Genomic DNA, 57369 nt, shown 5'->3' with positions numbered 1-57369 from the left:
CAATCAATGAGGTGTAACCTTGCTGCATAATTAAGTTAAGCGCGGTGTCGCCAAACACACTAAACCATAAGAACGTAAACATGGTGGGTACAAACATCACGCCGAAAACGAACTGGCGAATGGTGCGCCCGCGGCTGATTTTAGCAATGAACAGGCCGACAAACGGTGCCCAAGCAATCGTCCAGCCAAAGATAAATAACGTCCAGTTGCCTATCCAGTCACTGCGTTCGTAGGCTTGCAAGTTAAAGGTGCGCTCGACAATGTTATTCATGTACGAGCCAGTGTTTTGCAAGAAGGTTTCGAGCAGTAAAATAGTGGGACCAAATACAAATACAGCGATTAATAAGAACATAACTAGCGTCATGTTAATCACCGATAAGCGCTTAATGCCCTTATCCATACCGGCAACCACTGAAGCAATCGCAGCTAAGGTAATCACCCCAATAAAAATAATTTGCACTGTAGTGTTAACCGGTACGCCCCACAATTCATTCACCCCTGCGTTGATTTGCGCCACAGACAAGCCAAGGGTGGTGGCAATACCAAACATAGTGCCTAGAATTGCGAACGTATCGACTGCGTGACCCGCAGGGCCATAAATTTTGTCACCAATCAGTGGGTAAAGCGCAGAACGCATAGACAAAGGTAAGCCGTGGCGGAAGGCAAAGTAGGCAAGCACTAAGCCGGTCAGGCCATAGATAGCCCAAATGTGAAAGCCCCAATGAAAGAATGAGATTTGCATCGCGGCTTTGGCCGAATCAAGGGTTTCAGCGGCGCCCACGGGCGGATCTGCATAGTGCAGTACTGGTTCGGCAACACCAAAAAACAGCAGGGCAATACCGTAACCTGCGGAAAATAGCATCGCAAACCAAGCTGGAAAGCTATACTCGGGTTCTGCATGGTCGGGGCCAAGCTTAATACGACCAAACTTAGTTAATGCGATACCCACGACAAACACTAAGAAAATCGCCACGGCCAGCATATAAAACCAACCAAAACGGTCGGTAATTTCGGCGAGTGTGCGTTCAAAGAACTGTCCTGCGAGGTCCGGATTACTGATGGTACCGATGATGAGTAAAGCAATAACGATGATGGCGGGTAAAAAGACTGGCAGCAGTAGTGTGCTTTTTACCTTTGCAGAGGATGCGCCCATGTATAAACTCCCTGATATGAGTCACTTAACTGTATTAGAATCTAATAAAGGTTAGCAGTAACTGACCCAGATACAAGAAATCAACCCACGTAGGTACCTGCATGTTTCGATTGCCACTGATCGACCGCTTAAAATTTTATCTTGAACGCCAGCTAGCCAAAGGCGCGTTTTATCAACTAGTTGTCGCCTGGCTGCTGGTGGTTCTAGTGTCACTATTTGGCGGCGCTTTAGTGACTGCGTTTCATGGCCCCGCGGAAACGTATTTGGAAAATATTTGGTGGGCATTCTTGCGCCTGACCGACCCGGGGTACTTAGGGGACGATGAAGGCATGCTGCGGCGTGTGGTGTCCACGGTGCTGACGGTACTTGGTTATGTACTGTTCATGGGTACATTGGTCGCGATTATGACCCAGTGGTTAACCGCCAAAATGCAAACCTTGGAGCAGGGCTTAACCCCTGTTGCATTGCGTCATCATATTAGTATCTTGGGTTGGACATCACGGACTATTCCAATTTTGCAGGATATTCTAGCCCGTGGGCCATTGGACAACGGCGCTGAGCGTAAACGTAAGCGCACCCGCATTGCCGTGTTAGCCGATGACATTACTCAAGGTGCGAGTAGTGAATTTTATAGCCATCGTGAACTGAGTGCTAAACGTCGTCAGGTTATCCTGCGCTCCGGCTCAATGCTAAACCCCGACCATATGTTGCGGGTTGCCGCAGGCTCAGCCAAAGTAGTTATTATTCCGTCACCAGCGGACACCAGTGGACGCCTGTTGAGTGCTGATTCCGAGGCGATTAAGGTGTTACTGTCGTTAAATGCGCAAAGTGTACAAGCCACGCCGCCACTGGCGATTGTGGAGTTGCAAAACGCGGATAATATCGCACTCGCACGTCATTCTTATCAAGGCCCATTGCAAATAGTCGCCAGTGACATCGCGATTGCGCGTGCATTTAGTCAAAGCGTGGTCTCGCCCGGGGTGTCAGAAGTACTCGATTCATTGCTCGTCGACGCGAATGGCTGCCAGCTTTACTTAGCGCCTGCGACTGCGGTGCAAGGCCAGCGTTGGGGTGACATCAGTCAGTTTTATCAGGCCTCAATTGCATGCGGCGTAGTGAGTAAGCAAGGTGGCCACGCCACACCTTTGCTGAACCCTAAGCAAGACTATATCATTGGCTCCGATGACCAATTAATCCTATTGGCGCGTGAAGAAAAAGATATTGTGTATCTTGGCAGCGCAGGTAATCAGCAAGCGCAGTTAGCGCCGGTTGATTTAAGCGCATTAAGCTTGCAGCGCGAGCGGGCACGGGTTTTAGTGCTAGGTTGGAATCGCCGTGTACCGCGCTTTATTGAGCAATTACAAGCCGCCTTTGGGCAACACTTAGCACTGACCTCAGTATCAACATCATCCCGCAGCCAGCGCCGACAGTTGGTCAATGATAGCCACGCACAGCTGGAATTCATTGAGGCCGATTACACCCGTGCGTCGGTGTTAAGCGACATTGAACTGAACCAGTTTGATACTGTGGTGGTGTTCGCCACCGACCGCTTAGAGCGGGGTGAAGAGGCTGATGCACGCAGTATTGTTGCCAATCAACTGCTTGACCTATTACTCCAGGATGCGAGTCAGCGCCCGCAAGTACTGGTGGAATTAATCGACCCGAATAACAACCGTTACGTCAGCGCCAGTAAGCATCGGCTGCGCAGCGAGGTCGTGCAAAGCTCGGCAATGATAAGCCACTTGTTAGCCCAGCTAGCGGTGTACCCTGACTTACGCAGTGTGTACGACAGCCTACTTAGCCCTGAAGGCGTTGGTGTGCGTTTGAAAAGTGTACCTTCGCAGTGGTTTGGACAGCCGAGCTTCCGTCAATTGCAACAAGCCGTTGCGGCACAAGGCGACATTTTAATCGGTATAAAGCAGGACAATCAGCGCAGTGAATTGAACCTAAGCCCGGATGCCTTAGTCGACGCTAATGCGACGACGGCGCTTATCGTCATAGGCAATTAAGCATAAAAAAAGGTCGGCATATGCCGACCTTTTTCTTCGTCAATTCGAAAACTGCTTAAACAACAGTTACGTTCTCAGCTTGTGGGCCTTTTTGACCTTGAGTCACTGTGAAAGAAACTTTTTGTCCTTCAGCCAATGAACGGAAACCGTTTGCATTGATTGCGCTGAAGTGTACAAACACGTCTGGACCGCCTTCGCGCTCTAAGAAACCAAAGCCTTTTGACTCGTTGAACCACTTAACAGTGCCAGTAATTACGTCAGACATAACTTATCCTGATTTTAAACATAAAAATTTAATAGCCTTGCGGCTGATTATGCTGGAAGCAGCTAGGACTTATTTAAACAGGACGAGAATCTTCCGAAGGGAGGTCGTACGTGTTGTTAAATTCGAGCTGGTATTCAAGCAACTCTGAGTATACACCCCTGTTGCAAACCGTCAAATTAAATTGAACAAAGTTAAACCACAAAAAAATACTTATATAAGCGCGGCAATAAATCAATAAAAACGAATATTTCGTTGCGAAAACCGCACCTTAAACGAATTTAGCTAGCCGCGCTTTAATGACTTATGTCAGTATGAACGCTATTTCCAGCTAAGCCCACACTACCAATAAAGAGGATTGACCATGCAAAAATTGACGCGATTCGAGCATCAGGCACAGATGATAGGGCGCACCGATATGCTAAAAATTCGTTCGCTGTCAGCGCTTTGCAAAAGTGACATTTTTTTAAAGTGTGAATTTCAAAATCCGGGTGGATCGATCAAAGACCGGGCAGCCAAGCAAATGGTCGATGATGCCCTAGCGAGCGGTGCATTGCGCCCCGGAATGACCATTGTCGAGGGCACTGCAGGTAACACAGGTATCGGGCTGGCGGTGGTGGCCAAAGCATATGGTTTGAACCTATTAGTGGTGATGCCGAATGATCAAACTGTGGAGAAAACTCGCATGATCGGTTTGCATGGTGCCACGTTACATGCAGTCGACCCTGTGCCGTTCAAAAATCCCGCCCATTTTTACCACACCGCACGGCGCATGGCGGAAGAAAACCCAGATTACTGGTGGGCCAACCAGTTCGAGAACACCAGCAATATGCGTGCGCACTATTCACATACCGGCCCTGAGATCTATCAGCAGCTTGATGGCCAAGTCGATATATTGGTCTCCGTATCCGGCACTGGTGGCACGATTGCAGGCAATTCTCGTTACTTGAAAGAGCAAAATGCGGCGACCGAAGTATGGCTCGCGGATCCAGACGGCTCAGGCAGTTTAGAGTTTTTGCGCAGCGGCGAGTATAAGTCGCAGGGCAGTTCAATGACCGAAGGCATTGGGATTATGCGCCGGGTGGAGAATTTTCGCCAAGCGCAGATAGACTATGCAGTGAACCTACCCGATAGTGACTTAATTGCGATTGCTGACTATGTGCGCCGTGAAGACGGGATTGTGCTTGGCAGTAGCTCTGCATTGAATGTGGCTGCGGCGTTTTTTGCCGCGTTACAGCGCCCAGCAGGCCAGCGTATTGTTACCTTTGCCTGTGACGCAGGCGAGCGTTCGAGCTCTAAGCTCTACAATCCTGATTACTTGCAACAGCGCGGCCTTGACCCACAACCGAAGCCGATTGATGCGTTAATGCGCGACTATCAAGCCAGTGCGCATAAAGTGGTGAAAGTAACCCGAGACTATCGTAATTAACTAGCTTATATAAACGATGTAACACGCTGACTAATTGATTTAAGTTAAATAAAAACACAGACATTAAATCTTTGTTATTTGTAAATCGGTTGTTAGAAAGCCTCGTATATTTCTTATTCGTCGTTGTCGCGCGCCAAGCGCTTGCCGTTTACTGAGCTCAAAATCGACCGGGCATTTGTGATGGATGTGGGAGAAAGTAGCTCTTCGCGGACAGCACTTCTAAGCGACGTAGCGCCGCTGCTGGCGACTGGGTTTAGTGTGCAAACCGAGGCAAGCAACGGCGCCGAGCAAACGCTTACGGCTTAAGCGAAGGTCAACTGCATGCGGTAGCCGTCGCTATCGTCTGAATAGTAGGCGGGTAGTATATCGGTGATTTCAAAACCGAGCTGGCGATACAAGCCCAAACCCGCCGTATTACTGCATTTAACCTCAAGGCGCATGCCGCCAGCGCTGCCGTCAACACTGTGCTGCGCGGTTTCAAGAATATGGTTAAGTAAATGCTTACCGATACCTTGGCCACGCGCTGCACTGCTGGTTGCCATGGAATAAAGCCGCCAATAGCGGCTATTTTTTCGGGTTAACACAATGGCGTAAGCCAGCAATGCTGGCGCCGTGCCCGGTTGTTCAACCACGAACACCCGAGCCGTCGGGCTTAACAGTAAATGTCTAAAACTGCGACGACCAATTTGGTCATAACTAAAGCTCGCCTGCTCAAGTTCACACAGGCGATCTAAGTCTGCTGTTTGCCCCTCGCGAATATGCCAAGCGGGCGTCATTGGTGGTTGCTCTGCATAGGTCAGTGCTCAAGACGGCGCACGAAATCCGCCATAATGATGCGATACAATTCGTCACTTAAATGCAAATCTTCCACGCCGTTGTCGATAGACGGGTTGTCATTGACTTCAATGATAACCGGGCCACGGGGCGTTTCTTTCATATCCACACCATACAGGCCGTCACCAATTAAGCGAGTCGCTTGGAGCGCCACTTTAATGACTTCTTTAGGCACCTGGTGCACACCCATGCATTCAAAGTCGCCACTGCGGTTACGCACGGTTTCAGCATGGTTATATATCTGCCAGTGGTTGCGCGCCATATAGTATTTGCACGCATAGACCGCGCGGTTATTCAGCACGCCAATACGCCAGTCAAAGTCGGTACGCATGAATTCCTGGGCGAGCAAAATCGTCGACTTCGCAAATAGACGCTCAGCGGTGGCACGCAGCTCTTCTTCGTTGGAAGCCTTTTCAACTCCGATCGAGAAGGAACCGTCTGGAATCTTCAGCACCACAGGGTAACCTAAGCGTTCGCCGATAGCCGCATAGTCGATTGTAGCGGTATCGATAAGTAGTTCAGAGCGCGGCATCGGCACTTTGTTTTTCTCAAGCAGTTCATGCAAGAAAACTTTGTTGGCACATTTAAGAATCGCTTCTGGCGAGTCAATGACCACCAAGCCATTGGCTTGTGCTTTTTTGGCAAAGCGATAGGTGTGGTGGTTAATCCGCGTGGTTTCGCGAATGAATAGCGCATCGAATTCGAGTAAACGGCTGTAATCGTCCGCAGTAATTAGCTCAGCGTCCATGTCGTTATAACGCGCTGCTTGAATAAACTTCTGCAATGCCTTTTTGTCACTGGTTGGAATATGCTCGTTCGGATCGTGCAAAATGGCTAAATCATAGCGGTATTCTTTGCGTGCCCGCGCCTTACGCCATACGCGTTTGTTAAAACTGTCCAAGGCATTGGCAAATAGGGTCTGCTCGTCGTCGTCTAGTTCGTTAATTGGCTGGTTGGTTAAGCCTTCAATAGTCCAGCCTTGACCATGCCGAACAAACGTTGCCTTCAATGTCGGGCACGGGTAGGCCTCAAACAATTGCCGCGCAAGTAAGGTCAGCTCAGCGGACTCACTTTGCCCAAAACACACCAAAATGCTGACTTTCTGCTGGCTTGGGTCCGTCACAAATTTATTCAACTGACGGTTCATGTCACGCAAAAACAGTTGGTAATGGCGTAAATTCGCTAGGTCGTTCATAACCCCGGCGGATGGCAGAGAGCGTTGTCCACGCGCTTCAGCCAGCAAACTCACATAGTAGCCAGTGGATAAATAACTTAAGTCGGCACATAAATTAATAATGGTGCCGCGGTGGCGTGCGCCTGCTTGCTGCATATACTCGGCAGCACTCATCACCGCTTGGCTAGGTAAGTAGGGTTGCCAGTCAGAAATGTCATCGACAATAATTAACGCTGTATTACGCATGGGTCTCCAAGGCATAGCCGCTAAGCATTTGCCTAAATATAGTTGATTCTGGCGCCATGCTTACATCTTTCACCTTAGGGTGAGGCACCAGAGAGTGTTTAATCGTTGCGAGCAATCGCTTTATTTGAACCTTAAGTACTTAATTTACGTAGCTCATCAGCGTAATCTAAGGTTTAACAGTGTAGGGTTCACTGTGCCAGCACGCAGTGCTCACATGAAACAGGCGCTAACGGCGCACAAGCCACCAAGGTGAGCGTGTGTATCACCCCGTAACATGCTTATAATGACTCAAATTTTGGCAAAGGAAAACTGAATAATGAAGTATCAAGGGCGGTCTGATTTCAACCATGGCGAGCGCGCCAAGATTGGTGTGTTGATCACTAACTTAGGTACGCCAGAAGCCCCGACGCCAAAGGCTTTGCGTACTTATTTAGCGCAATTTCTGTCAGACCCTAGGGTGGTAGAGTTTCCACGTTTACTGTGGAAGGTGATTCTGCATGGGATTATTCTGCGCATTCGCCCTGCGCGCTCTGCAAAGGCCTACCAAACAGTATGGACTGATCAGGGTTCGCCGCTGATGTTCCACACCCAAGCGCAACGCGACGCACTTGCCACACAATTAGCGCAACAGTATGGAGACGGTATCGAAGTCGCCTTTGCCATGCGTTATGGCCAACCATCCATTGAGTCTGCGATTGAAAAACTAAGCGCAGCGGGCGTACGCCAACTATTGGTGCTGCCGCTCTACCCACAGTATTCAGGCTCCACTACCGGCTCGACGTTTGATAACCTCGCCGCCGACTTCACTCAGCGCCGTTGGTTACCGGACCTGCGGTTTATCAGTCACTACCACGATTATCCAGCGTATATCCAAGCCGTCGGCGATAAAATTAAGGCGCATTGGGAAAAACACGGCCGCTGCGACAAGCTGATTTTCTCTTACCATGGCGTACCTAAACGTTACTTACTTCAGGGCGACCCATACCACTGCGAGTGTTATAAAACTACGCGTTTGGTGGCGGAGTATTTAGGCCTTGGTAAGGACGACTATATGACGACGTTCCAGTCGCGCTTTGGACGTGAAGAATGGTTAAAGCCTTACACCGACGAAACCTTGAAAAGCCTGCCCGCACAGGGGGTCAAATCGGTACAAATGGTATGCCCAGGTTTCTCCTCTGACTGTCTTGAAACCATTGAGGAAATTGGCGAAGAAAACCGTGAATACTTTGAGCATGCAGGTGGTGAAACTTACCAATATATCGAATGTCTGAACGCCGATGCTGCGCACATTGATATGATGGCTCAGCTCGTGAATGACAATTTACATGGCTGGGTGCCGGGCGACCAAGCGCAAGCTGTGCAAACTGCAATATTGGCTAAAGAGCAAGGCGCGGCGCGATAAAGGCTAGCGAGGTGGTTAGCAAAAAATATGCAAAAAAGGTGTTACACGAGCCATAATACATAATAATCAGCGACCAAGTGGGCGTTGACGTTCTTAAGCTTAAAACTTGTGGCCCTTAAAACTTGGGGCTTAACCCCTTGTTTGCACAGGCTTGCTTGCACACGCTAGTTTGAACACTTAAAAGGAGTCGATATGTTAGGCATGTTGGCGCGCTTGTTGAAAGCGTTGAACTCAGAGGCGGGGCCTTGGGCCATTGCATGGGGGTTCGTATTAGGGATGATCATGGGGCTGACACCGTTGTTAAGCCTGCATAATCTGATAATTATCTTCTTAGCTATGTCACTGAGAATTAACTTCAGCGGGTTTTTAATCGCATGGTTGTTTTTCTCGGGGGTTGCCTACCTGTTCGATCCAATCGCTGACTATATCGGCGAAAGCTTGTTGCAGGCGCAGGCTCTGCAAGGGTTGTGGACCTCATTATACGACCAACCATGGGCACGCTTGGCGCAATTTAACCATACCATCACCTTAGGCTCGCTTACTTTCGCGCTTTTATTTGCGCCCCTTTGGTTGTTTATCAGCTACTACTTGGTGGTGAACTATCGTGCGCGGGTTAAAGCTTGGTTTATTAAGCTGAAAATTGTGCAAGCGTTACGCGGCTCTAAATTCTGGGGCATCTACGAGCGTCTAAGTAGCTTACGCGGAGGTTCAGTATGAATAAGTATATCCGCTGGCACGGCATGTTGGCATTCATAGGCTTCTTTGCTGCGCTGATTGCGTTGGTCTATTTTTTTGCTGCCCCTGCATTGCGCTTTGGTTTGACTACGGGGTTAACCCGCGTAAATGGTGCCGAAGTCAACATTGAGCGACTTAGCTTGCAATGGTCTCCGTTTGCAGTTGAGCTACAAAATATTGAATTTACCGACCCGGAAACACCGGAATTAAATCGCTTTCAAGCCCAGCGGGTCAGCTTTGGCGTCGAAGTTTTACAAGCGATGATAGGCCGCGTGTATATTGACGAGCTCAGCGCCACTGGTATTGCCATGGGTGTGGAGCGTGCGCGTCCTGGGCGTGTACGTGCCGACTATATTGCTGAGCGTGAAGCGGAAGGCGACACACGTACTTGGGGTGAGCGCTTTGCAGAGTTGGGCTTTGATTTTCCTGACTTAGATGAACTTCTTGAACGCAGTGAAATTCGCACTCCAGCGGTAGTTGATAGTTCTGAGCGTGCTGTGCGCCAAAGTCGTAATGACGTTGAAAATCGGCGTGACGAATTGCCTTCAAGTGATGTGATTGACCAATACGAAACACGTATGCGCGCATTACGCGACGCACGGCCGCGTACGATTGAAGAATTTGAGCAACTACGCCGTCAATTGACGGAGCTGCGTGATGATATGCGCGCTGACCGTGACCGTGTGCAAGCCTTCACCCAAAGCGTTGAAAATGCAGCCAATCAAATTCAGACGTCGGTGCGTGAATTACGTGATGCACCGGGCGCTGACCTTGACCGCGTCAGACGCTTAATTGAGCTCGACAATGACGCTATTAGCGACATCGCTGGCATTCTGTTTGGCCCGCAGGTGCAACAATGGACAGATTACGCGTTAATTGCTTACGATTTCGTCGCACCGTTATTACAAAGCGAAGCGGAAGAAGAGCCCTCACGTTGGGAAGGTCGCTTTATTGAGTTTGATGACGGTTCAGCGCCAAGCTTCTTAATTCGTCTGGCTAATACATCGCTGACCTTGGGAGAGGTCGATATAAGCGTGCGCTGGGACAACATTACCTGGCAACACGAACGTATTGGTAGCCCGACAACCTACGTGTTGAATGTATCGCAAACCCCTTACTGGAATAGCTTTAGCGCAGACGGTAACTTCTTTATCAACGAAGCGATTGAATTCAATGGCCAGCAACAATGGTCATTGCAAGGCGCGGAACTTACCGCCCAGCGTCTGCTTGAGCAGGCCAACCTGCGTGTCGACTTAAGCCGCGCGGTGATTAACAGCCGTGGTGACGTGCGCATTAGCGAAGGCCGCTTCAGTGGTGGTGCTGGGGTGAATTTGCAAGATGTCGAAATGGCGACCGAAGGCGACAGAACCTGGGCGCGCCTACTGGGTAGCGCATTAACCCAAATTCAAGCGTTTGACTTAGACGTTGGGTTGGCGGGGCGCGTTGGCTCGCCGCGACTGAATATCAGTTCAGACTTAGATAATCAGTTATCCAGTGCCTTGAGTGGCGTGATGCAAGAGTACGCCTCTGAGCAGTTGACCGAGGTGCGAGCGCAGCTTGAGGCGCAAGTCGCTGCGGCGATGGCGGACATTCAACCGCAACTTGATCAGGTCCAGCAGCTTCGTAGCTTGGCACAAGATCGTGAAGGCCAACTACAAAGCTTGTTGGATGAGGAGCTGGATAATCTGCGCGACAGTGCATTGGACCAGCTGCGCAATCGCTTAGGCGATCAATTACGTGGACGCTTAGGGGGCAATTAGCCCCCTTCGTTTATGTGGGGTTAGCGTTTATCGCTGTGCTCGCTAAAAACTGGTAGCGACCAATGGTATTTAAGTGCGCCCATGCGTAAGCCAAAGGTGGTTACCATGGCGACTAACATTGCCACGGTGGGGTGCCATGGGTACAGCAGCACAAATAAGGTGGCCCCAGCAATACAGGTGGTCGCATACAATTCGCTTTTCAGTACCAGCGGCACTTCACGGGCGACGACGTCGCGCAACATCCCGCCAAACACGGCCGTCATGGTGCCGAGAATAATCGCAGTAAAACCTGTGACGCCTGCATTAATGGCCTTTTCAGCGCCTAATACAGTAAAAAATGCAATCCCCAGGGCATCCGCAAACAAGAGTCGATTGACGGGAATATAGGCTTTAAATCTGAGCCAGATAATCGCCCCTAAAGCCGCCGCTAAGATGACCATGAAATACACCGGGTCATGCAGCCAAAATACTGGCACATCAAGAATTAAATCACGGGTAGTCCCGCCGCCAATCGCGGTTAACGACGCTAGCACCACCACGCCGAATCCGTCCATGTGCTTTCGAAACGCCAAGAGGGTGCCGGAAATTGCAAATACGGCGACGCCTAAGAGGTCGGTTAAGTAGAACCAATCGAGCATAAGTTGCTGAACCTAGGTTAAAAAGTAACTAAACAATGAGTGTGCCGGTATTATATCTGGTTTCAAATGCTTTTAATCATTAGTATGAGGGGAAAATAATAACTATCGAAGCACCACAGTAGACACCACTAAGGAGGGCGCGGTGAGTAATCAGTATGACGAGCCAACCCGAATTTTCCCCAAAGGTAGAGCCACGTATGCAAGCGACGACCGCCAAATTGTGCCAGTCGCAATTATTGCCTGCCACCCGGACCCAAATCGTTTAGGCGAATTTTGTGTACTAGACGGAGTGATGCAGTTCGCTGAACAAGAGTTGAATCGCCATACCCCAGAGTTTCATTCAGCAGCGAGTAGTATCGGTGTGGGCCTTGGCGTGCCTCAAGTGAGCCGCAAAGCCATGCGTTTGGAACGCGTGGGTAAGCTCGATATTATGCTGCATCGTCAAGCCTATTCGGCTGCGGTCAGTGTTAATCAAGTGGAATTAGACGAGCGAGTTCTCATCACAGAAGCACAGCTACAGCAGGGTGTTGAGCTTTGCTTGGGCGAACATGTAATGATTTTGCTCAAAGCCATGCAAATGCCAAATATTGTGCATCATGACTTAGGGCTGGTGGGTATAAGTGCCGCGATGCAAGACGTGCGTGAACGTATCAATAAGGTCGCGCCGGCAGACGAGCCAGTGTTGATTCGTGGCGCGACTGGATGCGGTAAGGAGCTTGTTGCACAGGCTATCTATCATCAGTCAGGACGGCAAAAGCAACCCTTCGTGGCAGTGAACATCGCCGCATTGCAGCCATCGCTGGCGGTATCTGAGCTATTTGGCGCCACCAAGGGTGCCTATACCGGGGCAACGGCAGACCGGGACGGTCTGTTTCAAGCTGCGAACACAGGTACCTTATTCCTGGATGAAATTGGCGAGGCTTCGCAAGAAGTGCAAGCGATGCTACTACGTGCATTGGAAACCCATCAGGTGGTGCCAGTCGGAGCGACTCAAGCGAGCGACGTTGACGTGCGGATTATTGCCGCAACGGACGCCAACCTTGAACAGCAGGGCGAGGGTAGCTTTAAGCAGCCATTATTACACCGTTTGAGTAGCTACCAGATATTCTTACCGCCGTTACGTGAGCGACGTGAGGATATACCGTCCTTGCTGCGGCTTTTTATGCGCAGCCACTGGGAAAAAACCAGTGGTCAAGCTGAGCTACCTATCGATGTGGCGTCGCCATGGTTACATAATACGACTGTGCGTCAGCTATTAGAGGCCGAATGGCCGGGTAACGTCCGTCAGCTGCGCAATGTCACCCGGCAAATGCTGTTTGATTCCACACCTGGCATGCCATTGCGCTTAGAGCAGCAGTTATTAGGCATGCTGAAAAATGATGCGCCCGTGGCGCAAGCGACTGCGCCATTGCCAGAGGCAAACGTGCGTAAACGTAAGCCGAGCCAAATTAGCCGGGATGAACTGGTGTTAGCGCTGCGGCGTCATCGCTACGAACTTCAAGCCACCGCCGACGATTTAGGTATTTCACGCGCTTCGGTATATCAATTAATTGAACGCCATCCAGAGTTAAAGCACACCGCTGACTTAACTGACGACGAGCTAACTCATTGTTATCACGAGTTTAACGGCGATCTTGAGCGTATGATGGAACACCTTGAGGTGTCGCAAATTGGGTTGCGTCGACGACTTCGTGCGATGGGGCTCGACGCATAGCCGTTTAGATTTGCGTCAGACTTGGGTAGAATGCAGCGTTAATTTTTAAAATAGGCATGGAAAGCGACATGTCTGACTTGTTTCAGTTGGCTTGCGTCCCAATAACTACACCCAAGCTAAATTGATTATTGTTATTTAGAGGAATATGTATGGACTTTTTAATCTCATCTGCACACGCGGCAGCGCCAGCTGGCCAAGCCGAAGGTAGCACCTTGTCTTTATTTATCATGCTGGCTGTTTTCGGTCTGATTTTTTACTTCATGATTTACCGCCCGCAAGCTAAGCGTGTTAAAGAGCATAAAAGCCTGGTATCTGCACTCACTAAAGGTGATGAAGTGTTGATTCAAGGTGGCTTGGTAGGCCGTATCAGCAAAGTGGCTGACGACAACGACTTTATGGTGATTGCAGTGGCCGATAACGTTGAAATGACAGTGCAAAAAGGTGCTGTTGCCGCGGTGTTGCCAAAAGGTACGATTAAAACGCTTTAATCTAGCCTGAGCGCAATATACTCACGCCCGATATGAAAGGACGTATTTGTGTTAAATAAATTTCCAACGTGGAAGTATCTGATGGTGATCATTGTGGTCGCCGTCGGTGCGCTCTACGCGCTGCCAAATTTGTATGGGGAAGACCCAGCGATTCAAATTTCAGCTCAGCGTAGCGGCGAAGTGACCACATCAACGATGACTCAAGTGCAACGCGCGCTTGAATCAAATGGAATTGAGCCGCGCGGCGTCACCCTTGAAGACAGCACTATTTTAGTGCGCCTTGAATCGGATGATCAGCAACTTGCGGCCCAAGACATCCTGAATGCTGAACTTGGGCGTGACTACATTGTGGCGCTCAATCTGGCACCTGCGCAGCCTGCGTGGTTGGCGGCGATTGGCGGCCAGCCCTTAAAGCTTGGTCTGGACTTACGCGGTGGTGTGCACTTCTTGATGGAAGTGGACATGGAAGAAGCACTAATGAAAATTCGTGAACAGATGGTCACGGAAGTGCGTTCGACCTTGCGCCAGGAAAGCATTCGTTATCGCAGTGTCGAAGAAAGTGGTAATGACGTTGAGGTCGTGCTGCGTAATGCAGAAGACGTGCAAGCCGCTAGCCGTGTATTACGTAATGCCTTCCAAGGCTACGATGCATCGACAGATGGTAACACGCTGCGCTTATCGATGAGCGATGATTACCTGCAAGAAACCCAAGCCAATGCGATTTCGCAAAACATTACGATTTTGCGTAACCGTGTCAATGAATTGGGTGTTGCCGAGCCGGTGATTCAACGTCAAGGCCAAGACCGTATTGTGGTTGAGTTACCTGGTGTACAAGACACCGCGCGCGCGAAAGAGATCTTGGGCGCGACAGCAACCCTGGAATTTCGCTTTGTCGACACCGAAAACGATTTACGTGACGCCCAGCAAGGACGAGTACCATTTGGTAGCCGCTTGTACGACGTGCGTGGCGGTGGTCAGCAATTGCTCGAAAACCGCATCATCTTGACCGGTGACCATATCGTTAATGCTAATTCTGGCTTTGACGAGAACAATCGTCCACAGGTTAATATTCAGCTTGATTCAGCAGGCGGCAACATGATGTCGCTGGCAACCCGTGACCGCATCGGCGACCCGATGGCGACGGTGTTTATTGAGTTTATTGCCACCGGCGAAACCACAGCGGATGGTCGTATTGAATTTGAACGGGTTGAGGAAGTGGTGTCGGTTGCGACTATCCAAGCGCGTTTAGGTTCAAGCTTCCGCATTACTGGCGTGGGTTCACCGCAGGACGCGCAGAACCTTGCACTCTTGTTACGCGCTGGTGCCTTGATTGCGCCGATCCAAATCGTTGAAGAACGTACTGTGGGCCCAAGCTTAGGTGCGCAAAATATCCGCGACGGTATGACGGCCATTCTATCAGGTTTCATTTTAGTGCTGATTTTTATGGGTATTTACTACCGTAAATTTGGCTTAGTCGCGAACGCGGCACTATTCACCAACCTGATCTTAATTGTCGGTATTATGTCATTGATTCCAGGCGCGACGCTGACAATGCCGGGGATGGCGGGTATCCTGCTGACCGTTGGTATGGCAGTTGATGCCAACGTACTGATATTTGAGCGTATTCGTGAAGAGCTAAAAGAAGGGCGAAGTCCGCAACAAGCGATTAAGCATGGTTACGACAACGCGTTATCGTCGATTGCTGACGGTAACATCACCACGCTGATTGCGGCGATCATCCTGTTTGCCGTGGGTACTGGCCCAATCAAAGGCTTCGCGGTAACGCTTGCCATTGGTATCGTGACGTCCATGTTCACGGCGATTATCGGTACACGAGCCATTGTTAACTTTATCTGGGGCCGACAAAAACGCCTCACGAAGTTATCGATTTAGGGGGCTACGATGTTTTTTGAAATTACTAAAGTAGACGAAAATCGCCCCATCAACTTTATGAACATGAGTAAGCCGACGGCGATACTCAGTGTCATTTTGTTACTGATTGCCATTGTATCGTTATCGACGCGAGGCCTGAACTGGGGCTTAGACTTTACGGGCGGTACTTTGGTGGAAGTGGGCTTCTCACAGCCAGCTAATCTGGAAGAACTGCGTGACGTACTCGCGGCGAATGAATTTGACGACGCCATTGTGCAAAACTTTGGCTCGTCGCGCGATGTGCTGGTGCGTGTTCCACCGCGCTTGGAAGCAGAAAATGCGGACGCCATTGGCGAACAGCTATTTCGCTTACTTAGCACTGAGGTGGACAGCAATTTAGACCTGCGCCGCGTTGAGTTCGTTGGCCCAAGTGTCGGTGAAGAGCTTGCTGAAGCAGGTGGTTTAGCCATGATAGTCGCGGCCATTTGTATCTTAATTTACGTGTCATTTCGTTTCGAATGGCGTATCGCATTAGCCTCGGTGATCGGCTTGGTGCAAGACGTGATTATGGTGCTTGGCTTGTTCTCGCTGCTGCAAGTGCAGTTGGATTTAACCATTTTAGCGGCATTATTGGCGGTCATAGGTTACTCCCTGAACGACAGTATCGTTATTTCGGACCGGATTCGAGAGAACTTTCTGAAGTTGCGCAATACCGAAGTGCCTGACGTGATTAATATTTCACTTAGCCAGTGTTTGAGCCGGACACTGATTACCTCATTAACCACTATTATGGTATTGCTCACGCTATACTTCTTCGGTGGCCAAATGGTTAACGGCTTTGCACTCGCGATGTTGGTAGGTGTGGTAGTGGGTACTTACTCATCAACGTTCACTCGTACCACGATTATGATCGCGTTGGGCATTTCACGGGAAGACTTGCTACCGCCAGAAGTTGAAAAAGAAGGTCAGGACCAAGAGAACATGATTTAACTATCATGCTTGGACTGACAAAGCCGATGCTTTCAATCGAATGCATCGGCTTTTTTTTCGTCGCTCAGACAAGTAGGCTACACTATACCTAAGTATTAAGCGTAATGTATAAGAGGCAGATTGGATGTTATTGGTTGTATCACCTGCAAAGAACTTGGATTTCGAAAGCCCAGCGGCGGTCGATGATTATACTCAACCACGTCATTTAGACGACTCGGCGGCACTCATTCAGCGCGCACGTGAGTTGAGCCCGCAGCAGATTGCCAGCTTGATGAAAATCAGTGATAAGTTGGCAGGGCTAAATGCCGCTCGGTTCGCTGAATGGCAAACACCATTTACACCGGACAACGCGAAAGCAGCAGTCTTCGCATTTAATGGCGATGTCTATGCCGGTTTAGATGCTGCTAGTTTGAGCCCTGACACGATTGCATACGCTCAGCAACACATGCGTATTCTGTCCGGCTTGTATGGCTTGCTACGACCGCTGGATTTGATGCAAGCCTATCGATTAGAGATGGGCACCAAGCTGGATAACCCGCGTGGTAAAGACCTGTATGCATTCTGGGGCGCGCGTATAGCCGAGCAATTAAATCAAGATATGCAGCAAAGTGGCGACAAGTATTTGCTTAACCTAGCGTCGAATGAATATTTTAAAGCGGTTGACAAAAAGGCGTTAGACGCTGAGATTATTAGTCCGGTGTTTAAGGATACTAAAAACGGTCAACTAAAAGTGATTAGCTTTTACGCCAAGAAAGCGCGAGGCATGATGGCGCGCTATGTGGTGGAGAATCAGGTCACTTCGTTAAAAGAATTAAAAGGTTTTACTGCCGAGGGATATAAATACGATGCCGCGTTGTCTTCAGAGAGCGCGCCTGTGTTTACGCGCCCCGAACAATAATGTGTCGACTGCGCTTTGGAGAGTGAGTAAATGACTGACAGACATGCCCAAAATCAACCTGAGCAAGATACCAGATCGGCACCTGACGCCGGCAATCGCAAGGGTGTGATCAGTATCGTTATCGCCGTGGTTTTGGTGGTTATTCTCGGCGTCGTCTTATGGCTATGGCAAAGCGACGATGACAGCGCTGTCAGCGAGCGCCGCCCGGTACCACAACCGGTGCAGGAAAGGGTAGAGCCAGAACCACAGCCGCAGCGACCCGAGTCAAGCGAACCCGATACCGAAGTAGTCGTGCCAGAGCCTGCTCCAATTCGACCAACGCCCGCCATGGACGAGCCGCAAGCGCCAGAGCTTGAGTTACCAGACTTAAACGAGAGCACTGAGTTTGTGATGGAGCAAGCCCGGGAGCGTGAACTGAATACGCGACCGATCCGGTCTGAACACTTAGTGCGTGATTTGGTTATTTTCGTGCACAACTTAAGTGACGGCGATGTGATTCGTGAAAGCGCTACGATTGCTGGCCCCGACGCGCGCTTCAGCACCCAAACCGTTGATAATCAGCTATATATCGATGAGCGTGCCTACGCGCGTTACAATGAAATTGTGGAGTGGTTTGTTGGCTTAGACAGCCAGCGTTTAGTGCGAGCCTATCGTGACTTTGAACCTTTGTTTGCCCAAGCGTTTAGCGAAATTGCGCATCCTGATCAGGCGTTCATTGATGAAGTGATTGAAGCCATTGATGTACTGCTGACCACGCCAGAACCTGAGGGTATGCTGGCTTTAGAAGATGATCGTGTGATGTATACGTTCGCAGATCCAGACTTGGAACAATTGCCAGCCGCACAAAAGCAGATGCTACGTATGGGCTTAGACAATCAACGCCGAGTGAAGCGTAAATTGCGCGAAGTTCGTGCATTGTTAGTGGAACAACGTTAGGTCACTATGCTTGGACAGACGCGATTCGGATAACCAGTATCAGGCACTACCAGCCAAGCCCTCCCCATGGGTAAGCTGGGTAGGGCGTATGGGGCTCAAGCTGTTAGGGGGCTGGCAAGTGCAAGGGCAATTGCCAGATATCCCCAAAGCGATTATCGCGATTGCGCCGCATACGTCAAACTGGGACTTCTTTGTTGGCTTAATGGTGAAGTTCAAGCTCGGTTTAGAGGTCAACTTTTTAGGCAAGCATTCGTTATTTCGCTTTCCAATTAAAGGTTTTTTGACGCGTATTGGCGGTATTCCGGTGCAACGCGACAGTGCCCATGGTGTGGTGGGTAGCATGAGCCAGGCTACGGAAGACATCCATTCAGCGCTACTTCAGATTCAGCACTTTACCAGCAAAGCGCGCGGTAAAATTTTGGAGAACGAATAATGGCCAACCAAACTCAATCCTTAAGCGGACACTCAAGGCTGATGGTGTGGTGCGGTGCTGTACTTGCCGTTATGATGATGTCGTCAAGCCATGCGCGTGAGCTTGCATTTGAACCGGCACCAGCAAGCGATGAAAAATGGGCGATTGAGCCGTTGCAGGAAACTGACAATCAAGCTTACTTTCAAGCCTTTCGAAGCTCCCAAGCCATGCTGCTGAGAACTTTAGGCTGGGGTTGGCCAACGCCGAGGCTCACGCCCGAAGGTAATCTGGACACCATTCGCTTTTACTTGCAGCAACATGAAAGCCAGCGTGGCTACACCTATGTGATACGCGATGCTGCTCATCGTCGTATCCGCGGCGCCGTGTTCATCAACCCAGTGCAGCAGCGCGCTGGGGTTAATGGCTTTCGTGCCGCCGATTATCAAGCCGAAGTAACGTTTTGGCTGAATCAGGCGGGACAAGAATCAGGTGATGCCGACGCCCTCGTGCCGCAATTGTTGACTTGGTTAAGGGACGATTGGGGCCTGGAGCGAGTGTTGTTTCCTAGCGCAAGCAGCAACCAATTTGCGCGCGGACAGTTCGAGCAATCGCGCTTAGAATTTGTCGCAGAAAATGCGAATAATGACGAGATATTGCATCGCTATCGTGCGCGTTAGTGCGCACTATGCTACACTAGCGACCATTTTTTAAGTGGCTTGGACATACAGATGAATATTATTGAAGGTGGCGTTGCGGCGCCGGGTAAGAAATTTGCCATTGTCGTATCACGTTTTAACAGCTTCATCGTCGACGCGCTGCTAGAAGGTGCAGTTGGCACATTGCAGCGCATCGGCCAGGTAAGCGCCGACGACATCACCGTGGTACGCGTTCCAGGTGCCTACGAACTACCGCTGACAGCAAAGAAAGTTGCCGATAGCGGTAAGTATGACGCTGTGATTGCCATCGGTGCAGTGATTCGTGGCGGTACGCCACACTTTGATTTTGTTGCTGGTGAAGCCAATTCAGGTTTAGCACGCGTAGCGATGGAATCTGGTATTCCAGTCGCGTTTGGTGTGATCACCACTGACACTGACGAGCAGGCGATTGATCGCGCCGGCGTCAAGCATGGCAATAAGGGCTCAGAAGCAGCCTTAAGTGCGCTTGAAATGGTCAACGTTCTGCAACAGTTGTAAGGAAGAATATCGTGAAACCAGCAGCTCGCCGTAAGGCGCGTCGTCTTGCTATCCAAGCCATCTATTCATGGCAGTTATCGGACAATAGCATCAGTGACATCGAAGCGGAATTTTTAACGGATAACGACACCAGTAAAGTGGATGTCGATTATTTCCAAGACCTGATCCGTGGTGTTGCGACCCAAGCCAACAGCTTAGACGGCTCATTGTCACCGTTTACCGACCGTCCATTTGCTGACTTAGACCAAATCGAACGTGCGATTCTTCGGGTTGCAGCCTACGAGCTGAAATTCCGTGTCGACGTACCCTACAAAGTTGTCATGAATGAAGCGATTGAACTGGCTAAAGCCTTTGGTGCTGACGACAGCCACCGTTTCGTCAATGGTGTGTTAGACAAAGCCGTCGACAGCTTGCGTTCGGCCCGCCAATAGTGACATGTCACAGTTAACCGAATTTGAGTTAATTGCACAATACTTCAGCCGCCAAAAGCATATCCGCAGTGATGTGCTTTTGGGACAAGGCGATGATTGTGCGGTGGTGACAACTACCCCAGCAACCCAAATTGCAGTCACCACGGACACCATGGTGGCGGGGGTTCATTTCGACGCACATATGCCTGCTCGCGCCATCGGTCATAAGCTGGTGGCGGTGAACTTGTCTGATCTTGCCGCTATGGGTGCGGAGCCTGCTTGGTTGTCACTGGCGATTACCATGCCCGAAGTTGACACCAAGTGGATTGAAGATTTCACCGCTGGCATGTATGAGCTAGCCGAGTATTACCACTGCCAATTGATTGGCGGCGATACCACGCGCGGCCCGTTGACCCTGACCTTAACTGCCCAAGGCCTGTTACCAGAAGGGCAAAAGCTAACTCGTGCTGGTGCCAAACCAGGCGATTGGATATTTGTCAGTGGTTGCCTTGGCGACGCCGCAGCCGCGTTAGCGGTACAGCAGGGGCTCTTAGAGGCCACCGATTTTGTGCGTCACCAGCTAGAAGAGCGTTTGTTCTACCCAACGCCACGGGTGGCATTGGGTCAAGCTATCCGCCATGCCGCGACCAGTTGTGTGGATGTCTCTGACGGCTTAGTGGCAGACTTAGGTCATATTTTACAGCGCTCTAACGTAGGTGCGCGTTTATTCTTGCACCAACTGCCGTATTCAAAGGTCATGCTTGGGCTTGATGAGGAGCAACGTCGGGATTTTGCCTTATTCGGTGGCGATGATTACGAACTGTGCTTTACTGTACCAGAGGAAGAGCGTGGTGCCCTTGAAACCAGTTTGGCACATTCTGGCGTCAGCTTGACCTGTATTGGTCAAATCGACAAGCAACCGGGTTTACGCATGTTTGATCATCAGCAAGAGGTGAGCGCGCAAGGGCGTGGCTACCAACATTTTGCCGCAGCCAAGGATTCGCCGAAAGGATAAACCATGCAATATGCCCATTTATTGAAAAATCCGATTCACTTTTTGTCTTTAGGCTTCGGCAGCGGCTTGGCCGCCAAGGCGCCTGGCACGTTTGGGACTATTGCGGCGATACCAGTTGTCATTCTCGCTAGTTATCTTGGACACACTGGGTTTGCCATCGCTACACTGCTGGCTTGTATCGTCGGGGTTTATTTTTGTGGATATACCGCAAAAGCCATGGGTGAGCACGACCACCCAGCGATTGTGTGGGACGAGATTGCGGGCTTTATGGTGGCGTTTTTATGGTTACCAATTAGCTGGCAAACCTTGTTGGTAGGGTTTGTGCTATTTCGGATTTTCGATATTTTGAAGCCATGGCCTATCCGTTATTTAGATAAGCATGTGCATGGTGGGCTAGGCATCATGTTGGACGATATTTTGGCGGGTCTGGCAACCTTAGCTATTTTGCACGCATTAATTGCATTAGGTTGGCTCGGGCTGTAATCGCAGCGCCCGAGCACCATCACTAACCAGCGTTAAGCATTTTTCTCTAAGCGTTTGCGAATAGTCGCTTCAATTCCGGCAGCGTCCAAGCCCAGTTCTTGGCGGATCTCACCCTGAGTACCATGCTTAATAAACTCATCCGGTAAACCAATATGGAGCACCGGCGTGGCGTTACCTTGGGCATGTAATAGTTCGCTCACCGCACTGCCTGCACCGCCTGCAATCGCATTCTCTTCCACGGTGACCAGCAGCTTATGCTGTGCAGCCGCTTGCGTAATCGCAGCCTCGTCCAGAGGTTTCACGAAGCGCATATCAATCACGCTCGCGCCAAGATTCTCTGCTGCTTGCATAACGTCAGGTAGCAAGGTGCCGAAGTTTAATATCGCTACATCCTTGCCTTCACGGCGCAGCTTGGCTTCACCTATCACCAATGCGCTAAGTGGCGCTAAGTCACAGCCAATGCCATTACCACGCGGGTAACGCACTGCCGCAGGGCGCTTGCTGTCGTATGCGGTATACAGCATTTGGCGGCACTCGTTTTCATCACTTGGGGTCATTACCACCAAATTGGGAATGCAGCGTAAGAAGCTGATGTCGAAGGCACCTTGGTGGGTAGGGCCGTCGGCGCCAACAATACCTGCGCGATCAATCGCAAATACCACTGGCAGATTTTGCAGCGCAACGTCATGAATCACCTGGTCGTACGCACGCTGCAAGAACGTTGAGTAAATTGCGACTACAGGTCGGTACCCGCCAATCGCCAAGCCTGCAGCTAAGGTGACTGAGTGCTGTTCAGCAATCGCAACGTCATAATATTGGTCAGGGAAGCGTTGCGAGAATTCGACCATGCCAGAGCCTTCGCGCATCGCAGGCGTAATGGCGACTAGCTTGTCATCGCTTGCGGCCATGTCACACAGCCAGTCGCCGAAAATTTTCGAATACGATGGCAGTGACGCCTTCGCACTCGGCAACTGATCAATTTTAGGGTCAAACTTTGGCACCCCGTGGTAACCAATAGGGTCTTTTTCTGCTGGGGCGTAGCCTTTGCCTTTGCGTGTGACCACGTGCAATAACTGTGGCCCTTTCATGCCACGCATATTGCTCAAGGTTTCGACCAAGCTATCGACATCATGGCCATCAACTGGGCCGATATAGTTAAAACCTAACTCTTCAAAAATGGTGCCTGGGGTGACCATGCCTTTGACATGCTCTTCGGCGCGGCTGGCGAGCTCGCGTACCACTGGCATGCCACGCAATAACTGTTTTGAGCCTTCACGCAATGACGTGTAGAACTTGCCCGATAGCAAACGGGCGAAATGGTTATTCAAAGCACCGACGTTTTCTGAAATCGACATTTCATTGTCGTTAAGAATGACTAGCATATTGGGGGCAATGTCACCGGCGTGGTTGAGGGCTTCAAATGCCATCCCAGCAGTCATTGCGCCATCACCAATTACGGCCACCACTTTACGGTTATCGGCGTCTTTTTCGGCGGCAATCGCCATGCCTAAAGCAGCGCTAATGGATGTACTGGAGTGGCCGACTGACAGTACGTCGTACTCACTTTCTTCGCGCCACGGAAACGGGTGCAAGCCATCTTTTTGGCGGATGCTGGATAACTGCTCGCGGCGACCGGTTAGAATTTTATGCGGGTAAGCCTGGTGGCCCACGTCCCAAACAATATGATCATAAGGGGTTTGATACACGCGATGTAATGCCACTGTGAGTTCCACTGTGCCTAAACCGCTCGCTAAATGGCCTGAACTTTGACTCACTGAATTGAGCAAGTACTGGCGCAACTCGTGGCACACCTGTGCCAGCTTTTGCTTCGGTAGCGCGCGTAAGTCGGCTGGCGAGTCAATCAAGCTTAATAACGGAAACGAGTTGCTAGGGGTGGTTTGTGACATCTACTAACGGTCTCTTGTGATCAAATAATCAGTGAATTGCTGTAACAATTGGGTATTGTACGGTATCCCTTGCAGGGCGTGTAGCGCTTTTTCATGCAACTGCTGGAGATACGCTTGCGCTTGGTTTAAACCCATCAAGCCAGGGTAGGTAGACTTGCCTTGTTGCTGGTCAGTGCCCTGGGATTTACCCAGCGCCTGGGTGTCACCGACAACATCTAGAATGTCGTCCTGAACCTGAAACGCTAAGCCAATGATATCCGCCCATTTACGCAAAGCCTGCGCCGTTTCGGTACTGACATCCGGCGCGCATGTAAGCCCAAATGTCACCGCACAACGAATCAGCGCCCCAGTTTTATAGGCATGAATCTGCTCTAACTGAGTTTGTCCCACCTGGCTGCCTGTTGCCGCAAGATCCAGCGCCTGGCCGCCGCACATGCCTAAATCGCCTGCACTGCGGGCGAGTTCTTGGACTAAACGCAATTGTGCTGCGCTATTCACCTGCTCATATGGGTGAGTGCACAACAACTCGAAGGCCAATGCTTGGAGGGCGTCGCCGGCTAAAATGGCAGTCGCCTCGTCAAACGCGATATGACAGGTCGGTTGGCCGCGACGTAAGGTATCGTTGTCCATTGCTGGCAGGTCATCATGCACCAAGGAATATGCGTGAATGCATTCAATCGCAGCCGCCGGTGCATCCAGGTCTTTAAGTGTCGCGCCCAGCATTGAGCCCACTGCATAAACTAAGAACGGGCGCACGCGTTTACCACCGAGTAGTACCGCGTATTTCATCGCCTCGAGCAGTTGAGGGCTGACCGCTTCACGTTGGTTTAAGTATTGGGTTAAAAAATCGCTGTGGCGATTGCGCAGTTCAGCGACCGCAGGTTCAAGCTCTGTATTCACTCGTGGTTCTCTGTATCAGACATCGGCTGCAAGGTGTCGTTGCCGCCTTGGCGTAGCAGTACACTTACTTTCTGTTCGGCTTGTTGTAATTTTTGCTGGCTAACACGGGACAGTGCCACCGCGCGCTCAAATTGCTGAAGGGATTTTTCAAGGGGTAAATCGCCTTGTTCAAGTTGGCCTACGATATGTTCAAGCTCGCTCATGGCCTGCTCAAAACTTAGTTCATCTAATGCTGCTGAGGTGTCATTCGACTCGGTCATTATGCTGTCTCCAATGGTTGCCGCAACCTTAACCAACCTTGCCGTAAAATTCAATTGAGGCAGCGCGCAAACAACTGACAAAAAAGCGGCTAGGGCAGCTAACAATACTACCTAAAGCTACTTTACCCAGCGGCGTTAGCAAGATAACCTACAGCCTTTAAGTAAAGAAATCGTCAACGCCGCCGATGTTAAATCAGCGCCGCTTGATTTTACGCTTGTCAGTGTAGCGCAGATACAGAAAAATAGCGCCTGTTCAATCACGCACACGATGGGGAGATTTGTGTGGATATAGCAACACTCATTGGTTTGATAGGAGCCATAGCCTTCATTGTCATGGCAATGTTGTTTAATGGCGACTTGATGCTGTACGTCAATGTCCCCTCCATATTCATTGTTTTTGGTGGCTCTTTATTTGTGGTCTTGGCGAGTTATCCTCTGGCGCAATTTTTGGCGTCGGGCAAAGTGGTCGCTAAAGCCTTTATTTTTAGAATCGAAGAGCCGCAAGAACTGATTGATAAAGCGGTGGAAATGGCGGACGCGGCACGTAAAGGTGGCTTTTTAGCCCTTGAAGAAACTGAAGTTCCGAATGCATTCTTTCGCAAGGGCATCGATATGCTTGTCGACGGCCATGACGCAGACGTGGTGCGCGCCACCCTGCAAAAGGACATTGATCAAACCTACGAGCGTCACCGTAAAAGCGCGAACATTTTCCAAACCATGGCGGATGTATCGCCGGCCATGGGTATGATGGGTACGCTGATTGGTCTGGTCGCGATGTTGGCGAATATGGACGACCCCAAAGCCATCGGCCCGGCAATGGCTGTTGCCTTGTTGACCACCTTATACGGTTCGTTTATTGCCAACGTATTATGTGTGCCTATCGTCAACAAACTGACGTTGCGCATGGAGCAGGAAAAGCTAAACCAAGAACTGATGCTTGATGCCGTGCTTGGTATTCAGGACGGTCAGAACCCACGCATTATTGAAGGCCTGCTGAAGAACTATCTGGCTGAATCTAAGCGTGTGGTAGAGGAAGCATAACCATGGCGATGCCAGCACCAGAGAAGAAGTGTCCACGTTGTCCGCCCAAGGGCTTAGCCCCTTGGATGGCGACCTTTGCTGATCTGATGGCGTTGCTACTGTGCTTTTTCGTATTGCTATTGGCGTTTAGCGAAATGGATGTGCTTAAATTTAAGCAAATTGCAGGTTCTATGCAGTTTGCATTTGGGGTGCAAAATCGCATTGAAGTAGAAGATATTCCGCGTGGTACGAGCGTGATAGCGCAAGAATTTCGCCCAGGCCGCCCAACCCCGACGCCGATCGAAACTATCCAGCAAGTTACTTCGGACATGGCCCAACAGACCCTCGACTTTCAAGATGGCGAGGATGATTATGTGGGTGGTCCGCAACAAGACCAAGGTGGCGAAGCTGACCCGCGTGAAGAAGCTCCGCAACAAATGGAAATGATGCAAATGGCAGAGCAAACCGAGCAAGCCATGCGCCGCATTCGTGAAGAAATGGAGCAGGAAATTGAAGACGGTGCGCTGGAAATTGAAAGCCTTGGCCAACAAATTCTGATTCGTATTCGTGAGCAAGGCACCTTCCCTCAGGGGTCTGCGTTCTTGCAACCGCAATTCCGGCCAGTCATTCGCCGTATCGCTGAGGTCGTCAATGACATTCCCGGTGACATTACAATTTCCGGCCACACCGATAACCAGCGTGTACGCTCGGAAATGCACAGCTCGAATTGGGATTTGTCCAGCGCGCGTGCGGTAGCAGTGGCAGAAGAAATGCTCAACGTCAGTGGCTTTGAAGAATCGCGTTTGACGGTGCGTGGTTTAGCTGACACCCGGCCGCTAGTGCCTAACAATAGCGATGACAACCGGCGCCGTAATCGCCGTGTGGAAATTGCTATCATGCAGGGCAGTCCGATTGAATCCAACCCCATTGACGCGGGCAGCAACTAGCCTAAACCCTCGCTTTTTTGTATAATTCTGTTCCATTTTATTCAGCATCCAGCAGGCTCTACGCTTGCTGGATGCGTTGTATTGCTTAAATTGTCAGGTTTTTATGAAGTATATCATTCGCTTACAAGCTGAGATAACGGTCAAGAGCCGCTCGGTCCGGGCGCGTCACGGTAAATTACTTACCGCGAACTTGCGTAATCAACTTAAAGCGATTGACGCCGACATTACCGTGCGTTGGTTGTGGGACAGAATTGAGACTCAATTACCAGCACAGCTATCTGCGCAGCAACATCAAGCCGTAGTGGAGCGGTTAAGTTCCACCCCAGGCGTGCTGCATTTTGAACGGGTACAACAGCATGAGTTGACTGACTTTGCGACCTTACTCGAGTGGGTGTTGCAGTTCAAAGCGCAGCAACTGGAAAACCAAACCTTTGCGGTAGTCGTGAAGCGCAAAGGGCATCACAGTTTTTCATCACAGGACATGGCCCGCTATATCGGTGGTGGCATTTTAGAGCGTGTGCCGGGCACCCGCGTGCAACTTAAAGGCGCCGCACAAGAAGTGGTTATCATGGTCGCCGATGACACTGTGTTCTTAGTTGAGAAGCGCTTTGCAGGTTTAGGCGGGTTCCCATTGCCGAGTCAGGAAACGGTGCTGAGTTTGATGTCAGGTGGCTTTGACTCGACGGTGTCGAGTTACCAAATGATTAAGCGTGGTGCGCGCACCCACTATTGCTTCTTTAATTTAGGTGGTGATGCCCACGAAGCAGGCGTGCGCGAGATCTCGTATTATATTTGGCAGAAGTTCTCGCCGACCCACCCGGTGAAGTTTATCAGCATCGATTTCGCGCCGTTGGTAGATAAAATCTTAGCACACGTTGATAACAGCTTAATGGGCGTGGTGCTCAAGCGCACCATGCTGCGGGCTGCCTGCTTAGCGACGCGTTATGTGAATGCCCAAGCCTTGGTTACTGGTGAAGCCATGGGGCAGGTGTCGAGCCAAACCTTAAGTAACTTAGCGGTGATAGACGAAGTGACCAATCGCTTAGTGTTGCGCCCGTTAATTGCCATGGATAAGCAGGACATTGTCGATATTGCACGCCATATCGGGACTGAACCATTGGCTGCTGCGATGCCTGAATACTGTGGCGTGATTTCCAATAAGCCAACGGTGAAAGCCAAGTTAGGTGCGGTTCAGGCGGCGGAAACGGTGATCACCGACGAGTTGATTGAAGCCCAGGTATATAACGCGCAAGTGATTGATATTCGTCAGTTGCATGATGCCAGCATGGCCAAAGTTGACCTTACTCAAGGTGCGAATGATAATGCGCCGCAGGTCATTCTGGACATTCGCCGTAGCGAAGAGCAAGAGCAAGCCCCACTGCAGCAACAACCATACCCAGTTGAATCTTTACCATTTTTTAAACTGGAAAAGCACTTTAAGGGGCTTCCATCGGACACCCATTATCTGCTTTACTGCGACCAGGGTGTGATGAGCCGCATGCAAGCACTGCATTTGCGTGAGCAAGGGTTCAGCAATGTGTCTGTGTATACGCAGGCCTCAGCTTAGCCCCTAAGTTGCAGCCGGTATGTGGTAGTAACAGTGAGCCCAGCTAAGTTGGGTGTGGTTAAATCATTAGGGTAAGTGAGTCCCATGGTCAATAGTGTGGCTGCGCGTAGCGTATTCGTAGTGGTATTTTGCCTTGTCTCGTTACTCTTTTTTTGGAGTTCACCACCCAGTGGTCCGCAGGGTATCGCGCACTTAGATAAAGTGGTGCATTTTGGGCTGTTTTTCGTGGTCGCTGCGAGTTGGCATTATGCCTTTCGCTTGCCGTATTGGGTGTCGATGTTGGCACTAACTGCGTACGGTATCGCCATTGAAATGATTCAGTACTATATTCCCGGGCGGGGCGCTGATGTCTGGGACGTGGTGGCCGACGTTGCAGGTGCGGCGGCTTTCTTCTTGTGCTTTGCCGGCTATAAAAAGCTGCGCGCCCGCAAACGAGGGCGCGCTTAAGCTTAACGCTTGGCGGCTTTTTTCTTCTTCTTTTTCTTGGCTTTGCTCTTGCCTGGTTCAGGGAACTTATGTTGCGGGCGTAAGCCTTTGACGAAACGGCGCTCGAGTTTCTCACCAATATAACGCTCAACACGGCCCAGCATGTCAGAGTCGTGTGCCTCGACCAATGACACTGCAAGACCCTTTTTGCCAGCACGCCCGGTGCGTCCAATGCGATGCAAAAACACATCGGCACGGCGTGGCATGTCAAAGTTCACCACCAGCTGTACGTCTTCAATATCAATGCCGCGGGCTGCCACATCAGTCGCCACCAGAATTTTGTTCTTACCTTGGGTAAAGTCTTCTAATGCTTGGGTGCGCGCATGCTGTGGCATATCACCATGTAGCATGCTGACGCGGTAGTTCTGGCCACGTAATAACTGGGTTAATGCCAGTACGCGCTCTTTGGTTTTGACAAATACCAGCACCGCTAGCGGGTGCTCATTGACCAAATGCTGGAGTAATTGTTGTTTGTGCTCCAAGGTGTCAGCCACATGCACCCATTGCACAATTTTACCGCGCTCACGTTTCGGTGGCTGCGCGTCCACATACACAGGCTCATTTAAAGTCGCTTGGCTAAAGCGTTGAATGGCCGCGCCTTCGAGGGTGGCTGAGAATAACAGGCGCTGTGACACATGGCGTGCTTCCGCAAGAATATTAGCAACCGCATCAGCGAAGCCCATATCCAGCATGCGGTCAGCTTCATCGAGCACTAACCATTCAATGTCTTCGGCGCTAAAACGTTCCTGACCTAAGTAGTCAAGCAGGCGACCTGGGGTAGACACCAAAATATCTAAATTGCTGTCAAATGCGCTTAAATGGCTACCAAAGTTAACCCCACCAGTGACTAATAACGAGGTATGCCCCGTATAACGACATAGGAAGGCGACTTGCTCATGGATTTGCGCCGCCAGCTCACGCGTTGGCGCCAACACTAAAATACGTGCACTGCCTGGTGTTTGCCTTGGGAAATCAATCAGGTGCTGCATGGCAGGAATCACATAGGCTAAGGTTTTACCCGTGCCAGTCGGAGACGAGGCTAAAATATCCCGCGCAGCCATCGCTTCAGGAATTACCTGCTGCTGAATGCGCGTAGGTTTAAGGTGCCCGAGTTCTAACATCGCCTCTGCGAGTGACTCTGCGATGTCAAGATCTTGCCAGCTTGGGGTCATGAAGTACCATTGCCTTAATCAAAACGAACGTGAAAACGTAAATGAAACGAACTTAGGCGGTTATTTTAACGGGTTTTCCGTCTAAGAGCGATGTTAAATGCCACCACCAAGGGTGCAAAACTTGAGTTGTGCACCATTTCAAGGCACTCTAACGTGCAACGGACTATAGTTGAAAAGTGATAAGTGATTATGCACGCCCATACGGATCTTCTTAATCAGGTCAGCAGCGACCTCGACGCCGATACGCTCACTCTACCGGCATTGCCAGATATTGCCCAGCAGGTTCAAAACGCGGTCGCAGACCCGATGATGACGCTGCCAAGATTAGCCCTTATTATCGCCAAAGACCCTGCGTTAAGCGCACGGTTAATCAAAATCGCCAATAGCGCATGGCTTGGCCGCCAAGTGAAAGCCGAAAACTTACCTCAAGCATTGATGCGCTTAGGCTTCTGGCAAATTCGTCACGTCGCTTTAGGGATGGCCCTTGAAGGCTTGTATCAGTCGCAGAACCCGCAGGTGGGCAATGAAATGGCACGTCAGTGGCAACGAAGCATTGAACTTACTGCGGCTGCGGTCACCTTGCTGAACCATTATCCGGGCGAAGCCGATTTACACAGCCATACGTTGGCATTGGCATGTAGCAGTTCGCGGATTGGTGTGTTGCCGTTACTGGTTGCTGTTGAGCGCGGACAATTAAGCGATATGGAAGCCTACCGCGCAGCGCAGCAAGCGATTGCGGTACCGGTGGGCGCGAAGATACTGGATAAGTGGCAGTTCAATGACGAGATAGTCAATTTGCACCAAGCATGGCGCGAAGGCATTGGCTCGCCCAAACCCTCGTATTTAAGCTTTATGCAACTGGCAGGCATGCTCAGTGGCCAAATCAAAGTCAACGACTTAGATGGGGTATTAAAGCTGTATGTTGATAGTGGCTGTATTAGCCGAGTCGGAATTTGGCGCCAGCCTACGGTGCAGGCTGACTACCAAAGTATCTTAAGTGCGCTACGCGATTAACTTTGTGCGACTAGGCCTGGATTGGGTGGCCGTTAGTCGTCGTTGGTTTGGCCCAAAGCGGTGGCTAGTTCATCCATCAGCGCATTACACTCGAGTGCCATCAGGGTAAAGTCGGCATCCAACTGGTCAGCTTTATCGGCACCGGCCATGTCATCGTTCTTTTCTTTCACCACATCGCTAAACTGAAGGCGTTTAATCGCGTAGTCATCTTCTAACACGAAGCTCATGTGGTTGTCCCAAACTAAGCCTAACTTGGTCGCAACCTTGGCATGGGCAAGATGGCTTTGAACTTCTTCGCTGGTTAGATCTTGCTGCTTTAATCGCACGCTCGCAGGTTCATCGCCTAACCCTTTAAGCTCGGCTTCGGTACCTAGCTCAAATGGTGTTGGCGCAGCTTGCTGCTGTAGCCACTCAGTAAAAAACACATCGCCTGACTGCTGCGCGCCCCAAGGTTTAACGGCCAGCGAGCCTAATGCGCCGCGTAATAAGCTATTGAAATCTTCCGCTTTAGCACTGGCTGAACTGTCGACAAGTAAGCGCTGACCGGCTAAATCAATATACGCCCAAATCACGCTAAAGCGGCTAAATGCTTGGGGTAGCATTTCGTGCACAATGTCTTCTTTTAAAGCGCTACGCTCTTTCTTAGGCATTGGGCGCGCATGCTCTTGTGCATAGGCTTCGGCTTTGTCATCTAACATCGCGTTAATGGCGCTGGCGGGCAGAACCTTTTCTTCTTTTTTGGCGCAAATCAGCACATTTTGCCCCACTTTATGGTGCAGCACTTCAGAGCGCTCACCAAACGGAGATACGAAACCAAAGCTAGCCAACTGGTGGCGTCCACAGGGGTTAAAAGGGTATTGCTCTAGCTGTGCGTCAAGATCGTCAGGAAGGCTAAAGGGCTGGGTAAACTGATACACCCGTAGGTTTCTAAACCACATTGGAAACTCCGTTAAACTGCTGTAGCCGTGCAAGGCTAAAAGGCATCATGCGCGGTAATAACACCAAGCATGCATGGTAGCCGCCTAGTTTAACTTAGGTGTTCAGTACTGCAACGGGAAAATGGAAATCATAGCGTAAACCTTTACCCGGTGCGCTATGTGCTGTGATGTCGCCTTTTAAAGTTTGGGTCAGGATATTACGAATAATATGGGTGCCCAAGCCGCTACCGCCGTCATTCGGGCGGGTGGTGAAAAACGGGTCGAACAGATGATCAAGATGCTCCTGGCTCATGCCGTTACCGTTATCTTGGTAGGTGCAGGTCAGGGTGTCGTTGTGGGCACGCACGCGAATACGTATTTGGCCGTTCTCAATACCTTCAAATGCATGCACCAACGAGTTCAAGATCATATTGGTCAGCACTTGGGCGAGAGAGCCGGCCAAGCACCGCACACGAATGTTGGGTTCACATTCAACCACGACTTGGTGGCCGCTATGCCGCAGTTTAGGGCGCAACGACTGCACTACACCTTCGATATATTCCAGCACACAAATATCGCGCAAGGCTTCGGACGTTTGGTCGACGGCCACTTGCTTGAAACTTTCAATTAAATCGCGCGCACGGTTTAGGTTGCCGTCCAGCAATTGGGTGCTTTCACGGCTGTCACGGATAAATTGCTGCAGTTGGCTTTGGGTTAAGCTCTTATCCTCAAGGGCAATGGCGAGCTGTTCAACGCGGTCGGCTAAAAATGAACTGGCGGTCACGCCAATCCCAATTGGGGTATTGATGTCGTGGGTGATGCCCGCAACTAAGCCACCTAAAGATGCAAGCTTTTCTGATTCAACCAACTGGCTTTGGGCACGCTGCAAGGTTTCTAAGGACTCTTTTAAACGTTGATTGGTGCGTTTCAACGTACTTTCAGTCAGTTTACGCTGGCGAATTTCCTGCTCCAGCTTATATTGGCGCTGCTCTAATTCGTGGCGGCGGCTTTGTAAGTCCATCATTAGGTGGCTCAGACGCGAGGTTTTGCGTGCCACTTCCTGTTCCAGCAAATTATTCTGACTGTCGAGTTGCTGGTTGACTTGGCGCAGCTGCTGCTCGGTGAACTTAAGCTCAGCTTGGTGCGCTTGTAAGTTATCAATCAGCTGATTGTAAGCGTCTTCGACCTGCGTAAATTCGTTATTGTGCTGGCCCTTCAAGTGCAAACGTGAATGCTCAAGGTCATCCAGATGAAAATTCTCGATTTGCTGGCTTAACTGACGAAACGGCCGATTGAGTAGCCGTTGAAATGCGAAGCTAAACAATAAAATTAATAGCGTACTTTTGACAATGGCATTGACGACTAGAAATAGCAGGCTGACTTTCAAGCGCTCAATGGCGACCTCGCGGTTAGAAAATATCGCCACGTCGCCGACGCGGGTAGACTGCCCCGAAAATTCAAACACCAAGGGGCTGTAGTGCCCAAACACGCCATTGATTTCAGGTAACGAAACCACTTCATTGCGCATCGGCAATGACTCGGGGTCAAAGGTCGTGCCACGTTGAATAATCACCTGGCCTTGATCGTCGCGGACTAACACACCACCGACGGAGGGCATATTAATCAAGCCTTCAACGATAGCCGTGGTGTTAGGGTCATTAAATTCCCACAGCGAGCGGGTTAAACTGCCGCCAACGGTGTATTGCTGCTGGGCCAGCTCAGACACGATGTAGCGCTTAGTATTAAAGTATTCGGCCGCAATATGCAGGCTGGTGATTAATAGGGTAATGACAAAATAAACCGACAGAACGCGGGTCAGTAATTTTCGTGAAATGCGATTAAACGGCACCATGCGACCGCCTCGCAAGCAAGTGCTGTTGACCCCATACTGTCACTTTGCAATTATCCGTCATCGCCACTTAGGCACTCTTGATAAGGTTATTTCGTAGTTTGCCACTCTACCAAGCTGGCGTTGCTGTGCAACTGATTTTTAACCGAAAAAGTTGACACAATTTGGTAACAGTCATAAAAGTGTCATTAAATGACGCCATAATGCTGGCATACACAGACAATAAGACAGGATAACGAGGACCCTATGGCGCGCAAGATACTTATTGTTGAAGATGAAGCCCCAATTCGTGAAATGCTGGCATTTGTCATGGAACAACATGGTTATCAGCCTGTGGAAGCTGGCGACTTCGAGCGCGGTTTAGCCGCAATCACAGAACCTTACCCCGACATGATTTTATTGGACTGGATGCTACCTGGCGGTAGTGGGGTGCAGTTGGCGAAGCAAATTAAGAGCCAGGAACATACGCGCCATATCCCAATTATTATGTTGACCGCGCGTAGCGAAGAAGAAGATAAAATTCGCGGCCTCGAAGTCGGCGCCGACGACTATATCACTAAGCCTTTTTCGCCCAAAGAACTGATGGCGCGTATGCGTGCTGTGTTCCGTCGCGTGTCACCCACCTCACTGGATGAACCTCTTGAAGTGGAAGGACTCAAGCTTGACCCGGTGTCCCACCGGGTGACTGCAAATAGCGACCCACTCGATATGGGGCCGACTGAATTTCGCTTGTTGCATTTCTTTATGACCCACTCAGATCGCGTATACTCTCGTGAGCAACTACTCGACCACGTGTGGGGCACCAATGTATTTGTTGAAGACAGAACCGTTGACGTTCATATCCGCCGTTTGCGCAAAGCCATTAGCCTGCATGGGCATGATCGCTTGGTGCAAACCGTGCGCGGAGTTGGTTACCGCTTCTCTAACCGCTAAGCCGTTTGTTCATGGGTAAGCATTATTCTATCTATGGCATCGCCAAAGGGCTGCTGTTGTATGTGCTGCCCTTTGCCATGCTGGGCTGGTACCTCGACGCGTTTTGGCAGACATTATGCTTCGCGCTGCTGCTCAAGCTGGTGTGGCATTATTACTTTATTCATCGCCTCACCCATTGGTTGTGGGACAGCCGCACGCTGCTGCCACCCCCAGGGCGTGGCGTCTGGACCGATATTTTTGATGGTATTTACCGCACGCTGCGCCGCAACCAGTCGCGCCAGCGTTCACTCAGTACGTTAATCCGACGCTTTCGCCAAGCCTCAGAAGCAATGCCCGATGCTGCGGTGGTGCTTAAAGAAGACGGCACTGTCACCTGGGCAAATAAGCTGGCGCAATTGTACTTAGGTTTACAGTGGCCGGGCGACAGTGGGCTGCGCATTACCAACTTGATCCGCCACCCGCATTTTGTGAAGTATTTTAAGTCTGGCGAATTTGACCACGCGATTACCATGCATTCGCCAGCGCACCATGCCATGGACATCGAAGTGCGAATTATGCCCTACGCAGACAACCAGCTTTTGCTGATAGCGCGCGATGTGACCCAACTGGCGAAGCTTGAACGTATGCGCAAGGACTTCGTTGCGAACGTCTCGCATGAATTAAAGACGCCACTGACGGTGATGCAAGGCTACTTAGAAATGCTTGATGAGCCTGAAATGCTGCCAGCGCGTCAGGTAAGTAAAGCCATTCATGAGATGAGCGCGCAAACTACCCGCATGCAGAATATGGTCAGCCAACTGCTGGAATTGTCACGGATTGAATCGAGTGGCCCTGAAACCTTTACCGATGAGGTCAACTTAGCCGCGATTATTCGCAGTTGTGGCAAAGACGCTGAGTTGTTGAACCAGCAAAAGCAGCACCAGATCAACTTCGCGTTAGACGATTCACTGACGGTGTATGGCAATGCTGATAAGTTGCGTGCGGTGGTGTCGAACTTACTCACCAATGCAATTAAATACACCCCCGAAGGCGGGCAGATCGATATTAGTTGGTTACGCCGTCATCGCAGCGCTGAATTTAAGGTGTGCGACAACGGGCCAGGTATTGACCCTATTCACCAAAGCCGTTTAACTGAACGTTTCTATCGTATAGAGGCGGACCGCAATAGTGCCACTGGCGGCACTGGCTTAGGTTTATCGATTGTAAAACATGCCCTGGAAGCCCATCGTTCACGCTTGAACCTGGACAGCGAAGTAGGGCGCGGTAGTTGTTTTAGCTTCATTTTGCCGCCAGAGCTGGTAGAGCAAACTCAGGCGGCAAACTCTCGTGAACCAGCAGACTCAGGCAACCAAATAGCAGGCAACTAAGTGAGTGCCTGCTAGTGCAATACGCGGCATCGAATGGTGCCGGGTATGGCTTTGAGGTTCTCCAGTAAGGTCGCAGTTTGGTCACTGTCGACATCCACCACCACATAACCTATCTCGCTGTCAGTTTGTAAGAACTGCGCCGCAATGTTGATATTCAAATCAGCGAAGGTTTGGTTCACCGCGCGCAGCACACCAGGTTGGTTCTTGTGAATATGCAGCATCCGGCTGGCACCAGCGTGCAACGGTAACGATACCTCTGGGAAGTTGACCGCCGATAAGGTCGAGCCGTTGTCTGAGTATTTGACCATTTTACCGGCCACTTCTACGCCAATGTTTTCCTGAGCTTCCTGGGTAGACCCCCCAATATGCGGGGTGAGAATGACATTATCAAAGCGCTGCAACGGCGACACAAAGGCTTCATTCGCCGCTTTGGGCTCGACCGGGAACACGTCCAGCGCCGCACCGCTTAAATGCTTACTATCCAGCGCATGCACCAAAGCGTCGATATCGACCACTGTGCCGCGCGAGGCGTTAATCAACATACTGCCAGGCTTCATGTAGCTTAATTCGTCCTGGCTTATCATATTTTGGGTGTCGCGGGTTTCAGGCACATGTAAGGTCACCACATCGCTACGCTCTAACAACGTGGTCAAGGCACTCACTTGCTGCGCGTTGCCTAACGACAATTTTTCTTCAATGTCGTAGTAAATCACTTGCATGCCCAGTTGCTCGGCCAAGATACCTAACTGCGTACCAATGTGGCCGTAGCCGATAATACCCAAGATCTTGCCGCGCGCTTCAAACGCGCCCTGGGCGCTTTTGTCCCACTCACCACGGTGACAGGCTGCATTCTTTTGTGGGATGCGGCGTAACAGGAAAATGATGTTTGCTAGCACCAACTCGGCGACGCTGCGGGTATTCGAAAACGGCGCATTGAATACCGGAATACCCAGTGCTTTGGCGGCTTGGGTGTCGACTTGGTTGGTACCAATACAAAAACATCCAATTGCCACCAGCTTCGGAGCCTTTGCCAATACCTCGGCGCTCAATTGGGTGCGTGAACGAATGCCGACGAAATGCGCATCCGCCAGAGCATCGGTTAATTCGTCACCGGACAATGCGGTGTGGTGAATCTCAATATTGTGATAGCCGTGGCGTTGCAGGCAGTCGATGGCGCTTTGGTGCACACCTTCTAATAACACAATACGAATACGGCTTTTATCTAACGAATTACTCTGGCTCATGAGGCGAACATTTCCTTAACCGCCGGGTGAATGAAGGGCTTACTTTATACTTCGTGTGTGCTAGTTCGTTTGCATCAAGTGATGGTACGCACACTTTTGCCGTCGCTCAGCAACACGATGTCTGCATTGCGATCGGCAAATAAACCATTGGTGACAACTCCTGTAATTTGATTGAGCTTATGCTCAAGCTCAATAGGTTTGCCAATATTTAGGTTATAAACATCAAGAATAACGTTGCCGTTGTCGGTTACGAAATCATCGCGTAACACAGGGTCACCGCCCAGACGCACAATTTGGCGCGCCACATAGGAACGTGCCATTGGAATCACTTCGACCGGTAGTGGGAAATCGCCGAGGGCAGTCACCAGCTTGCTGTCATCGGCAATACATACAAAGGTTTCGGCCACTGCAGCGACTATCTTTTCGCGGGTTAACGCACCGCCACCGCCTTTGATCATCTGCTTGTGGCGATTCACTTCATCGGCACCGTCAACATACAGCGCTAAGTCGCTGACGCCGTTGAGGTCGAACACCGCAATGCCATGGGCCTTGAGACGCTGCGTAGAAGCTTCAGAGCTTGATACCGCACCCTCAATGTCGTATTTCATGGTGGCGAGTGCGTCAATGAAGTAATTGACTGTTGAACCCGTGCCGACACCGACTATCATCCCAGGTTTCACGTATTCTAGGGCGGCTTCGGCGGCCATTTTCTTGGCATTATCGGACATCTTTGAGTTCCTCTATAAAAGCAAATGTAAGTCAATCAGGTCATTATACTGAGTGCGGCAAGCTAAAGCGCCAACTTTGTGTCGGCGTGATCACCCCACCAAGCGCCACGTCCCATGGTTGCGTCGGAATACGCTCCACCTGTTGGCAATCATGGGCTAAGCCAAGCACGTGTAAACTCGGATAACGGCCGTGCGCCCAGCCCGCCAGGGTGCGGTCATAAAAGCCTCCGCCCATACCAATGCGCTGGCCGTCTAAATCAAAGCCCACCAAGGGCACCAGCATACAATCAATCTCACTTAAGCGTACCACGTTGCGCACATCCAGGGGCGGCTCAGGAATACCAAAGGTGTTCAACCGGTATTCGCTGTGCGGCTCCACATTCAGCATCAATAAATGCCCCTTAGCGAATGGGTGCAGCACCGGCAGGCATAGCTTTTTACCCGCAGCGAGTAGGGCGTCAATTAAAGGCTGGGTGCCAAGTTCGGCACCAAATGAGTGATACAAAGCGATACGTTCAGCCGCTAGCACGTCAGTTTGTGTCAGCACTTGGGTGACCAATTGCTGTGCGGCTTGCTGTTGAAAGTCGGCAGTTAATTGTTGGCGGCGTTGACGCAATGCGCGACGCAGTGCCGCACGCTCGGCCGCAATCGCCTGCGCTTCGGTGGTATGGGTAGCATGTGGAGAGAAGATTGACTGCATCGCAGACCCTTGTCACACTGAAGGTCAAAATGAATGCGCTCACCTTATAACAACAACGAGAATCTGTCATGTTTAGAGCTCAATTTCCTGCCTCGCAACGCCTGCTTTCGCGTTTACGTATCGCCCTTGGCCGCCCCCTGCGGGTGAGCACCTCAGCACTCATTGTCAGTGCCACGCTGCTTGCGAGTGCCCAAGCGGCACCGCCCGCCGCCCCAGAACGCAGTGAGGGTGAAGGCCTTTACGAGCGCTTAATTTTGCGTGCGGCAACGGTGATCAATGGCGAAGGCGCCCCAGCGGTGGGGCCCGTTGATATTGTGATTGAACAAGACCGAATTGTACGCGTAGATGCCGTCGGTTACCCAGGGGTGCCAATTGTATCGCCGCGCCGGATTGAAGCTGGGCCTAACGATCGGGAAATTGACCTCACCGGACATTATGTCTTGCCAGGCTTTGTCGATATGCATGGTCACTTAGGGGGTTCCGCTGACAATATTCCTGCTGAGTATGTACTCAAGCTATGGCTTGCCCACGGCATTACCACGGTGCGTGAACCGGGCAGTTTTAATGGCTTAGATTGGACGTTAGACCATGTCGAGCGTGCGGCAGCGAATCAGATTGCCGCGCCACGCATTGTGCCTTACGTGGGTTTTGGTCAAGGTAGTGTCGAGCCCATTATTACCGCAGAGCAGGCACGCGAATGGGTGCGCAATATTGCTGCAGCAGGCGCCGCGGGGATTAAGTTTTTCGGTGCGCCACCGCGGGTTATCTCAGCGGCATTAGACGAAGCCCAGCAACAAGGCTTAGGTACGATGATGCACCATGCCCAGCTGAATGTGGTGCGCACCAATGCACTTGATTCTGCGCGCATGGGTTTGACCACCATGGAGCATTGGTACGGCTTACCGGAAGCGCTATTTACCAACCAGCGCATTCAAAACTATTCGCCCGACTACAATTACCAGAACGAGCAAGACCGCTTTGGTGAAGCGGGTCTATTGTGGCAGCAAGCAGCCGCACCCGGGTCTGAGCGCTGGAACGCAGTACGCGACGAACTGGTAGAACTCGATTTCACTATCAACCCGACGCTGAATATTTACGAAGCCAGCCGCGATTTAGCCCGCCAACGTAACGCAGAGTGGCATGACGAATACACCTTGCCGACCTTGTGGGACTTCTTCACCCCAAGCCGTTACGGCCATGGTTCCTATTGGTTTGACTGGACCACCGACCATGAAATCGCATGGCGTGAAAACTATCGCTTATGGATGGCGTTCTTAAATGATTATAAAAACCACGGCGGGCGCGTCACCTTAGGCTCTGATTCGGGCTATATCTATAAAATTTATGGTTTTGGCTATATTCAGGAAATGGAGCTACTGCGTGAAGCGGGCTTTAACGCCCTAGAAGTGATTCAAGCCGCGACCTTACATGGCGCCGAAGCACTTGGCTTAGAGCAGGATATTGGCAGCGTGGTCCCAGGCAAAAAAGCCGACTTGGTGGTGGTCGCTGACAACCCACTGGGTAACTTTAAAGTGCTGTATGGCACAGGCCATTACCGCTTAGACGATAATAACCAACCGATGCAAACACCGGGCATTCGCTACACCATTCGCGATGGCATTGTGTATGACGCCCAAGCGCTGTTGTCTGACGTGCGCCAGATTGTGCGTGACGCTAAAGCTGAACGCGCGGCAAACGAGTGACCCTGATGGACAAAATACACCATTCGAAAGTCGATAACTGGTTGCTGATGACGGTGGTAAGCCTTGCCTTGATGGTGCTGCTGGCGTCGACTTTGCTGGCATTGGCGGGTTTGGCGCCACTCGGTTTGTTGCTGTTTTTGCTCGGTGCCGCATTGCCAATGTGGATAGTGATGGCGACGCGCTACCATATTATTGACGACGAGTTAGTGATTCGTGCCGGCCCACTGCGCTGGCGCTTGCCGATTGACGCGATTGAGCGCGTCGAGGCCTGCCACAATGGCGCGGTGGCACCGGCCATGTCAAAGCAACGCTTGTGTTTGTATTACCATTTGGCCCATGACGGCGCAGCCAAACGCTCCTACATGGTGTATGTGTCGCCAGAAGATCGCTATCAGTTTATTTTCGATATTGGTGTGGCTGACCCAGACGCCGACGAGGCAGATGATTAGTTGCTGAAAAAAGGCGCTAAAAAAGAAGAGGTGCTCCCCAGGGTGCCGCTGCTGCGTGTTAGCCCTTGAACCCACTGGCTCAAGGCGGGTGCTGAATTGAGTAGTCGCAGGCTTCCCGATACAAGTCGGGCTTGCACACTGACTACCAAGCAGGACCCTATGCTGAAAACATCGGCTCAGGGACACTCACCAACTGGCAAACACCCCAGGGAACATAATTTGGTCGACGCGAGCGCCGCGTTTAAACGGGTCTTAAGCGAGGCTTACTCTGCTCTACTATTGTGGCGCTCACCCATGGCTTTTTCAATAGTACCCTGCAATAAACGTATTTTATCTTCCAAAGCTGCGGTGTGTTTGTCTTGGGTTTGTTGCACCTGAATCCACTCATGGCAGAGGTTCAGGGCTGTCATCACCGCAATTTGCTCCACACTACTTAGCTTGGTTGCACTTTTGGTTTCACTTAGGCGCTTGTCTAACTGGCGGGCCGCTTCGCGCAGCGCGCTCTCTTGGCCGTCTGGGCACATCACTCGATAGTTTCTATCCAGTAATTTAATGTCCATGGGTTGACCGCTCATGTTGGCTTCCTCAGTGAATATTCGCAGTGAATCATTATAGGGCGCAGGATAGCTGTACTACTATTAACAAGCAAGTTGGTATTAACAAGCAAGTTGGTATTAACAAGCAAGTTGGTATTAACAAGCAAGTTGGTATTAACAACATCGCCTGAAAGTGGGCGCGCTAGCTCCAACTTGCCAGCAGTGGTAGGATACGGGTTCTAATGTGAGTAATCGATATGGCTTGGAAAAAATTTATGGCAGATTCAACCGCCCGTGCGTTCGACGCCCTTAATCAAGAACTAGAGCGCGAAAACATGCTGCTCAATGCAGCGGAAATGCACGGCATGGTCAGTGGCCTGGTTGCCAGCGCGGCGCCTTTAGAGGCACAACAGTGGCTAGGTTTATTGGCTGATTTAGCCAACGAAGGGCAGGCGTTTAGCCCCACCATGCGCAGTTTACTGCAAGACTTAAATAGCATGATAGCATCCGACTTAGCTGACCCTGAGCTCAGTTTTCAGCTGCTACTGCCAGGTGACGAAGAGCCACTAGGCGAGCGTTTGAAAGCGCTGACGGCTTGGGTGCAGTCGTTCTTGGTCGGCTTTGGTGTGAACCAGCAGAATTTAGCCCAAGCGTCAGAAGATTTGCGCGAAGCGATTCAAGACATGGCAGAAATTGCGCGCTTATCCGATGACGTCGACAGTGACGAGGAAGGCGAACGCGCGTATTACGAAGTGACCGAATACGTGCGCATTACCGCCATTATGTGCTTTAACGAATTAGCTAAAGTAGCGGTGCCACACACAGCCGCGCCAACGACCTTGCACTAATGCCAAAAGCAATGTCAGTCAGCGAGTTACAACGGCGTCGCCGCGCCTTAATGCAAGCATTACCAGCCAACAGCGTGGTGCTACTTAAAGGTTCGGGGTTGGTGATCCGCAGCAACGATACTGAATATCCGTTTCGCCAAAGCAGTGACTTTTTCTATTTAACCGCGCTCAACGAGCCCGATGCGTGGTTATGTATCACTAAGAGTGCAAAAGGCGCGATTCGCGAAACCTTGTTTGTGCTGCCACGTGACCATGAACAGGAAATTTGGCATGGGCGTCGACTCGGCGCCGAAGCGGCGCAAGCATTGACCGGCATTGCCCATGTGTATGACAGCAAAGACTTGAATAAGCGCGTGATGCAGGTGATTGGGCAACACAGCAATTTAGTATGGCCGCTGCAATGTGACGCCGACGAGTTGGCGCTACGTCAGCGCTGGCTCGACCACGTGACGACAGCGCGTAACCTCAATGCGCCACGCCAACATATTGATCTAAACCCCTATGTTCACGAGCTGCGGCTGATAAAATCTGACGCTGAAATTGCGCTGATGCGCCAATCGACAGCCATCGCGGTCGCGGCACACCGACGTGCGATGCAAAGCTGCAAGCCAGGTATGTATGAATACCAAGTGGCGGCCAATATTCATCATGAATTTGCCTTTCAAGGCGCGGCAGGGCCCGCCTATGGCACTATTTGTGGTAGCGGCGATAATGCCTGTATTTTGCATTACACCGAAAATAGCAGCCAAATGCGCGCCGGCGATTTATTACTGATTGACGCGGGTTGCGAATACCAAGGTTACGCCAGCGATATTACCCGCACCTTTCCGGTTGACGGTCGCTTTACCCCGATGCAAGCACGCTTGTACCAGTGGGTATTAAAAGCCCATCGCGCGGCGATAGCGCTGATTAAGCCGGGCAATACCTTGCCCCAGGCCTACAAAGTTGCCGCGCATATTCTGACCGAAGGATTAATTGACCTTGGGGTATTAAAAGGTAGTGTCGCGGAGAACGTCAAAGCGGTGGCGTACCGGCCGTTTTTCATGCACGGCCTTGGGCATTGGTTAGGTTTAGATGTACATGATGTGGGTGAATATAAGCAATCAGGTGACCCGCGGCCATTAAAGGCTGGCATGGTGCTTACCATTGAACCAGGTTTGTATATTCCAACGGATACCGACTGTCACCCTGAGCTTCGCGGCGTTGGTGTACGTATTGAAGATGATATTTTAGTCACTGCCGCTGGGCATGACAATTTAACCGCAGCCGTGCCAGTCGAGATCGATGCCATTGAGTCCCTAATGGCTGGGCAAAGTTAGCGAAGTAAGGTTTAAGGCAGCAATAATGACAGCAAATACAACAGACATAGCGATTGTGGGCGGTGGCGTGGTCGGCGGTTTGGCTGCATTGATGCTTGCCAAGGCACGCCCCGACATTGCGATTACCTTACTCGACGGCAGCGCGCCAGGCCAGCAAGACCCGCGCACGCTGGCACTTGCACACACTACGCTACTGAGCTTGCAATCTGTGGGTATCGCCACGGATAAGCTCGCCACCGCACAGGCGAAGATTGAACATATTCATGTGTCCGAGCGCCGCGGTGCGGGTAGTGCAACCTTGCACGCCAAGCGTTACCAGATAGATGCTCTAGGGCAAGTGGTCAGTGCGCATACTTTGCAACAAGCCATTGAACAAGCTGCCGCGGGTTGCAGCAACTTAAGCTGGCAGATGCAAACCCGCCTCGAACAACTGACCCAGCAGCCAGCAGGGGTCGATTTAACCCTTCACACAGGCGATGACACCACGACGCAACTGAGCGCTAAGTTCGTAATTGGCGCAGACGGTGGCCGCTCGGTGGTGCGCGAACAGTTAAAGATTGCGCGCCAGCAGTATGATTACCAGCAAACCGCACTGATCGCCAATGTGCAACTTGATCGCGAGCACCAAGGGTGGGCCTACGAGCGTTTCACCGAGCATGGGCCGATTGCGTTATTGCCCATTCAAGCGCAGCAAATGGCGCTGGTATGGTGCGTACCTAGCAGCGATGCTGCCAGTATTCAAAGCTTAAGCGACAATGATTTCCTCGCCCAGTTGCAACAAGCCTTTGGCTTTCGCGCCGGGCGTTTTATCGGCGTGGAAAAGCGCGCCAGTTATCCGCTGTACCTGTTACTGGCAGAGCGCGCGATTCACCACTGCTGTGCGTTAATTGGCAATGCCTGCCACACCTTACACCCAATTGCTGGCCAAGGGTATAATCTTGGGGTGCGCGATGTGGTTGATTTGGTGGCTATGGTCACTAGCGCTTGGCACAGCGACCAAGGCGGGTTACAGCATCGTGATCTATTGGCCTATGAAGCCCAGCGCCAACAAGATTATCAGCGCATCGCCGGGCTAACGGATTCTTTAGTGCGGATATTTTCGAATCAGCATTTTCCGTTAGTGGCGGGGCGCAATTTAGGTTTGCTGGCGCTGCGTAAACAACCAGCCTTAGGCTACCCTTTAGCACGCTCAGCAATGGGCTTTCGTAACTTGTTCGGAGCAGCATAATGGCTTTATTGCGTACCCAGATTGCAATTGTAGGCGCTGGCATGGTGGGCTTAAGCCTTGCGATAGCACTTGCACAGCGAGGCCGCGAGGTTATCGTGATTGAGCGTCAACAGGCCAAGCGCGAGATACCCAGCGCCGCGCAAGAGCGTGTAAGTGCGTTGAATGGCAGCTCAAAGCATTGGCTGGAAGCACTCGGGGTGTGGGAGTTATTGCCGACTTCACGGCTTGGCCCATACACCGCCATGCATGTGTGGGACCGCGACAATGGCGCAGATATTCACTTTAGCGCCGCCGATGCGGGAGTCGCAAACCTGGGTCATATAGTTGAAAATGCAGTGGTCGAAGCCTGCATGTGGCAACGTGCAGAAGCCCTTGGGGTACAGGTGGTCGACGGCATTGAGCAAGTTGAACCCAGCTACGAAGCCAACGACACCAGCCTGCAACTTAGCAACGGCGACATTGTGTTAGCACAGTTGGTAGTGGCAGCAGACGGTGCCCGTTCGCGTTTGCGTCAGGCCGTTGGCACCCCAGTGGTGTTTAAAGACTATGAGCAGCAAGGTTTGGTCGCCACCATTCGTTGTCAGCAGCCACATCAACAAGTTGCGCGCCAAGCCTTTATGCCAGGCGGCCCGCTGGCGCTGCTACCATTGCATGATCCGCACCTGGTGTCGATTGTATGGAGCCGCCCCGATTTAGACGCTAACGATTTACACGCTATGTCAGAAGACGACTTTAATCATGCACTGACGGCCGCCAGTGACAATATATTGGGCGTGCTTGAATTAGCCTCGCCGCGGCATAACTTCCCGCTGCGGATGCGCTATGCCGAGCGCTGGGTTCATCAGCGCCAGGTGTTAGTTGGCGATGCCGCACACACTATTCACCCGTTGGCGGGTCAGGGCGCGAACCTGGGCATTGGCGATGCCAAGTTACTCAGCGAGAAAATCAACGATTTAGGCACTTTAAACGGGCAGTTCGACAGCGAAGCACTGACGCGAGCGCTGCGCCAGTACGAACGTGCGCGTAAAGCCGCTGCGGTGCAGCAAATTGCGACCATGGAAGGCTTCCACCAACTGTTTCGTGGCAATAACCCACTGGTGAAAGCCGTACGCGGTCTGGGTTTAAAGTTGGTCGACAAGCAGCCATTACTTAAGCAGTTTTTCTTGCAGCAAGCGAACCGCTAGCGCAGGTGTTCACACTTAGCGCAGTCTTTAAAACTTAGCGCAGCGCATCTTCAATGTAGCGCATCAGTTTCTCGGCGGCCTCACTCGGGCGGCCGTGGCGCTCAAGGTAAATATTAATGGTGCCGAGTTCAGGCAGTTGGTTATGGCGGATCTCCGCCAGCTCCATCGGCACCGACGAGCGCGCGAGCACACTTACCCCTAAACCACTTCGAATCGCACTGGAAATACCCGCCAGGTCACTATTGGTGTAATGAATGCGATAGGCTTGCTGATCGAGCATTTTTAAAGCTCGGCGGCGATACACACAGCCTTCAGGTGCCAGTATCAGCGGCAACGGCGCACTGACTTTACTCTCAGCATGGCTCGACACCCACACCAGCTGGTCGGTTTTCACCAGTACTGCATTGTCAGGCGCGCTTTCTGCCACCGTTAAAATGACATCGAACTGACCACGGCTGGCGCCTAACCGTAAATCACGGCTTAAACCCGACGTCACCTGCAGCGCAACTTGCGGATAACTGCTGGCAAACTGGCCCAGAATGCTGGGCAGCAAGGTCGAGGCGAATTCACTGGGAATGCCCAAGCGCACGTCACCGGTCAGCGACGATTCGGTAAACTGGGCAATAATTTGATCGTTTACATTCAGCATTTGCTGCGCCAACGGGTAAAGCTCGCGGCCCGCATCGGTTAAGCGAATGCGACTGCCTTGGCGCTCTAATAAACTGGCGTTGAGCAGTTGTTCAAGACGTTTAATTTGCAAGCTAATCGCAGGCTGTGAGCGGCCTAAACGCTCACCGGCTTGGGTGTAACTTTGCAAATCGTACACCGATACAAAGGCGCGTAAATTGTCAGAAGGCACATGTTTCATGGTGTGAATAGCGGCTTGGGCATAAATTTAACTAATTTATAGCACTTATTATTAATCTTATAAATAATACTATTTGTCTTTTTAATTTGTTGCCACTGCCTCGAGACTCTATAATCCGCGTTAAATTTAAGCGATAACGGACGTATTTTCTAATGGCAAGTAAAACCCCTTTGTACGATGCTCATGTAGCGGCCGGCGCAAAAATGGTCGACTTCCACGGCTGGGATATGCCGCTTAACTATGGCTCGCAAATTGAAGAGCACCACGCGGTGCGCAAGCAAGCCGGCATGTTCGACGTCTCGCATATGACCATCGTCGATGTCACAGGCCCGGAAGCCAAGCCTTATTTACGCCATTTACTTGCCAACGATGTGGCTAAATTGCAGCAACCAGGCAGAGCCCTATACACCGGTATGCTGAACCAAGACGGCGGTGTGATTGACGACCTTATCGTGTATTACTTTGCCGACGACGCCTATCGCTTAGTGGTGAACTCTGCCACCCGCGACAAAGACATGGCGTGGTTGGTCAAGCAAGCTGGCGAATTCGACGTCGCCGTAACCGAGCGCACTGAATTAGCGATGATTGCATTGCAAGGCCCACTGGCAGAAGAAAAAATCGCTATTTTGCTCAGCGACGACCAATACGGCCAAGTGAAGAACATGAAGCCTTTCTTTGGGGTGCAGCACGGTGACGTGTTTGTTGCGACCACAGGCTACACCGGTGAAAAAGGCTACGAAATTATCGTGCCAAACGAATTGATTGTCAGCGCATGGGACAAGTTACGCGACAACGGCGTGCAACCATGTGGCTTAGGTGCCCGTGACACCTTGCGCCTTGAAGCGGGTATGAACCTGTACGGTCAGGACATGGACGAGCAAGTATCGCCACTAGCTGCCAACATGGCGTGGAGCGTGGCCTTTGAGCCAGCTGATCGTGATTTTATCGGCCGCAGGGCGCTTGAACAGCAAAAGCAGCAGGGCACCGAGAAGCTTATCGGCCTGGTGATGGAAGAAAAAGGCGTACTGCGCGCAGGGCTTAAAATTCAGGTCGAAGGCGGTGAAGGCGTGATTACTTCAGGTACATTCTCGCCAACCTTAGGGTACAGCATTGCCATGGCACGTGTGCCACAGCCAGTCGGCGACACCGCACAAGTGGAAATGCGCAAGAAAATGGTTACAGTAAAAGTGGTCAAGCCAGCCTTTGTGCGAAATGGCGAAGCGGTTATCAAACCTTACTAATTTAATCACAATCAGCATGATGACAAGGACACACAAATGAGCAATGTACCGACAGAACTAAAATACGCGGCGTCGCACGAATGGGTACGTAGCGAAGGTAACGGTATTTACACCGTAGGTATTACCGAGCACGCCCAAGAATTGTTAGGTGACATGGTATTCGTTGAACTACCAGAAGAAGGCGATACCTTCTCGGTAGGCGACGATTGCGCAGTCGCTGAGTCTGTTAAAGCAGCGTCTGACATTTACGCGCCATTGAGCGGCGAAATTGTTGAAGTCAACGAAGACTTAGAAGATTCGCCTGAGAGTGTGAACAACGACCCGTACGGTGACGGCTGGTTGTTTAAGATTAAGGCAGACGACGACAGCGAGCTGAAAAACTTGCTAGACGCTGAAGCCTACAGCGCGTCTATCGAAGACGAATAAGACAGTATGTAGTAAGCCGCAAGGCCCCGCGTTTGCCGGGGCCTTGTTTTTCGTTGCCAGGCATAGCCTGACACAAGGTTCCAATTAGTAATCAAGGTATCGAAACATGAGCGGTAAAACCCTGGAACAATTTGAACGCCACGACGAATTTGTAGCTCGCCACATTGGCCCAAGTGCCGATGAGCAAGCCGCAATGCTTGAGGTTGTGGGTGCAGCATCACTTGACGATATGACCGAGCAAACGGTGCCAAGCGCCATTTTGCGCGACCCGTTTTTAAACATTGGCGAGGCCATGACCGAGCGTGATGCCCTTGCAAAGCTCAAAACCATCGCCAAGAAAAACCAGGTGTTTACCAGCTTTATCGGTGCCGGCTACTACGACACCTTGACCCCGAACGTGATTCTGCGCAACGTGCTGGAAAACCCAGGTTGGTACACCGCGTACACGCCGTATCAGCCAGAAATTGCCCAAGGCCGTTTGCAATCTATCCTGAACTTCCAGCAAATGACCATGGACCTGACAGGCATGGAGCTTGCCAGCGCATCATTGCTGGACGAAGCCACCGCCGCTGCAGAAGCGATGGCGATGGCCAAGCGCGTAGCGAAATCAAAGTCGAACGCGTTCTTTATTGCCAACAACGTATTCCCACAAACCATTGACGTGGTCAAAGCCCGCGCCGATATGTTTGGTTTTGACATCATTGTTGGCGATTGGACCGAAGCGGCTGATCACGATGTGTTCGGTGCCTTGCTACAAAGCCCAGCCGACAACGGCGAAGTAATCGACCTCACTGACATTATCGCCAAAGTACAAGCGCACAAAGCGGTTGTCGGTGTGGCCACTGATTTAATGAGCCTGGTGTTATGTAAATCACCAGGTGAAATGGGCGCCGACATGGTGTTCGGTTCGGCCCAGCGTTTCGGCGTACCTATGGGCTACGGGGGGCCACACGCAGCCTTCTTCGCCACCCGCGACAAGTTCAAGCGCGCATTACCAGGGCGTATTATCGGCGTGTCTAAAGACAGCCGTGGCAAGTTAGCCCTGCGTATGGCGATGCAAACCCGCGAGCAACACATCCGCCGCGAGAAAGCGAACTCGAATATTTGTACCGCGCAGGTGCTACTAGCCAACATGGCATCGTTCTACGCTGTCTACCATGGCCCAGAAGGGCTGAAAAATATCGCAGGGCGCATTCACCGCTTGACCGATATCGTGGCCGCTGGTTTAGCCGAGAAAGGCTTACAAGTGACCAACAGCACTTGGTTCGATACGTTAACCGTGGCAGTACGTGCCAATAAGAGCGAGATTATCGAGCGCGCCCACGCCGCCCAGTTGAACCTGCGCGTTGACCACGACGGTCAGGTCGGTATCAGCTTAGACGAAGCCAAAACCGCAGCCGACGTCGCCACCTTATTTGACGTGATTTTAGGCCCAGGCCATGGTTTGAGCGTCGAAAAACTCGATTCAGAAGTCAGCAGCGACGAAAGCTTGCCGCTGAACTTACAGCGCGACAGCGATTTCTTAAGCCACGAAGTATTTAATTCGTACCACTCAGAAACTGAGATGCTGCGTTATATTAAATCGCTTGAGAACAAAGACTTAGCATTGAACCATTCGATGATTTCATTGGGTTCGTGCACCATGAAGCTGAACGCCACCGCTGAGATGATCCCTGTGACCTGGCCAGAATTCGGTGGCTTACACCCGTTCTGCCCACCAGAGCAAGCACGCGGCTATGCCCAAATGATCGCCAGCTTGTCTGACTGGTTACTAGATATTACCGGTTACGACGCATTGTCGATGCAGCCAAACTCAGGTGCCCAAGGCGAATACGCTGGCTTGTTAGCGATTCAAAAGTATCACCAGAGTCGTGGCGAAGCACACCGCGATATCTGCTTAATTCCAAGCTCAGCCCACGGTACTAACCCTGCGTCTGCGCAAATGGCGAGCATGAAAGTGGTCGTGGTTGATTGCGACAGCAAAGGCAATATCGACGTCGAAGACTTCCGCCGCAAAGCCGAAGAAGCAGGCGAGAACTTGTCTTGCGCCATGGTCACTTACCCGTCGACCCACGGCGTATACGAAGAGAAAATTCGTGAAGTATGCGACATTACCCATGAATTTGGCGGCCAGGTTTACATGGACGGCGCCAACATGAACGCCCAGGTCGGCGTAACCTCACCAGGTTACATTGGCTCGGACGTGTCGCACTTAAACTTGCACAAAACCTTCTGTATTCCACATGGCGGCGGCGGCCCAGGCATGGGCCCAATTGGTGTGAAGAAGCACTTAGCACCTTTCTTACCAGGTCACGTGATGATGGACGGCGAAGGCTTAGCCCACGGCAACCACGCCGTGTCAGCAGCGCCTTACGGCAGTGCCAGCATTCTACCTATTTCGTGGATGTATATCGCGATGATGGGCAGCGCAGGCCTGCGTCAAGCCACTCAGGTAGCTATCTTGAACGCGAACTACTTAGCCACCAAGCTAGCCGAGCACTACCCAATTTTATACACCGGCCGCAACGACCGGGTTGCCCACGAGTGTATTATTGACCTGCGCCCGCTCAAAGAGAAAGCCGACATTGCTGAAATTGATGTCGCCAAACGCTTACAAGATTACGGTTTCCACTCACCGACCATGTCATTCCCAGTGGCAGGCACCTTAATGGTTGAACCGACGGAATCAGAATCGAAAGCTGAAATCGACCGCTTCATTGAAGCCATGGTCAGCATTAAAGGCGAAATCGAGAAAGTCGCAGCCGGCGAATGGCCAGCCGACAACAACCCATTGGTGAACGCACCACACACCCTGGCAGACATTGTCGACAGCGAATGGAACCGCCCATACGAGCGTCAGTTAGCCGCCTACCCAGTAGCGGCCGTCATGGTCGATAAGTTCTGGCCAAGCGTTAACCGCATCGACGACGTCTACGGCGACCGCAACCTGGTTTGCAGCTGCCCGGATATTGATAGTTATCGGTAGGTTGGGGCGGGTGATGTTTGCCCGCTTTGGCAAAGCTATTTGAATTGAAAGCCCACCTTGTGTGTAATGCCGATCAGTTAAGGGTTGGCCAATAAAATTTAACGGATCAGTTGACCGATCCTGTAGACCCTTCAAAATCCGTAATCAGGTATCTGATTACGGATTTTTTTATGTTGTTTAGCCAAGCCCTCGAAACCCTGCAAGACTTCAAACCAGATGACTTTAGTAAGTTATCCGACTTATTAGAGCCAGAGCTCATTGAGCAGTGCCTTCAAGATACCGGAGTTACCACGGTGCGTAAGCGGCGCTTGCCCATGGACTTAATGGTCTGGACGGTGGTTGGTATGGCATTGTTCCGTGATATGTCGATGCGTCAGATAGTGTCCCATTTAGATTTGATGTTGCCTGGGCAACGTCCATACGTCGCGCCAAGCGCAGTCGTGCAGGCGAGACAACGTCTAGGCTCTGATGTCGTGAAACTGATGTTCGAGCGAACCAATGCGCTTTGGTTTGATAAGCTCCCCACCTCAAACTGGAATGGACTGTCGATGCTCGCGGTGGATGGTACGGTATGGCGAACACCGGATACCCCTGAGAACGATGAAAATTATGGACGAACCGTGAATGGTTCAAAGCCCTCTGATTACCCACAAGTGCGTATGGTGACTCAGATGGAAGTCAGTAGCCATCTAACGACGGGCGCCGTGTTTGACAGCGTCGATGTGAATGAAATGGTGCTCGCTGCGCAACTTATTGAAAATACGCCAGACCACTCATTGACCTTATTTGATAAGGGCTTTTACTCGCTCGGTCTGTTACACGCGTGGCAGTCGAAAGGCGAGCAACGACACTGGCTTATCCCTGTTAAAAAGGGCACTCAATACAAGGTGTTACGTAGCTTCAATGATGATGACAGAATCGTCGAGTTAAAACTGTCCCCTCAGGCTCGCAAAAAATGGCCTCAAGCACCGAGCAGCATTCAGGCTCGACTGGTTTCAAAAAAGATAAACAAAAAGCAAGTGGATGTCCTCACCTCAATGGTTAATGTCTCACGCTACCCGCAAGAAGATATTGTTGAGCTGTACACCCATCGCTGGGAAATTGAGCAGGGCTATCGGGAAATGAAACAGTATATGCTGAGCAACGAATTGACCCTGCGCAGTAAGCGACCAGAGCTTGTTACACAAGAGCTGTGGGGGATTTTACTCGCCTACAATTTACTACGTTATATGATGGCACAGATGGCGTATAGCTTAAAAGATGTTGAGCCTTACCAAATCAGCTTCAAGCAGGCATCCGTTTACCTGGTCGGCCAACTGCATATGTTCGCACACGTATCCCCCGGTAATTTACCCAAGATATTTAAGAACATGATGGACATGGCAAGCGCATTTGTCCTGCCTGAAAGGCGAGAGCGCAGCTACCCACGCTCGATAAAAAAGAGGCCAAGTCGTTATCCGACTCGGCCTCCTTCAAAACCTGCTGCTCGTTAGCTTAACTGACAAGCATTAACCTTGTGTGGGCTTTTTTATGCGCTGTGCACAGCGCACTATGTAGCATGCGCCTGAACAGATATTCGGCACATTTTTTCTTGCTCAAATTTCAACGATCTTGTAACGTAAATATATAATAAAACGCGCGCCGAAGGATAATGGCGAAGCGAACGCAGCTCCAACACAGCTGCACAAGATCCCGCTCACGTAGTTTCCTCATGGAAGAGCCTTTCTTATTTCGTTTCGGTTTACTCCCTTTTGCTTGTTTTCGCTTAGGCAGCTTGCGTGGTCTTGCGCGTTAGTTTTGATGAACTTTAGGCAAGCTAAGGGCTGTAGCCGCTAATTTACTAGTTAGTGTGCATGCACGGTTTGCTAGTTATTACGCATGCACGGTGTATTGAGGATAGTGTGCGTGCTCACAATACAAATGTTAGCAGCCGGTCATTTCAGCTTTCTTGCTAAATGAGTAAAAAAGGAATAGTTTATACTCATGGATACGTTTGAGTTTGATAATGAAAAGAGTCAGGTGAATCTCCACAAGCATGGAATCGATTTCCATGATGCCCAGGCGTTATGGGGAGACCAGGATTTACTGGAAGTGCAGGCAGAATCATCGGATGAGCCTCGTTACCTTGTTATTGGTCTTATTGGAATGAAGCACTGGTCTGCTGTTATCACTTACCGAGGTGAGACAATTCGTCTCATTTCGGTTAGGCGCTCGCGCAAAAGAGAGGTAGAGCTGTATGAAAGCTAAAGATTTTGATGCCAAGTTTGATGAAGGTGCAGATGACATTATTGACGATCTGGATGTTAAAACTGCACGGCGAGTGAATCAAGAAGCGAAGCGTATCAACGTCGACTTTCCCGCGTGGGTGGTAGAGTCGCTTGATCGAGAAGCCGCTCGCATTGGTGTTACTCGCCAATCGATTATTAAAGTCTGGTTAGTGGAGCGTTTGCGAGCAGAAGCAGCTAACAAGCCGCTTAAAAGTGACACCGCAAGCGGCGCACGTTAGCGGGGCGTTAGCCGTCATTCCTCAAGTCCCGAACCAATGTTAGATCTTCTTGATTTGGTACTAATAAGTGGTACTATTTAGATATGAAGCGAAAGCATCAGAGAACCTTAGAGGCTATTTTTGCCCGCCCTGTGAGTGGAAATGTTCAATGGCGTGACATTGAGGCATTGTTCGTCGAGCTTGGTGCGGAGGTTAGTGAGCGTGAAGGTAGCCGGGTTGCTGTGGTGCTGTTCGATGAGGTTCGAGTATTTCACCGTCCTCATCCAAGTCCAAGCACTGACAAAGGTGCTGTGGCTAGTATTCGTAAGTGGTTAAAGCAGCATAGGGTATCGCCATGAACACAATGACATATGATGGCTATCACGCCAAAATTGAATATGATTCTGAGCTGGATACATTCAGAGGTGAGATTCTGGGGTTAAATGGTGGTGCGGATTTTTACGGCCGCAACCCTAAAGAACTTCGGGCAGAGTTCAAGAAGTCTTTGCGTGTGTTCCTGGACGTTTGTGAGGAAAAGGGCATTGAACCGCGGCGTCATTACTCGGGCAAATTTAATCTAAGGATTCCTCCGGAACTGCACGAACAACTTGCTATTACGGCGCAAGTAAAGGGCAAAAGCGTTAATAAGCTTGCTCAAGAAGCTTTACAGAAAGAGGTCTTAAATGCCGGCTAACAAGCCGCTTAAAAGTGACACCGCAAGCGGCGCACATTAGCGGGGCGTTATGCCCCATTAACCCTCAAGAAGGAGCGAATATAAAAAGTTAAAATCAGCGGCTATCGTTGGAACCTTTGGAATCGGGGTGGTTCTTACAAACACGGCGAGCGCATTCGAGGATTTAGGCAAAGACTGTAAGCCTATGCAAGAGCTGTTTTTGCAGCTGCAGAAGTGTCCACGCACCGGGGTGAGGCACAAGCCACGATGAATCAATACACTGGATTTCCAGATCAAGAGAATAATCAACCAAACAGGTGGTTAAAGAAAGATGACATACTCATCAGGTAGTTTAATCAATCAAAAAAAATGGATCTTACTTTTTCATTTTATTATTGGTGCAATAATAGGCGTGCTTCTATTACATCCGTTGACGACAATGGTATTCTGGTACGAATACAAGGGCTTAATCGAATTTCCGGGTAACAGCCCGATAGAGTTTTTGATTCAGCGTTTAATTACTGAATTCAAGTTTGAATTAATACCTATGAGCTTTGTGTTTGCACTGCTTGGCGGTATTGTTGGTCTATTGTTCGGTCTGTACCATATAAGACTGTCTGGCCAAAAAAATCTTGTCCGCTATCTGGAACACGAGCTTGCTGAAGAATTACCCTTATTGATTGCCAGAGGCGAAAGTGAGCATCTTGAATTCAAATCCACGTATCGTTGGGATGTAAGACAACAGCGAACGAATCGCGCACTTGAGTTGATTGTCATCAAAGCCATCGCCGGTTTTTTAAATCGCGAAGGCGGTACATTGCTGATCGGCGTTGAGGACAACGGCAATATCATTGGCATCGACTCTGACTTCCAGACATTGAAGCACAAAAATAGAGACGGCTTCGAACGTGCACTGATGGATACGGTTAAAACCAGTCTGGGAGGAAACGCTTGCGCATTACTTCATTGCCGGTTCCACGATATCGAAAATAAAACCATCTGTCGCGTCATTGTCGAGAGCGCTGTTGAACCTGTTTATTATCATGAGGACAGCGTAGCACGGCTTATGGTACGCACAGGTAATAGTACACGAGAGCTGGATGCGCGGGAAGCACATGCCTATCTTTCCAGTCGAACGACAAAATCTTTTTCTTTATAGGTACACAATGAATACGCATTCGCATAACCACGACACTGAATCAATAGGTGATCGCCGCCTGGGATTCGCCATCGCTATCAATATGCTCCTGACATTAGCCCAGGTCGTCGGTGGTATTCTATCGGGCAGCCTTTCACTGATTGCTGATGCACTGCATAACTTCAGTGATGCCGCCTCACTGCTCATTGCCTGGGTCGCCAGAAAGATCGGTCGTCAACCGGCCGATCATTTCAGAACCTTTGGTTATAAACGCGCTGAAATCATTGCTACATTAATTAATTTAGTCACACTTGTCCTGATTGGGCTGTACCTGATCTATGAAGCGCTATGGCGAATCTACGAACCACAGATTATTGAAGGCTGGATGGTTGTGATTGTGGCGTCGATTGCGCTGGTGATTGATCTGGCAACCGCGTTTCTTACCTTTACTATGTCTAAGCACAGTATGAATATCCGTGCCGCTTTTTTGCACAATGTATCGGATGCGCTGGCCTCAGCGGGTGTTATTGTTGCCGGTACACTGATCCTTCTTTATGAGTGGTACTGGAGTGATACCTTAATAACATTATTGATAGCCGCGTATGTTTTGTACCAGGCAGCCACGATGTTACCAAAAACCATTCATATCCTGATGCAGGGAACACCGGAGGGCATTGTTATTGATGATGTCATCACAGCCATGCAGCAGGTAACAAATGTTATCAATGTTCATCACGTACATATCTGGCAACTTGACGAGCATCAGAATGCATTAGAAGCTCATGTTCTACTTTCTGATTATTCACAACTGGATAAAGTGAAGGGTGAATTAAAAACAGCGCTTGCACAAAAATTCTCCATCGGGCATTCAACACTCGAGTTTGAGATTAAAGAATGCAAATATGATCAGTGTTAACTTTTTTATATCGAAGCAAGTTTTAAATGAGTAATTGTGGAAGTGAAGAGTCTGTAATCATTCTTCATGACAGATTGCGTTATGTTCTAGGCATCGTATTTTAATGGTCAATTGTTATCTGATTATAAGAAACAAAAACGTCAGCAGCTCTTAAGGCTGTGATTGCAAAGAAGGACAAGGCATAACACCTATGAGCCTTCGTCCTGTCAATAGGCATTAGTTTTTTATTGGCCGCCGCGTGAGCGGCCAATACCAAATCTCTGAGCCAGTGAGCCTGCTTCGTCTGTCATCGTTGGCTGTTGATG

General features: G+C 50.7%; 56 protein-coding genes and 1 other RNA gene (1 of these 57 only partly in view). 40 read left to right on the top strand and 17 right to left on the bottom strand.

What is annotated here, in order from left to right; genetic code table 11:
- Positions 1-1153: the 5' portion of a BCCT family transporter gene (locus CWE07_RS10735; protein WP_111569876.1), read on the bottom strand. It extends 980 nt beyond the left edge of the window; 1153 of the gene's 2133 nt are visible here — the first part of the coding sequence; the start codon lies at positions 1151-1153; its stop codon lies beyond the left edge, outside the window.
- A 101-nt stretch (positions 1154-1254) separates the two neighbouring features.
- Here CWE07_RS10735 and CWE07_RS10730 point away from each other — a divergent pair, with 101 nt between their 5' ends.
- Positions 1255-3162 (top strand): CASTOR/POLLUX-related putative ion channel, encoded by a 1908-nt coding sequence (locus CWE07_RS10730; RefSeq protein ID WP_111569877.1) that lies wholly within the window; start codon positions 1255-1257, stop codon positions 3160-3162.
- A gap of 55 nt (positions 3163-3217) precedes the next feature.
- Here CWE07_RS10730 and CWE07_RS10725 read toward each other — a convergent pair whose 3' ends face one another.
- Positions 3218-3427 (bottom strand): cold-shock protein, encoded by a 210-nt coding sequence (locus tag CWE07_RS10725; protein WP_111569878.1) that lies wholly within the window; start codon positions 3425-3427, stop codon positions 3218-3220.
- Between the two features lie 361 nt (positions 3428-3788).
- Between CWE07_RS10725 and CWE07_RS10720 the strand changes: the two genes are divergently transcribed.
- A complete protein-coding gene (locus CWE07_RS10720) occupies positions 3789-4853 on the top strand; it encodes a cysteine synthase A (protein WP_111569879.1) in 1065 nt (354 codons plus the stop codon).
- Between the two features lie 302 nt (positions 4854-5155).
- Here CWE07_RS10720 and CWE07_RS10710 read toward each other — a convergent pair whose 3' ends face one another.
- Positions 5156-5629 (bottom strand): GNAT family N-acetyltransferase, encoded by a 474-nt coding sequence (locus CWE07_RS10710; protein WP_111569881.1) that lies wholly within the window; start codon positions 5627-5629, stop codon positions 5156-5158.
- A 20-nt stretch (positions 5630-5649) separates the two neighbouring features.
- A complete protein-coding gene (locus CWE07_RS10705; RefSeq protein ID WP_111569882.1) occupies positions 5650-7107 on the bottom strand; it encodes a RimK family protein in 1458 nt (485 codons plus the stop codon).
- Positions 7108-7423: 316 nt separating this feature from the next.
- Between CWE07_RS10705 and hemH the strand changes: the two genes are divergently transcribed.
- From hemH to CWE07_RS10690, 3 genes are all read left to right on the top strand, one after another.
- The gene (gene hemH / locus CWE07_RS10700) at positions 7424-8509 is read left to right on the top strand and encodes a ferrochelatase (protein ID WP_111569883.1); all 1086 of its coding nucleotides are present in this window, start codon (positions 7424-7426) and stop codon (positions 8507-8509) included.
- Positions 8510-8701: 192 nt separating this feature from the next.
- On the top strand, positions 8702-9226 hold the full coding sequence (locus CWE07_RS10695; RefSeq protein WP_111569884.1) for a TIGR03546 family protein: 525 nt from the start codon (positions 8702-8704) through the stop codon (positions 9224-9226).
- Positions 9223-11004 carry a TIGR03545 family protein gene (locus CWE07_RS10690; RefSeq protein WP_111569885.1) on the top strand — a complete coding sequence of 594 codons (1782 nt, stop codon included), beginning with the start codon at positions 9223-9225 and terminating at the stop codon, positions 11002-11004. The genes CWE07_RS10695 and CWE07_RS10690 overlap by 4 nt, the downstream gene beginning before the upstream one ends.
- A 20-nt stretch (positions 11005-11024) precedes the next feature.
- Here CWE07_RS10690 and CWE07_RS10685 read toward each other — a convergent pair whose 3' ends face one another.
- Entirely contained in the window at positions 11025-11642 is a 618-nt protein-coding gene (locus tag CWE07_RS10685; RefSeq protein ID WP_111569886.1) for a trimeric intracellular cation channel family protein, read from the bottom strand.
- Between the two features lie 142 nt (positions 11643-11784).
- Between CWE07_RS10685 and CWE07_RS10680 the strand changes: the two genes are divergently transcribed.
- The 12 genes from CWE07_RS10680 (at position 11785) to CWE07_RS10625 (ending at position 22053) form a co-directional block, all read left to right on the top strand.
- The gene (locus CWE07_RS10680; protein ID WP_111569887.1) at positions 11785-13356 is read left to right on the top strand and encodes a sigma 54-interacting transcriptional regulator; all 1572 of its coding nucleotides are present in this window, start codon (positions 11785-11787) and stop codon (positions 13354-13356) included.
- Positions 13357-13505: 149 nt separating this feature from the next.
- Complete coding sequence (yajC, locus tag CWE07_RS10675) at positions 13506-13844, top strand: preprotein translocase subunit YajC (protein ID WP_111569888.1); 339 nt, start codon at positions 13506-13508, stop codon at positions 13842-13844.
- Between the two features lie 48 nt (positions 13845-13892).
- Positions 13893-15737, top strand: a complete 1845-nt coding sequence (secD, locus tag CWE07_RS10670) for a protein translocase subunit SecD (RefSeq protein WP_111569889.1) — start codon at positions 13893-13895, stop codon at positions 15735-15737.
- A gap of 9 nt (positions 15738-15746) precedes the next feature.
- Entirely contained in the window at positions 15747-16706 is a 960-nt protein-coding gene (secF, locus tag CWE07_RS10665; protein WP_111569890.1) for a protein translocase subunit SecF, read from the top strand.
- A 124-nt stretch (positions 16707-16830) separates the two neighbouring features.
- Positions 16831-17604 (top strand): peroxide stress protein YaaA, encoded by a 774-nt coding sequence (yaaA, locus tag CWE07_RS10660; protein ID WP_111569891.1) that lies wholly within the window; start codon positions 16831-16833, stop codon positions 17602-17604.
- Between the two features lie 30 nt (positions 17605-17634).
- Positions 17635-18540 carry a DUF3014 domain-containing protein gene (locus tag CWE07_RS10655; RefSeq protein WP_111569892.1) on the top strand — a complete coding sequence of 302 codons (906 nt, stop codon included), beginning with the start codon at positions 17635-17637 and terminating at the stop codon, positions 18538-18540.
- A gap of 10 nt (positions 18541-18550) precedes the next feature.
- Positions 18551-18973, top strand: a complete 423-nt coding sequence (locus CWE07_RS10650) for a 1-acyl-sn-glycerol-3-phosphate acyltransferase (protein WP_241974127.1) — start codon at positions 18551-18553, stop codon at positions 18971-18973.
- Positions 18973-19629 carry a GNAT family N-acetyltransferase gene (locus CWE07_RS10645; RefSeq protein WP_111569894.1) on the top strand — a complete coding sequence of 219 codons (657 nt, stop codon included), beginning with the start codon at positions 18973-18975 and terminating at the stop codon, positions 19627-19629. Before CWE07_RS10650 ends, CWE07_RS10645 begins: the two co-directional genes overlap by 1 nt.
- A 51-nt stretch (positions 19630-19680) precedes the next feature.
- Positions 19681-20145, top strand: coding sequence for a 6,7-dimethyl-8-ribityllumazine synthase (gene ribH, locus CWE07_RS10640; protein ID WP_111569895.1), 465 nt, complete (start codon positions 19681-19683; stop codon positions 20143-20145).
- A gap of 11 nt (positions 20146-20156) precedes the next feature.
- A complete protein-coding gene (nusB, locus tag CWE07_RS10635; RefSeq protein ID WP_111569896.1) occupies positions 20157-20576 on the top strand; it encodes a transcription antitermination factor NusB in 420 nt (139 codons plus the stop codon).
- 4 nt (positions 20577-20580) lie between these two features.
- Positions 20581-21570 (top strand): thiamine-phosphate kinase, encoded by a 990-nt coding sequence (gene thiL, locus CWE07_RS10630; protein WP_111569897.1) that lies wholly within the window; start codon positions 20581-20583, stop codon positions 21568-21570.
- A 3-nt stretch (positions 21571-21573) separates the two neighbouring features.
- Positions 21574-22053 (top strand): phosphatidylglycerophosphatase A family protein, encoded by a 480-nt coding sequence (locus CWE07_RS10625; protein ID WP_111569898.1) that lies wholly within the window; start codon positions 21574-21576, stop codon positions 22051-22053.
- 32 nt (positions 22054-22085) lie between these two features.
- Here CWE07_RS10625 and dxs read toward each other — a convergent pair whose 3' ends face one another.
- The 3 genes from dxs to CWE07_RS10610 are packed head-to-tail and all read right to left on the bottom strand — an operon-like array spanning position 22086 to position 25120.
- The gene (gene dxs / locus CWE07_RS10620) at positions 22086-23960 is read right to left on the bottom strand and encodes a 1-deoxy-D-xylulose-5-phosphate synthase (RefSeq protein ID WP_111569899.1); all 1875 of its coding nucleotides are present in this window, start codon (positions 23958-23960) and stop codon (positions 22086-22088) included.
- 3 nt (positions 23961-23963) lie between these two features.
- A complete protein-coding gene (ispA, locus tag CWE07_RS10615; protein ID WP_420836546.1) occupies positions 23964-24860 on the bottom strand; it encodes a (2E,6E)-farnesyl diphosphate synthase in 897 nt (298 codons plus the stop codon).
- Positions 24857-25120 (bottom strand): exodeoxyribonuclease VII small subunit, encoded by a 264-nt coding sequence (locus CWE07_RS10610; protein ID WP_111569900.1) that lies wholly within the window; start codon positions 25118-25120, stop codon positions 24857-24859. The genes ispA and CWE07_RS10610 overlap by 4 nt, the downstream gene beginning before the upstream one ends.
- A 282-nt stretch (positions 25121-25402) precedes the next feature.
- On the opposite strand from CWE07_RS10610, the gene pomA reads away from it, so the two are divergent.
- From pomA to CWE07_RS10590, 4 genes are all read left to right on the top strand, one after another.
- Entirely contained in the window at positions 25403-26161 is a 759-nt protein-coding gene (pomA, locus tag CWE07_RS10605; RefSeq protein WP_111569901.1) for a flagellar motor protein PomA, read from the top strand.
- A gap of 2 nt (positions 26162-26163) precedes the next feature.
- Positions 26164-27087: a flagellar motor protein MotB gene (locus CWE07_RS10600; protein WP_241974126.1), complete on the top strand. Its 924-nt coding sequence runs from the start codon at positions 26164-26166 to the stop codon at positions 27085-27087.
- Positions 27088-27190: 103 nt separating this feature from the next.
- Positions 27191-28654, top strand: coding sequence for a tRNA uracil 4-sulfurtransferase ThiI (thiI, locus tag CWE07_RS10595; protein WP_111569902.1), 1464 nt, complete (start codon positions 27191-27193; stop codon positions 28652-28654).
- Positions 28655-28738: 84 nt separating this feature from the next.
- Positions 28739-29101, top strand: a complete 363-nt coding sequence (locus CWE07_RS10590) for a VanZ family protein (protein ID WP_241974125.1) — start codon at positions 28739-28741, stop codon at positions 29099-29101.
- Positions 29102-29103: 2 nt separating this feature from the next.
- Here the strand turns inward: CWE07_RS10590 and srmB are convergent, their stop codons facing one another.
- Positions 29104-30312 (bottom strand): ATP-dependent RNA helicase SrmB, encoded by a 1209-nt coding sequence (gene srmB, locus CWE07_RS10585; protein ID WP_111569903.1) that lies wholly within the window; start codon positions 30310-30312, stop codon positions 29104-29106.
- Positions 30313-30501: 189 nt separating this feature from the next.
- On the opposite strand from srmB, the gene CWE07_RS10580 reads away from it, so the two are divergent.
- The gene (locus CWE07_RS10580; protein WP_111569904.1) at positions 30502-31326 is read left to right on the top strand and encodes an HDOD domain-containing protein; all 825 of its coding nucleotides are present in this window, start codon (positions 30502-30504) and stop codon (positions 31324-31326) included.
- A gap of 32 nt (positions 31327-31358) precedes the next feature.
- Here CWE07_RS10580 and rdgC read toward each other — a convergent pair whose 3' ends face one another.
- Together rdgC and CWE07_RS10570 are read right to left on the bottom strand one after the other, a co-directional pair.
- Entirely contained in the window at positions 31359-32264 is a 906-nt protein-coding gene (gene rdgC / locus CWE07_RS10575; protein ID WP_111569905.1) for a recombination-associated protein RdgC, read from the bottom strand.
- Positions 32265-32358: 94 nt separating this feature from the next.
- A complete protein-coding gene (locus tag CWE07_RS10570; protein ID WP_111569906.1) occupies positions 32359-34095 on the bottom strand; it encodes a sensor histidine kinase in 1737 nt (578 codons plus the stop codon).
- A 243-nt stretch (positions 34096-34338) separates the two neighbouring features.
- On the opposite strand from CWE07_RS10570, the gene phoB reads away from it, so the two are divergent.
- Together phoB and phoR are read left to right on the top strand one after the other, a co-directional pair.
- A complete protein-coding gene (gene phoB / locus CWE07_RS10565; protein ID WP_111569907.1) occupies positions 34339-35025 on the top strand; it encodes a phosphate regulon transcriptional regulator PhoB in 687 nt (228 codons plus the stop codon).
- A gap of 11 nt (positions 35026-35036) precedes the next feature.
- Positions 35037-36392, top strand: a complete 1356-nt coding sequence (gene phoR, locus CWE07_RS10560; protein ID WP_111569908.1) for a phosphate regulon sensor histidine kinase PhoR — start codon at positions 35037-35039, stop codon at positions 36390-36392.
- Between the two features lie 11 nt (positions 36393-36403).
- On the opposite strand, the gene serA is transcribed toward phoR, so the two are convergent.
- From serA to CWE07_RS10545, 3 genes are all read right to left on the bottom strand, one after another.
- The gene (serA, locus tag CWE07_RS10555) at positions 36404-37636 is read right to left on the bottom strand and encodes a phosphoglycerate dehydrogenase (protein ID WP_111569909.1); all 1233 of its coding nucleotides are present in this window, start codon (positions 37634-37636) and stop codon (positions 36404-36406) included.
- A 74-nt stretch (positions 37637-37710) separates the two neighbouring features.
- Entirely contained in the window at positions 37711-38364 is a 654-nt protein-coding gene (gene rpiA, locus CWE07_RS10550) for a ribose-5-phosphate isomerase RpiA (RefSeq protein WP_111569910.1), read from the bottom strand.
- Between the two features lie 43 nt (positions 38365-38407).
- The gene (locus tag CWE07_RS10545; RefSeq protein WP_111569911.1) at positions 38408-39064 is read right to left on the bottom strand and encodes a 5-formyltetrahydrofolate cyclo-ligase; all 657 of its coding nucleotides are present in this window, start codon (positions 39062-39064) and stop codon (positions 38408-38410) included.
- A 68-nt stretch (positions 39065-39132) separates the two neighbouring features.
- Here CWE07_RS10545 and CWE07_RS10540 point away from each other — a divergent pair, with 68 nt between their 5' ends.
- Positions 39133-40767 (top strand): amidohydrolase family protein, encoded by a 1635-nt coding sequence (locus tag CWE07_RS10540; RefSeq protein ID WP_111569912.1) that lies wholly within the window; start codon positions 39133-39135, stop codon positions 40765-40767.
- A 5-nt stretch (positions 40768-40772) separates the two neighbouring features.
- Positions 40773-41216 (top strand): PH domain-containing protein, encoded by a 444-nt coding sequence (locus CWE07_RS10535; protein WP_111569913.1) that lies wholly within the window; start codon positions 40773-40775, stop codon positions 41214-41216.
- Between the two features lie 30 nt (positions 41217-41246).
- Here CWE07_RS10535 and ssrS read toward each other — a convergent pair.
- Both ssrS and CWE07_RS10525 read right to left on the bottom strand, forming a co-directional pair.
- Positions 41247-41431, bottom strand: a non-coding RNA gene (ssrS, locus tag CWE07_RS10530) — 6S RNA.
- 48 nt (positions 41432-41479) lie between these two features.
- Entirely contained in the window at positions 41480-41791 is a 312-nt protein-coding gene (locus CWE07_RS10525) for a cell division protein ZapA (RefSeq protein ID WP_111569914.1), read from the bottom strand.
- Positions 41792-42027: 236 nt separating this feature from the next.
- Between CWE07_RS10525 and CWE07_RS10520 the strand changes: the two genes are divergently transcribed.
- The 4 genes from CWE07_RS10520 to CWE07_RS10505 are packed head-to-tail and all read left to right on the top strand — an operon-like array spanning position 42028 to position 46331.
- Positions 42028-42600, top strand: a complete 573-nt coding sequence (locus tag CWE07_RS10520; protein ID WP_111569933.1) for a UPF0149 family protein — start codon at positions 42028-42030, stop codon at positions 42598-42600.
- Positions 42600-43919 carry a Xaa-Pro aminopeptidase gene (gene pepP / locus CWE07_RS10515; RefSeq protein WP_241974124.1) on the top strand — a complete coding sequence of 440 codons (1320 nt, stop codon included), beginning with the start codon at positions 42600-42602 and terminating at the stop codon, positions 43917-43919. Before CWE07_RS10520 ends, pepP begins: the two co-directional genes overlap by 1 nt.
- A 25-nt stretch (positions 43920-43944) precedes the next feature.
- Positions 43945-45147 (top strand): 2-octaprenyl-6-methoxyphenyl hydroxylase, encoded by a 1203-nt coding sequence (gene ubiH, locus CWE07_RS10510; RefSeq protein ID WP_111569915.1) that lies wholly within the window; start codon positions 43945-43947, stop codon positions 45145-45147.
- Positions 45147-46331, top strand: coding sequence for a UbiH/UbiF/VisC/COQ6 family ubiquinone biosynthesis hydroxylase (locus CWE07_RS10505; protein WP_111569916.1), 1185 nt, complete (start codon positions 45147-45149; stop codon positions 46329-46331). The genes ubiH and CWE07_RS10505 overlap by 1 nt, the downstream gene beginning before the upstream one ends.
- 34 nt (positions 46332-46365) lie before the next feature.
- On the opposite strand, the gene CWE07_RS10500 is transcribed toward CWE07_RS10505, so the two are convergent.
- Entirely contained in the window at positions 46366-47199 is an 834-nt protein-coding gene (locus CWE07_RS10500) for a LysR family transcriptional regulator (RefSeq protein WP_111569917.1), read from the bottom strand.
- A 152-nt stretch (positions 47200-47351) separates the two neighbouring features.
- Between CWE07_RS10500 and gcvT the strand changes: the two genes are divergently transcribed.
- The 10 genes from gcvT (at position 47352) to CWE07_RS10450 (ending at position 57064) form a co-directional block, all read left to right on the top strand.
- Positions 47352-48440, top strand: a complete 1089-nt coding sequence (gene gcvT / locus CWE07_RS10495) for a glycine cleavage system aminomethyltransferase GcvT (RefSeq protein WP_111569918.1) — start codon at positions 47352-47354, stop codon at positions 48438-48440.
- Between the two features lie 36 nt (positions 48441-48476).
- Complete coding sequence (gcvH, locus tag CWE07_RS10490; protein ID WP_111569919.1) at positions 48477-48866, top strand: glycine cleavage system protein GcvH; 390 nt, start codon at positions 48477-48479, stop codon at positions 48864-48866.
- Between the two features lie 106 nt (positions 48867-48972).
- Positions 48973-51852: an aminomethyl-transferring glycine dehydrogenase gene (gene gcvP, locus CWE07_RS10485; protein WP_111569920.1), complete on the top strand. Its 2880-nt coding sequence runs from the start codon at positions 48973-48975 to the stop codon at positions 51850-51852.
- A gap of 170 nt (positions 51853-52022) precedes the next feature.
- Entirely contained in the window at positions 52023-53345 is a 1323-nt protein-coding gene (locus tag CWE07_RS10480; protein ID WP_111569921.1) for an IS4 family transposase, read from the top strand.
- 490 nt (positions 53346-53835) lie between these two features.
- On the top strand, positions 53836-54099 hold the full coding sequence (locus tag CWE07_RS10475) for a BrnT family toxin (protein WP_111569922.1): 264 nt from the start codon (positions 53836-53838) through the stop codon (positions 54097-54099).
- On the top strand, positions 54089-54358 hold the full coding sequence (brnA, locus tag CWE07_RS10470) for a type II toxin-antitoxin system BrnA family antitoxin (RefSeq protein WP_111569923.1): 270 nt from the start codon (positions 54089-54091) through the stop codon (positions 54356-54358). The genes CWE07_RS10475 and brnA overlap by 11 nt, the downstream gene beginning before the upstream one ends.
- An 83-nt stretch (positions 54359-54441) precedes the next feature.
- A complete protein-coding gene (locus tag CWE07_RS10465; protein WP_111569924.1) occupies positions 54442-54696 on the top strand; it encodes a type II toxin-antitoxin system HicA family toxin in 255 nt (84 codons plus the stop codon).
- The gene (locus CWE07_RS10460; protein WP_111569925.1) at positions 54693-55031 is read left to right on the top strand and encodes a type II toxin-antitoxin system HicB family antitoxin; all 339 of its coding nucleotides are present in this window, start codon (positions 54693-54695) and stop codon (positions 55029-55031) included. Before CWE07_RS10465 ends, CWE07_RS10460 begins: the two co-directional genes overlap by 4 nt.
- 310 nt (positions 55032-55341) lie before the next feature.
- The gene (locus CWE07_RS10455) at positions 55342-56169 is read left to right on the top strand and encodes an AlbA family DNA-binding domain-containing protein (protein ID WP_197492679.1); all 828 of its coding nucleotides are present in this window, start codon (positions 55342-55344) and stop codon (positions 56167-56169) included.
- 7 nt (positions 56170-56176) lie between these two features.
- A complete protein-coding gene (locus tag CWE07_RS10450) occupies positions 56177-57064 on the top strand; it encodes a cation diffusion facilitator family transporter (RefSeq protein ID WP_058090873.1) in 888 nt (295 codons plus the stop codon).
- Positions 57065-57369: the final 305 nt, after the last annotated feature.

Origin of the sequence: Aliidiomarina maris, assembly GCF_003987335.1 — a bacterium.
In the GTDB taxonomy this organism is placed as follows: Bacteria; Pseudomonadota; Gammaproteobacteria; order Enterobacterales; family Alteromonadaceae; genus Aliidiomarina; species Aliidiomarina maris.
The sequence above is the reverse complement of the archived record's forward strand: the minus strand, read 5'-3'. Positions and strand labels throughout refer to the sequence as shown.

Bases quoted from the DNA above. Each gene is read 5' to 3' on its own strand.
- CWE07_RS10730 (WP_111569877.1), top strand. From the start codon at position 1,255: ATGTTTCGATTGCCACTGATCGACCGCTTAAAATTTTATCTTGAACGC.
- CWE07_RS10725 (WP_111569878.1), bottom strand. From the start codon at position 3,427: ATGTCTGACGTAATTACTGGCACTGTTAAGTGGTTCAACGAGTCAAAA.
- CWE07_RS10720 (WP_111569879.1), top strand. From the start codon at position 3,789: ATGCAAAAATTGACGCGATTCGAGCATCAGGCACAGATGATAGGGCGC.
- CWE07_RS10710 (WP_111569881.1), bottom strand. From the start codon at position 5,629: ATGACGCCCGCTTGGCATATTCGCGAGGGGCAAACAGCAGACTTAGAT.
- CWE07_RS10705 (WP_111569882.1), bottom strand. From the start codon at position 7,107: ATGCGTAATACAGCGTTAATTATTGTCGATGACATTTCTGACTGGCAA.
- hemH (WP_111569883.1), top strand. From the start codon at position 7,424: ATGAAGTATCAAGGGCGGTCTGATTTCAACCATGGCGAGCGCGCCAAG.
- CWE07_RS10695 (WP_111569884.1), top strand. From the start codon at position 8,702: ATGTTAGGCATGTTGGCGCGCTTGTTGAAAGCGTTGAACTCAGAGGCG.
- CWE07_RS10690 (WP_111569885.1), top strand. From the start codon at position 9,223: ATGAATAAGTATATCCGCTGGCACGGCATGTTGGCATTCATAGGCTTC.
- CWE07_RS10685 (WP_111569886.1), bottom strand. From the start codon at position 11,642: ATGCTCGATTGGTTCTACTTAACCGACCTCTTAGGCGTCGCCGTATTT.
- yajC (WP_111569888.1), top strand. From the start codon at position 13,506: ATGGACTTTTTAATCTCATCTGCACACGCGGCAGCGCCAGCTGGCCAA.
- secF (WP_111569890.1), top strand. From the start codon at position 15,747: ATGTTTTTTGAAATTACTAAAGTAGACGAAAATCGCCCCATCAACTTT.
- yaaA (WP_111569891.1), top strand. From the start codon at position 16,831: ATGTTATTGGTTGTATCACCTGCAAAGAACTTGGATTTCGAAAGCCCA.
- CWE07_RS10655 (WP_111569892.1), top strand. From the start codon at position 17,635: ATGACTGACAGACATGCCCAAAATCAACCTGAGCAAGATACCAGATCG.
- CWE07_RS10645 (WP_111569894.1), top strand. From the start codon at position 18,973: ATGGCCAACCAAACTCAATCCTTAAGCGGACACTCAAGGCTGATGGTG.
- ribH (WP_111569895.1), top strand. From the start codon at position 19,681: ATGAATATTATTGAAGGTGGCGTTGCGGCGCCGGGTAAGAAATTTGCC.
- thiL (WP_111569897.1), top strand. From the start codon at position 20,581: ATGTCACAGTTAACCGAATTTGAGTTAATTGCACAATACTTCAGCCGC.
- CWE07_RS10625 (WP_111569898.1), top strand. From the start codon at position 21,574: ATGCAATATGCCCATTTATTGAAAAATCCGATTCACTTTTTGTCTTTA.
- dxs (WP_111569899.1), bottom strand. From the start codon at position 23,960: ATGTCACAAACCACCCCTAGCAACTCGTTTCCGTTATTAAGCTTGATT.
- CWE07_RS10610 (WP_111569900.1), bottom strand. From the start codon at position 25,120: ATGACCGAGTCGAATGACACCTCAGCAGCATTAGATGAACTAAGTTTT.
- CWE07_RS10600 (WP_241974126.1), top strand. From the start codon at position 26,164: ATGGCGATGCCAGCACCAGAGAAGAAGTGTCCACGTTGTCCGCCCAAG.
- thiI (WP_111569902.1), top strand. From the start codon at position 27,191: ATGAAGTATATCATTCGCTTACAAGCTGAGATAACGGTCAAGAGCCGC.
- CWE07_RS10590 (WP_241974125.1), top strand. From the start codon at position 28,739: ATGGTCAATAGTGTGGCTGCGCGTAGCGTATTCGTAGTGGTATTTTGC.
- srmB (WP_111569903.1), bottom strand. From the start codon at position 30,312: ATGACCCCAAGCTGGCAAGATCTTGACATCGCAGAGTCACTCGCAGAG.
- CWE07_RS10580 (WP_111569904.1), top strand. From the start codon at position 30,502: ATGCACGCCCATACGGATCTTCTTAATCAGGTCAGCAGCGACCTCGAC.
- rdgC (WP_111569905.1), bottom strand. From the start codon at position 32,264: ATGTGGTTTAGAAACCTACGGGTGTATCAGTTTACCCAGCCCTTTAGC.
- CWE07_RS10570 (WP_111569906.1), bottom strand. From the start codon at position 34,095: ATGGTGCCGTTTAATCGCATTTCACGAAAATTACTGACCCGCGTTCTG.
- phoB (WP_111569907.1), top strand. From the start codon at position 34,339: ATGGCGCGCAAGATACTTATTGTTGAAGATGAAGCCCCAATTCGTGAA.
- phoR (WP_111569908.1), top strand. From the start codon at position 35,037: ATGGGTAAGCATTATTCTATCTATGGCATCGCCAAAGGGCTGCTGTTG.
- serA (WP_111569909.1), bottom strand. From the start codon at position 37,636: ATGAGCCAGAGTAATTCGTTAGATAAAAGCCGTATTCGTATTGTGTTA.
- rpiA (WP_111569910.1), bottom strand. From the start codon at position 38,364: ATGTCCGATAATGCCAAGAAAATGGCCGCCGAAGCCGCCCTAGAATAC.
- CWE07_RS10545 (WP_111569911.1), bottom strand. From the start codon at position 39,064: ATGCAGTCAATCTTCTCTCCACATGCTACCCATACCACCGAAGCGCAG.
- CWE07_RS10540 (WP_111569912.1), top strand. From the start codon at position 39,133: ATGTTTAGAGCTCAATTTCCTGCCTCGCAACGCCTGCTTTCGCGTTTA.
- CWE07_RS10535 (WP_111569913.1), top strand. From the start codon at position 40,773: ATGGACAAAATACACCATTCGAAAGTCGATAACTGGTTGCTGATGACG.
- CWE07_RS10525 (WP_111569914.1), bottom strand. From the start codon at position 41,791: ATGAGCGGTCAACCCATGGACATTAAATTACTGGATAGAAACTATCGA.
- CWE07_RS10520 (WP_111569933.1), top strand. From the start codon at position 42,028: ATGGCAGATTCAACCGCCCGTGCGTTCGACGCCCTTAATCAAGAACTA.
- pepP (WP_241974124.1), top strand. From the start codon at position 42,600: ATGCCAAAAGCAATGTCAGTCAGCGAGTTACAACGGCGTCGCCGCGCC.
- ubiH (WP_111569915.1), top strand. From the start codon at position 43,945: ATGACAGCAAATACAACAGACATAGCGATTGTGGGCGGTGGCGTGGTC.
- CWE07_RS10505 (WP_111569916.1), top strand. From the start codon at position 45,147: ATGGCTTTATTGCGTACCCAGATTGCAATTGTAGGCGCTGGCATGGTG.
- CWE07_RS10500 (WP_111569917.1), bottom strand. From the start codon at position 47,199: ATGAAACATGTGCCTTCTGACAATTTACGCGCCTTTGTATCGGTGTAC.
- gcvT (WP_111569918.1), top strand. From the start codon at position 47,352: ATGGCAAGTAAAACCCCTTTGTACGATGCTCATGTAGCGGCCGGCGCA.
- gcvH (WP_111569919.1), top strand. From the start codon at position 48,477: ATGAGCAATGTACCGACAGAACTAAAATACGCGGCGTCGCACGAATGG.
- gcvP (WP_111569920.1), top strand. From the start codon at position 48,973: ATGAGCGGTAAAACCCTGGAACAATTTGAACGCCACGACGAATTTGTA.
- CWE07_RS10480 (WP_111569921.1), top strand. From the start codon at position 52,023: ATGTTGTTTAGCCAAGCCCTCGAAACCCTGCAAGACTTCAAACCAGAT.
- CWE07_RS10475 (WP_111569922.1), top strand. From the start codon at position 53,836: ATGGATACGTTTGAGTTTGATAATGAAAAGAGTCAGGTGAATCTCCAC.
- brnA (WP_111569923.1), top strand. From the start codon at position 54,089: ATGAAAGCTAAAGATTTTGATGCCAAGTTTGATGAAGGTGCAGATGAC.
- CWE07_RS10465 (WP_111569924.1), top strand. From the start codon at position 54,442: ATGAAGCGAAAGCATCAGAGAACCTTAGAGGCTATTTTTGCCCGCCCT.
- CWE07_RS10460 (WP_111569925.1), top strand. From the start codon at position 54,693: ATGAACACAATGACATATGATGGCTATCACGCCAAAATTGAATATGAT.
- CWE07_RS10455 (WP_197492679.1), top strand. From the start codon at position 55,342: ATGACATACTCATCAGGTAGTTTAATCAATCAAAAAAAATGGATCTTA.
- CWE07_RS10450 (WP_058090873.1), top strand. From the start codon at position 56,177: ATGAATACGCATTCGCATAACCACGACACTGAATCAATAGGTGATCGC.